Consider the following 56,893-nt stretch of genomic DNA (forward strand, 5'->3'; position numbering starts at 1 on the left):
GGCGAGATCCAGCTCACCGACGCGCTGCGCACGCTCGCGGACATGCCCGCCGACCAGGGCGGCACCGTCTACGGCGTCAAGTTCCGCGGCCGCCGCTACGACACGGGCAACAAGCTGGAGTACCTGCGGACGGTCGTCCAGTTCGCCTCCGAGCGGCCCGACCTGGCGCCGGAGTTCATGCCGTGGCTCCGCGAGTTCGTCCAGAAGCACGATTCCTGACCGCGCCTCGATGGACGGCGCGGTGAAGGACGGCGTGGGGAGCGCCGGGGACGCGCCGGCACGCGTCACACTGGGGATGTGGGCATGAGATCAGTCGACGAGCATCTGACCGACATCCTCGGCAGCGTTCCCGTGCTGCCGCCGCTCGACCTGGCGCTGCTGGAGGCGCAGGGGACGGTGCTCGCCGAGCCCGTCTCCGCGCCCGTGCCGCTGCCGCCCTTCGACAACTCCGCGATGGACGGCTACGCCGTGGTCGCGGCGGACATCGCGGGGGCCTCGGAGGCGGAGCCGGTCGTCCTCCCCGTGGTCGGCGACATCCTGGCGGGCGATCCGGGGGTGTCGGCGATCCGGCCGGGGCTCACGGCCCGCATCATGACGGGCGCGCCGCTGCCCGCCGGGGCCGACGCGGTCATTCCGGTGGAGTGGACGGACGGCGGCGCCGCCACGGTGCGGGTCTCGCGCCCGGCACCCGCCGGCAACTACATCCGCCGCGCCGGGGAGGACGTCCTCGCAGGCCAGGTCGTCGCGGACGAGGGCACGCGGCTCGGCGCGGCGCAGATCGGCATGCTCGCGGCCGTGGGGCGGGCCCGCGTGGTCGTCCGGCCGAGGCCCCGCGTGGTCGTGCTGTCGACCGGCACGGAACTGCGCGAACCCGGCGAACGCCTCGGCGACGGGCAGATCTGGGAGTCCAACTCGTACATGCTGACCGCCGCCGTCGTCGAGGCCGGCGGCGTCGGCTTCCGGCAGGCGACCGTCGAGGACGAGCCGGTGAAGGTGCTGGAGACTCTGCGCGACCAGCTCGTCCGCGCCGACGCCATCGTCACCTCGGGCGGCGTCTCGATGGGCACTCGCGACGTCGTCAAGGAGGTGCTGACCGGGGTCGGGACGGTGGAGTTCCACAAGGTCCGGATGCGGCCCGGCAAGCCCCAGGGTTTCGGGCTGTTCGAGGGGACGCCGGTCTTCACGCTCCCCGGCAACCCCGTCAGCGCCTACATCTCCTTCCAGGTCTTCGTCCGGCCCGCGCTGCGCGCCATGCAGGGCCTGGACCCCGAACCGCTGCCGACCGTCAGCGCCGTCCTCGCCCAGGACGTCAGGTCCCCGGCGGGGATGCGCCACTACATGCGTGGCAAGCTGTCCTACAACCGCGGTTTCCACACCGTCACCCCGGCCGACGTGCAGGGCTCCCACCAGCTCGGCTCGCTCTCCTCCGCGGACGCGTTGATCGCGCTTCCGGAGGAGGCGGAGGCCCTGCCCGCCGGCTCCCACGTCGATGTCATGAGGTTGCCGGTATGAGCGCGATGGGCACCGAGTTCACGCACCTGGACGACAAGGGCGCGGCCCGCATGGTCGACGTCTCGGCCAAGGGCGTCTCCGCCCGCACCGCGACCGCGACGGGGCTGGTCCGGCTGTCCGCCGAGTGCATAGCGCTGTTGCGCGCGGGTGACATGCCGAAGGGCGACGCCGTCTCGGTGGCGCGGATCGCCGGGATCATGGGCGCGAAGCGCGTGCCCGATCTCGTCCCGCTGTGCCACCCGATCGCGCTGCATGGCGTGACCGTCGACCTCACCGTCCAGGACGAGGGCGTCGCGATCACCGCCACCACCCGGACCGCCGACCGCACCGGAGTGGAGATGGAGGCGCTCACCTCCGTCACCGTCGCCGCGCTGGCCCTGATCGACATGGTGAAGGCCGTCGACCCGGCGGCCGTGATCACCGACGTCCGGGTCGAGGAGAAGACCGGCGGCAAGACCGGCGTCTGGCGCCGTCCCGCCGACCGGTCATGAGGCCGCGCGGTCATGAGGAGGGCGCGATGATCCGGGCGATGGCGGTCACGGTGTCGAACCGGGCGTCGGCGGGCGTGTACGCCGACAAGTCCGGGCCGGTGCTGGTCGAGATGCTGGAGGACCTCGGCTGCCAGGTGGACGGGCCGGTGGTCGTCCCCGACGGGGAGCCCGTCGCGGGCGTCCTGCGGGACGCGGTCGAGGGCGGCTACGACGTCGTCGTGACCTCCGGCGGGACGGGCCTCACCCCGACCGACCAGACACCGGAGATGACGCGCCGGGTGATCGAGCGCGAGATCCCGGGCATCGCCGAGGCCATCCGGCTGGAGGGACGCGAGGCGGTGCCCGCGGCGATCCTGTCCCGCGGCCTCGCCGGTGTCGCGGGCCGCACCCTGATCGTCAACCTGCCGGGCTCGACCGGCGGCGTCCGCGACGGCATGACCGTCCTCGGACGCGTCCTGCGACACGCCGTAGACCAGATCGCCGGCGGCGACCACTGACCCCCAGACCGCCTACGCGCGAATGACCAGGCCAGCTAGGCGCGGACGCCCAGGCCGCCTACGCGCGGGTGACCGGGCGGGCGACCAGGCCGATAACGAGCCGATGGCCAAGCCAACTACGCGTGGACGCCCATGCCGCCTGCGCGCCGATGGCCAGGCGGGCTACGCGCTGACGGCTTGGTCGGCTACGCGCCGATGGCCAGGTGGCTACGCGCGGATGACGTGGATGCCGGCTTCCTTGAAGGGGTCCAGGTCCGCCTCGGGGACGGCGGCGTCGGTCACCAGGACGTCGATCCTGGACGTGTCGCAGATCCGGGCGAACGCGCGGCGGCCGATCTTGGAGCTGTCCGCGACGACGATGATCTGCTCGGCGCGCTCGGCCATCAGCCGGCCGACGTCGGCCTCGCCCTCGTTGCGGCAGGTGGCGCCGTACTCGACGGTCACCCCGTTGACGCCGAGGATCGCGACGTCCAGCGTCACGTGGTCGAAGATCCCGGTGGCGAGCGGGCCGGTGAGCTCGTAGGACTGCGGGCGCGGCACCCCGCCGGTCAGGACGATCTTCACATGCGGGCGGACGGCCAGCTCGTTGCCGATGTTGAGCGCGTTCGTGACGATCGTGATCGTGGGTGAGGAGCCCTCGGCGTGCAGGTCGGCGCGGGTGGCGAGGACGCGGGCGACCTCGGAGGTCGTCGTGCCGCCGTTCAGGCCGATGATCGAGTCGGGCCGGGCGAGCTCGGCGGTCGCGGCCGCGATGCGCTGCTTCTCGGGGGCGTGCCGCGCGCTCTTGTAGCGCAGCGGCAGGTCGTAGCTCACGCTCTGCGCGACGGCGCCGCCCCGGGTGCGGGTGAGCATCTGCTGCTGCGCGAGCTGGTCGAAGTCGCGGCGGATCGTCGCGGGGGAGACCTCCATCCGCGCGGCGGCCTCCTCGACCGTGAGCCGCCCCTCCTCGGCGAGCAGACCCAGCAGGGCGTTCCAGCGCTCATGACGGGACACCTCGGCCCCCTTCCGGGCGGACGAGCAGGCGTGACGAGGTCATCCCAGGATACTAGCGATGCGCGCACATGGTCCTTTTTGTTCTGTTTTGCTATAAAGCAAGCACTAACAAGCATGAGCGCGCAAGGAGGATGTCCATGGCGGACATGCCGGACAGATCGGATTCGTTGGACGGGCCGGGCAGGCCGGACAGCAGGGGCGGTGCCCACACCGAGGCCGAGATCCGCTCCCAGCCCGCGCTGTGGCGGCGGGCCGCCGAGTCCGCCCCGGGACTGGCCGCCGTCCTGCCGCGCCCGGGCGAGCGCGTCGCCGTGGTGGGATGCGGGACGTCGTGGTTCGTCGCGCAGGCGTACGCGGCGCTGCGCGAGACCGCCGGGCGCGGCGAGACCGACGCGTTCGCCGCGTCCGAGGTGCCGCAGGGCCGCTCCTACGACCGCCTGCTGGCCCTGACCAGGTCGGGGACGACGACCGAGGTCCTGGACGTGCTCGGACGCGCCCGGGGCGCCGTCCCGACCGTGGCGATCACCGCCGATCCGGCGACGCCCGTCATGACGGCGGCGGACGAGCTCGTCGTGCTCGACTACGCCGACGAGAGGTCGGTGGTGCAGACGCGCTTCGCCACGACCCAGCTCGTCCTGCTGCGTGCCCACCTCGGCGAGGACGTCGCGAACGCCATCGCCGACGCCGAGCGCGCGCTCGCCGAGCCGCTGCCGGAGCCCGCCGTCCGGGCCGAGCAGTTCACCTTCCTCGGACGCGGCTGGACGGTCGGTCTCGCGCACGAGGCGGCGCTCAAGATGCGCGAGTCCGCCCGCGCCTGGACCGAGTCGTACCCCGCCATGGAGTACCGGCACGGCCCCATCAGCATCACCGGCCCCGGACGCGTCGCCTGGATGCTCGGCGAACCGCCCGCCGGGCTGGCCGCCCAGGTCGACGGCGTCGGCGGCACGATGATCACGAGCAGCCTGGACCCGCTCGCCGACCTCGTCCGCGTCCAGCGGCTGGCCGTGGAGCTCGCCCGCGCCCAGGGCGCCGACCCGGACAGGCCCCGCAACCTGACCCGCTCGGTCATCCTGGACGCGTCGTGACCGCCGTGACCGTCCTGCGGAACGCGCGCCTCGTGCTGCCGGACGGCATCCGGCGCGGTGACCTGCACATCCGGGACGCCCGCATCGTCCCGGAACCCGCGTCGCCGAGCGTAGCGGGAGCCTCGGACATTCCAGCGCCCGCCAAGCCCGCCCCTCCCTCCGCCAAGGACGCCCCTCCGCCCGCCGAGCTCGCCCCTCCGCCCGGCGAGCCCGACCGTCCGTCCACCGAGCCCGCCCCGCCGTCCGGCGAGACCGCCGAGGACGCCGCGACGTCCGAGGAGATCGACCTGGCCGGGCGGTACGTCGTGCCCGGTTTCGTCGACATGCACGTCCACGGCGGGGCCGGGGCGTCCTACCAGGGCGGCATCGAGGAGGAGGCGCGCCGGGCGGCCGCGTTCCACCTCGCCGCCGGGACCACCACCACGATCGCGAGCCTGGTCACCGGCGACCGGCGCGAACTCGCGGACGCGGTCGCGGCGCTGGCCGACCTCGCCGCCGACGGCGTGCTCGCGGGCGTCCACCTCGAAGGCCCCTACCTGGCGAGCGAACGGTGCGGCGCGCACGACCCCGCTCTGCTCAGGCCGCCGGACCTCGACGAGTTCCGGAAGCTGGCCGCACTCGGACGCGGCCACCTCCGCATGATCACGCTGGCGCCGGAACTGCCCGGCGCGCTCGACCTCGTCCGGGCGGCGGTGGACGCGGGAGTGATCGCCGCCGTCGGGCACACCGAGGCGCCGGGCGCGGTGGCCCGCGCGGCGTTCGACGCGGGCGCCCGCGTCGCGACGCACCTGTTCAACGCGATGCGCCCGCTGCACCACCGCGAGGGCGGCCCGATCGCCGCCGCGCTGACCGACCCCCGGGTCACGGTCGAGCTGATCAACGACGGCGTGCACGTGGAGCCCGCAGTCGCGCGGCTGGCCTTCGACGCGGCGGGCCCCGGCCGGGTCGCGCTGATCACCGACGCGATGGCGGCGGCCGGGATGGGCGACGGCGACTACCGGCTCGGCGTGATGGACGTCCAGGTCCGCGCCGGGCGCGCGACGCTCGCCGGCGGGACGTCGATCGCGGGCAGCACGATCACGATGGCGGACGGCTTCCGCCGCGCGGTCACCGAGGTCGGCCTGCCGATCGAGCGCGCCGCCGAGGCCGCCGCGCTGGTCCCGGCGCGGGCGCTCGGCATCGACGCGCGCGTCGGGTCCCTGGAGCCCGGCAAGGACGCGGACCTCCTCGTCCTGGACGACGACCTGTCCGTGGCCCGGGTGATGAAGGGCGGCCGCTGGCTGTGATCCTCACGGTCACGCTGAACCTCGCATGGGACGTCACCTACGACGTGCCGTCCGCGACGTGGGGCGGGTCCAACCGCGTGGGCGCCGTGCGGGAAAGGGCGGGCGGCAAGGGCGTCAACGTCGCCCGGGTGGCCGCCGCGCTGGGCCAGGACGTCCTGGCCACCGGACTGGCCGGGGGAGCCACCGGTGAACAGGTCCGCGCCGACCTCGACGCGGTTGGCCTTCCGCACGCATTTTCCCCCGTCCAGGGGACGTCCCGACGCACCCTCACCGTCGTCGCCCCGGCAGAGACAACCGTCTTCAATGAAACCGGCCCCGAAATCTCGCTAGGGGAGTGGGAGGCGTTCCAAGAGCACTACAAGGAGCTTCTCCACCGGGCGGACGTGATCGTCCTCTCGGGCAGCCTCCCGCCGGGCGTCCCCCGGGACGCCTACGCCACGCTGACGGCCCTCGCGGCGGGCCGCCCAGTGATCCTCGACGCGGACGGCGACGCGCTCTCCCTGGGCGTCTCAGCGGGCCCCGCGGTCGTGAAACCCAACGCGGACGAACTCCGCCGCGCCACCGGTCAGGAGCCCGTCCCCGGGGCCCGCGCGCTACAGGAATCGGGCGCGAGCGCCGTACTGGTGTCACTCGGCCAGGACGGTCTCCTGGCCGTCACCCCCGACGGCGCCTGGACGGCGAAACCGCCCGCGCCCATGGCGGGCAACCCCACCGGCGCCGGGGACGCGGCGGTGGCCGCCACTGCGCGCGCCCTGATTTCGTCCACCCCCTGGCCCGTCCTCCTCCGGGACGCGGTCGCCCTTTCCGCCGCGGCCGTGCGCGCGCCCGTCGCGGGCGACTTCGACGCCGCCGCCTACGCCCGCCTCCTCCCCGAGATCGTCATAGAAGGACTCCCATGCCCCTCGTAGGAACCGGCGACATCCTCAAAACCAGCGACGGGCGCGGCGTGGGCGCGTTCAACGTCGTCCTGCTGGAGCACGCCACCGCCATCGTCGCCGGAGCGGAGGCCGCCGGAGCGCCCGTCGTCCTCCAGATCAGCGAGAACTGCGTGCGCTACCACGGCGCCGCCGCCCCGATCATCACCGCCGCGCTCGCGACCGCCCGCGCCGCCACCGTGCCGGTGGCCGTCCATCTCGATCACGCGACGTCTGTCGGGCTCGTCCATGAGGCGGTCGAGCTGGGCGTCGGATCGGTGATGTTCGACGCCTCCCCCCTCCCCTATGCCGACAACGTCGCCGCCACCGCCGAGGTCGCCGCCTGGTGCCATGCCCGCGGCGTGTTCGTGGAGGCCGAACTCGGCGAGGTGGGCGGCAAGGACGGCGTGCACGCCCCGGGCGCCCGCACCGACCCCGCCGAGGCCGCCGCCTACGTGTCCGCCACGGACGTGGACGCCCTCGCCGTGGCCGTCGGCACCTCGCACGCCATGCTCACCCGCGACGCCGTCCTCGACCTGGACCTGATCTCCGAGCTGCGTGCCGCCGTGCCCGTCCCGCTCGTCCTGCACGGCTCCTCGGGCGTTCCGGACGCGACGCTCGCCGCCGCCGTCCGGCACGGCATGACGAAGATCAATATCGCCACCCACCTCAACGCCGTCCTCACCGCCGAGGTCAGGCGGGCACTGGACGCCGATCCGGCGCTCGTCGATCCCCGCAAATACCTGCAACCAGCACGAAACGCCGTGTCCCGGGAGGTGACTCGGCTCCTGGACGTCCTGTACGGCGGAATTCTCGGTGACAATTGATGGCGTCCACCCCGGCTACCAGGGAATCATGGGAACCGTGGAACGCTTGCGGGGATGGCCGGTCACCCTGACCGAGGGCCCTGTCGGGCTGCGCCCGCTGCGGCACCGCGACGCCGCCACCTGGCGCGACCTGCGGGTCCGCAACGCCGACTGGCTCCGCCCCTGGGAGCCCACCAACCCCGAGACGCCGCTGTTCCGCAGCGGCCTCGGCCCCTACGTCAGCATGGTCCACACCATGCGCCGCGAGGCGCGCCAGGGCCTCGCCCTCCCCTGGGTCGTCACCCACGAGGGCCACTTCGCGGGCCAGCTCACGATCGGCGCGATCGTCTGGGGCTCGGCCCGCTCCGCCCAGATCGGCTACTGGGTCGACCGCCAGGTCGCCGGACGCGGCGTCATTCCCACCGCCGTCGCCCTCGCCGTCGACCACTGTTTCTTCACCGTCGGCCTCCATCGGGTCGAGGCGAATATCCGCCCCGAGAACACCGCCAGCCGCCGCGTCGTCGAGAAACTCGGATTCCGGGAAGAGGGAATTCGGCGCCGCCATCTGCACATCGACGGCGCGTGGCGCGACCACATCTGCTACGCCCTCACGGTCGAGGACGTGCCCGGTGGCCTGCGCGCCCGCTGGCTCGCCGGACGCAAGCAGGCCTTTCCCCGCTCGACCTCATGACGCCCGGCTGACTTTCCGGCCGTAAGAATCCTCCGATCGAGAAGGCTCGGCAAACGGAGAGTAACGGCGGCATCGATCTCGCGACACACCGCCCCTTATGCTCGTCAACCTCTGACACCGGCTCGTACCGTGCGGGGCGTGACCCTGCTCCCATTGCACGTTCGCGCGCCGAAAGTCGGCTCGCCGGTCGAGCGTGCCCTGGGAACGGCGGTGGGCCGGTGAGCAGCGCCGTCCTGTACCTCGCGATCGTCGCGGTCTGGGCCGTCGTCCTCGTCCCCATGTGGCTGCGCCGCGACACCGAGGCCGGAATCACCCGCCTCCTCCACAAACGCGCCGACGAGCCCGCCACGGACGACACCCTGGAGGAGACCCCCTCGGAACCCGACCAGCCCGCTCAGCCGGACCAGCCGGACCGCGAGACCCGCCCGGGCCGCCCCGGCCGCGCCGCCGTCATCGCCCGGCGCCGCCGCCGCACCGCGGGCCTGTCCCTGCTGGCCATGACGACCATCGTCCTGACCGCGACGGGCGTCGTGCCGTGGTGGGCCGTCCTGCCCCCGGTCGTCCTGCTGTTCGGCCACCTCGCACTGCTACGCGTCGCCGTCGGCATGGACGCCGCCCGCGCCCAGGCCGCCGCCGACGCCCGCGCCAAGGCCCGCCACGCCGCCCGCCTGGCCGAGCAGCCCACCGAACCCACCGAGACAGCCGAACCCGCCGAGGTCATCGAGCTCGTCCCCGCCGACGAGGTCTTCGACCAGTACGCCGACGACCGCCGCGCGGTCGGCGAATAACCGGTGCGCGAGCATGTCCCAATGTTTGCTAACCTTACGGAGTCCTTGGGGCTGTAGCGCAGTCCGGTAGCGCACCTCGTTCGCATCGAGGGGGTCAGGGGTTCAAATCCCCTCAGCTCCACCCAGGATTCGCAGGTCAGAGGCTGGTTCAGGAGAAATCCTAGACCGGCCTCTGATCATTTGCCACCACGTCGCCACCAAGACCAGGCGACACTAGATGGCACGATCCGGCCGCCCCGGCCACCCCAGCCACACCCGGCGCCATCCCCTCAGCTGACAGCAACGATCCCCACCGCCCGGCACTCCGCGACCTTCGCTCACAGCGCCGACTCAGCGGTGAACGGCACCAACGAACTCCCCGCCGTCACGAACCACCCCTTAGCTCCCTACCGACTCAACGTCGACCAAGGCGATCAACGGATACGTGAGGATCGTGACGCGGTGGACCGGATGAAAAGACGCCTGACCCTGCGACGGAAGGTGCGGCGTCGCCGCCCGCTCACTGGCCGGTCGACAGGGGCGGTGCTGCCCACGAGGTCGGCGGCGTCGTACCTGCCACCGTTTTCGTGATGGCCATCGATTGAGTGCGGATCGTTGGAGGTGAACCAGAGCGTCGTCCAGGGATTGGGCATGGGAGATGCCTTTCGTGGTGGGGGCGACGGTCGGCGCATTCGATGTACGGCGCTGCTCGCGCAGTCCCGGCGCCGACGAGCAGCGCCGTACGGGATGGCGTGGCGGCACCAGACCACGGGGGCAGGTCGCGGTGCCGCCACGCCCGAGGCCCGGTGTGGGCCTCGTCCCCTCGCCCCAGTTCCGACCGCACCGATCGGGGGGCGTCGGAAGGCCGGTGGAGCGAGGGCTGAGAGGGGACGACGCGACGGCGGGGTTCCCTCCCCGGGTAGTTCCGCCGTGACGCCGTCCCCGGCTTAGGTGGCGTCAGCCGATCTCGGTCAGCAGCCGCCACACTGCGACGGTGAGCGCGCCCTCGGTGTCGGCCTCCACCAACCGGAACCCGTACGTGGCCGACGGCCACGGGAGCATGGCGAACCAATGCCCGGTCGCGTGGCCGTACCAAGGGTTGACGTTCGCCGGGAGCCGCAGCGGCGGCTGAGCAGGTGCGGCCAGAACAGGCGTCACAGGCGCGTCCTGAGGGACGGGCGCGGGTGTGGATGACCGTCCGATCGACTGTGCTTGTGGCGCCGCGTGGGGCTCACTGAGCCGGCACACCAGACGCCCCTTCCGGCCCGTCGGACACGTCGGACGTCCAGATGTGGGGCGCGCTGGCCCTCAGCCGTTGTGACACGTCGTCGCGGTGCTGCTCGTCGTTGGAGTCCAAGGCCGCCAGCGTGTCCTGCCAGAGGTCGCGGGGAAGCGCCATGTAGTTACTACCGCTGCGGCGCCTGCTGCCGGTGGCCTCCTCCTCGCCGACTCGGCGCAGCTTGCCGCGCAGTTCCTCGGCCGAGTCGGCGTCCAGCTCGGTAACGACCTGGTCGCATGCGGGGAGCACGTCCGAGCGGGCGCGTTCGATCGGACGCATGGCCCACCAGCGCCTCGTATCGGTGGTGCGGACGATCGACCAGGAGGGAAACTCCTCCCGCAACGAGATCCTCTCCGCCTCCACCATGTCCGCTCTGATCAGTTCCTGTGGTTTGCCCATAATCGTCTCCCATTCCCGGTCAGACCCGGTCGGCGAATCAGATCACCGCGCCCGAGGCCGTCTTGTTTTGTGTGGCACGGCTGGTCCACACCTCTGAGGTTCAGAAGTTGACCGTGTTCGTCCACCCAACTCGCGGGAAGGCGGTTACAGCCAGAGCACGACCAGTGCATGATTGAGGCGTCGGCGAGGCATCCCCTGGCCCGACCAGCAGAGACACCCCCACAGAATGCGGCCTCTAGCAGCCCCGAAGAGAAGGGTGATGTATGGCGTTGAAGCGGCGCCGACTAGCCCAACGTCGGCGATCAATGGGTTACAGCCAAGAGAGCCTGGCCGAGGAACTCAATACAGATCGATCAACCGTCGGCCGGTGGGAACGCGCCGAAACCGATCCAATGCCTTGGATCCGCCCCAAACTCGCCCAAAAGCTTGGGATCACGCTTGACGAGTTGAACGATCTCCTCACCGACGTCCAGCAGGTCCCGGAGCAGCAGGGCGATCGCCTGGACTACGCGCTTCACAATCCCAGCAAAGTCGATCTTGTCGCGGTCGCCTACCTCCGGCAGCGCGTCCACGATCTTGCTGACGGCTACGACGACCACCCATCAGCGCTGATACTGGCCAAGGCGGGGCAGTGCCACGGCCAGGTCTCCTACCTTCGCCAGCACACCCCGAGTGATCGCGTCCGCCACGAACTGTGGACGGTGGAATCCGAATCGGCGATCCTCATGGGTCAGCTCGTCTGGGACGCATCACAGCGCCGCGACCACGCCACCGCGTTGGCCTTCTACGACCAGGCGGTCACAGCCGCACGCGAGCGGTGCGACCCGCTAACCGAGGGACAGGCAGAGCTGCGCAAGTGTTACGTCGCCCTGTACGGTGCACGAAACCCCGGTGAGGGGCTCGCCCGAGCCAGACGCGCCGCTCGGATCAGCCGTAATGTCAGTAATGTCCTAACGGGACTCGCCCTACTTCATGCTGCCGAAGCGTATGCCATGGCAGGAGACCAAAAGAACTGCGAGAAGATGCTCGGCTCCGCCGAAAGTACCTTCGCAAGGATCCAGCCGGATGATCTAGCCAGCGAGCAGTTTTCGCCGACTCAGTTCGGACGGTTGGCCGGATCCTGCTACCTCTTCCTCGGAAACCCGGCGAAAGCGCAAGTCTATCTAGAACAGACAGCCGCCAACCTGCACGCTTGGCAGAAGTCGCGAGCCATCGTGTTGGGCAACCTGAGCTTGGCGCATCTGCGTCAAGAAAATATCGATGGCGCCATCGAGATCCTCAACGAGACCATAGATATCTTGGAAAGTACACGTGGAGGTGGAGGTCTCAACATCGCGTTCACAGCCGGACGCGAGCTACGGCCATGGCGGCAGTTGACCTCCGTGTGCGACGTACATGATCGACTACTGGGACTCATGACCACCGCCTGAGGAGCGCACCGCATGGCCAGCACAGACCAAGCCAAGCGCCTCGTACGAGAACGCATCTGGGATCTCTTGGAGCAGCGGGACGCCGTACCTGAACCAGGTGTCCACGGTCACATCCCAGACTTCCACGGCGCCGTCGCCGCTGCGGAACGACTGGCGGGACTGCCTACCTGGCAGGCCGCCCAAGTGGTCAAGGCGGTACCCGACCAGGCCCAACACCCTGTGCGAACCCATGCCTTGTTCACAGGCAAGCTTCTCTACATGGCTGTGCCCAGGCTCGCCGACCCCTTGCCGTTCTACCTGCTCGATCCGGAGACCCTGCCAGTTCCTCCCGCCGAGGCCGCAACCGCGAGAACTGCCGCCAAGGTCGCCCGCAAGGTGGCAGTCGAAGAGATGCGCCCCGTCGACGTCGTGGTCTGCGGCAGCGTCGCGGTAAACCGCGCAGGCGCCCGCCTAGGAAAGGGCGCCGGGTACTCCGACATCGAAGTCGCCCTTCTGTGCGAGGCCGGCCTCGTCACGCCGCGAACCACCATCGTGACAACCGTGCATCCCCTCCAGGTAGTCGACGAACCGCTCCCCGAGGAAGAGCACGACTTCCGGGTAGACCTGATCGTCACGCCAGACGAGGTCATCCCCTGCGGCCCGTCCCGTAGGCCATCCGGCCTCCTCTGGAACAGCCTGACCGCCGAGAAGATCGCTTCCATCCCGCTACTTGCCGCCCGCGCCCCAAAGTAAGGCGCCTCGACGCAAAGCCGCCCTGACACCGACCAACGCGCCGCCACCAGCAGAACAGCTCACCGCCAGACCGCACCCGACACGGCATCCGATGCGCACACCGAGACAACGCCGCCACCCGCTGCGGCACCTCCTCTCCCGCTACGGCGCCACCTCCCGGATCGCGCCCGATCCTCACCACACGCTGGACCGCGCCCGGTCCAGCCGCCATAAGTGCACGATTTCCATTTCTTGCCCCGCGCCAGCGGAGCCCCCAACGGGCGGCTCATAGCTGGGGCGCCCGATAAGAAGACTGGCTCTTCCTCTCTGGAGGGGCCCAGGGACGACATCCGGGCTGAGTTGAGCCATGATGAGCAGCAGGGAGATCGCCACGACCCCACAACCCGTTCCCACACTCGGCATCGCATGAGGCTGCCGTGAGCGCGGATCCAAACGTTTATGAACAACTCGCCTCCACCACATCAGCGCCCGAGATCGGCCGACCAGTGCCCGTCTGCCTCTCAGCTATAGCAACACCCCTACCGGCGAAGGACCGCCCGAGGTTGACCGGCCACACTGCCGCTTCCACACCTCAACCGCCCGGTCGTCACGTTCGACGGCGCGGCCTCCGGGCACCTGCACTGAGCTTCCCCCGTACGGCGGACACTTGACCTGAGGTCACCGGCGATCATCAGGAGGGATGTTCGCCATGCCGTCACCACACTCGCCGCATCCGGGTTCTGGCGCCACCGGCCACCCGACCACAGCGTGGGTGACCCGAGCGGCGCGGAACCTGGTCATGGCTCTTGGGTACGCGGGCTGCCGGGCACGGTTCTTGATCCGCGACCGGACGCTAAGTTCCCTGCGCTGTTCGTGACCTGCGCGGACGAGGTTTTCGGCAGGGGCGGCACCAGCGGTACCGATCCGTCGCGGCGATCATGGTGGTGGGTCGTCTTTGGAGTCGGCCACCAGGCGCGTGAGTTCGACGCGTGAGCCGATGCCGAGTTTGCGGTACACCTGCCGCAGGTGGAAGGCGACGGTGTGCACGCTGATGAACAGTCGATCGGCGACGCGCTGATTGGTCAGTCCCTGCGCGACGAGCAGGGAGACCCGCTGCTCGGTCCCGGTGAGTCCCGCCCAGCCGCTGGCGGGCCGCCTGCGGTTGTCCCAATGGCGACGCCGCTCGCCCAACTGGCGGAGCCTGCTGCGCACTCGGGCGGTGTCTCGCCCCGCCCCGGCGGCCCGATACTGCGACAGTGCCGCATCGAGGGCCTGCACTGCCTGCTCGCGTTCCCCGCTGTGGTGTCGCAGCAGCAATGCCAGGTCTTCGCTGGCCAAGGCGCGCGCCCACGGATCGGTGTGCGCCCTGGCGGCAGCGTGCAGCACCTCGGGGTCGCCGTACAGAACAGCGCGGGCGTGTTGGGCCGCAGTCGACACGCTGGGCACGGTGGGATTGCGCCGGGCGATATCGTCAGCGGCCGCGACGATCCGTTCGGCCCCTGATGCCTCGCCGGCCGCCAGCGCGGTCCGTGTCAGCCATGCCGGTGCGGCGGGACCGCTGAGAAGCAACCGGTAGTGGTCCTGCGGACTGTCGAACAGGTCGCTCAGCGCCGTCACGGCGGCTTGCGGACCTTCGCGGGCTTCGGTCACCTGCGCCGCGACCAGGTCCGGGAGACCGAGGTCACGCGGGTGGCGCTCGGCCGCCCGGCGATCTTCTGCCGGGGGCGGCGCCGCATCCTCCAGGTCACCGCGGCGCAGCGCGGCCGCCGACAGTGCGCATCTCGCGGCCGCTGCCAGGAGAGGGGCGCCCGCTGCGGTTGCCTCATCGAGTCCGGATCTCGCCTCCGCGATCGCCTCGCCTGGTCGTCCCTCCACCAAGTGCAGCCAGGCGCGCAGGATCGCCAGGCCCGGCGACCACGCCGCCGGGTTACTCCTGCCGAGCCCCCCGGTCGCGGTCTCCATCGCCTGCCGGGCTTCATCGAGCCGCCGCAACTGCACCAGCCTCATGGCGAGGATCATGCTGGGATGTGGCTGACCGGCGTCCAGGGCGGCGCCCAGCGTCCTTTTGGCTGCCTCCTCCAGCAAGTCGAGCGCGGTCGTGAGGCGCGCCGCGTCCCAGGCGTCCTGCGCGAGCAGGACGAGCGCAGCGATTGTCAGAGGCCGACTGGGAGACTCGTCACCGACGACGATCTGTTGCGCCCGGTCCCGCAGATCGGCGTTCCCGCTCCGAAGAGTTTCAGCTTGCAGGAGGGCGAGCTCGGCACGCTGGTGCAACTCCTTGGGCAGCTCTGCGATGTCGAGCGCGGCCTGGGCCGTCTCCGCCGCTCTGCTCGCCTGGCCCATGGGGAGCAGGGCGAGCGCCTGGATGATCATTATCTCGGCGGCGATGGCGCCGGTCGCGTTGCCGCACAGCGCCGCGTCCGCGAGCTTCACGGTCTCGGCCGGTCGGCCGGCGGCCAAGAGCGCATGCAGGACGGCCAGTACCCGCGGAATGTGCAATGGGTCGATGGGATCGGTGAGTTCGAGAGCGCGCGCTGCGATGTCGACGGTGATGTACGAGGCGCCGGCGGACGTTCGGGCTGCGGCCTCGTCCAAGCCCGCCAGAGCGTGGGGGTCGCCCGACCTTGCCCCGCTCATCAGGAGGGTGGCCGCCGCCGTGGTCCGGGCCCCACGCTCCAGCAGCAGCCACCCGATCTGTCCCTGAAGGGATTGGCGGACGGGGGCGGGAATACCGTCCGCGACGGTCCGGCGGACGAGGTCGTGCCGGAAGGCCAGATCGTCCCCGCGAGCCTCCAGGAGGTCGGCCGCGACCGCGGCCTCCAGCGCGGGCAGGAGTTCGGCCGGGGTGATTCTGAGGAGTTCGGCGGCGTCCTGGGGGTGGAAGGTGGCGCCGACGACGGCCGCGACCTCGAGAAGATGCCGGGTGCCGGGGTCCAGGACGTCGAGCCGCTGCTTCACCAGCAACCGGATCCGTTCCGGGAGACGGGTGCTGGTCAGGCACGCGTGTCCGTCACGCACCACGAGGCTGCCTTCCTCGCGCAGTCCTTTCAGCAGCTGAACGATCAATGAGGGATTCCCGCCGGCCTGGCCGGCCAGGACGTGGAGGGCGCGGTCAGGTTTCGCGCCCACAGTGTCGATGAACAGTCCGAGGACCGCCTCATCGTCGAAAGGAGGCAGTGTCAGATGGGTCGCGCCCGTCGCTCTCAGCAGTGTGAACAACCGGTCCAGGGCGTGCCCGCCCGCTGCGCGGCGGCGGGCCAGTATCCAGCACACGGGCGAGGCGACCAATTGCGCCGGCAGTATCCGGAGCGCGCTGATCAAGGCGGAATCGGCCCACTGCATATCGTCCAGCACCACCAGAATCCTGCTGGAGTGGGCCTTGGCCTCCACCGCGGCCCGCAAATGTTCGACCTGCCTGGCCGGACGCCCGGATTCGGCGGTTGTCTCGCTGAGATCCACGATCCCCGTCAGAGCCGACGCAAGCGGCTCCATCAGCGTCGGCGGCCCAAGCTCGACGGGACCGCCGGACGCCACGAGGTATCCGTTGCGTGCAGCCGCCTGACAGACCTCGGCCAGAAAATGGGTACGCCCGATTCCCGCCTCTCCCTCGACGAGCAGCACCCGGGCCGCGCTCGACTCGGGGGCGGCTGGCGGGGCGGGCCCGGTCAACAGGTCGGTGACCTGTCGGTGCTCATGGCCCCGGTCCAAGGCCGTTCGCTCGGTCGGTGGCGGCTGCGGTCGGTTCACAGGGCGCCTCTGCCCCTGACCGCAGGTGGCATGTCCGTGCCGAAGATCAGCAGCTGGCCCTCTTCCTCAAAATCACCGATGTTTTACCGATTGAAGACCGGAGCCCGTCACAGCAGGGCGCTGTCAAAGCCGGAGGTCGAGAACGGGTCGCATGCGTTTCCTTGCGGCGGCTGAGGGTCGCGCCGGTCGGGGAAGACGGTCGGGGACCAGCGCGTGGGCCAGCCACACATGTGCATCCTCAGAACTGACAGGCTACGAGGGGACCAGGCCCGGTGGGGGGCGACGACACGCCTGGCACCGGCTCGAGACGCCCGGCCGAGGGGGCGGACGCCTGCCGACGGCGGGAGCCGGACAGCAGCGGATCGGCAGAGCACGACGATGCTCCGATTCCACCTACCCGGTCGAAGGATGTGGCCGGCGGCACACAGCACGAGCATCGGTAGGGACGGGTTTTCGTGTGCGTTCGGTGGAGCCGTAAAAGCGCGCCACCAGTCCTCCGAGCCCACCAGTTTCGGCCAGAGGCGTGGGAGGCCGGAGTCTCGGCCCTGTCAAGAGGGACCGAGACCGTCCCGCAAAGCTACGGAAGGACATGTGATGGCCAGAGCAGTCGGGATCGACCTGGGCACCACCAACTCGGTCATCGCGGTGACCGAGGGCGGCAAGCCTACCGTCGTCCCCAACTCCGAGGGCGCCCGGACGACCCCGTCGGTGGTGGCGTTCACCGAGCAGGGGGAACGCCTGGTCGGCCAGTTGGCGCGGCGGCAGGCGATCCTCAACCCCAAGGGCACCATCTCCTCGGCCAAGCGTTTCATCGGGCGCCGCTACGAGGAGGTCGCCAGTGAGAAGGACGCGGTCTCCTTCGACGTGACCGAGGGACCGGACGGGACGGTCCGCTTCGATGTCCGGGGCAAGAAGTACGCCCCGGAGGAGATCTCCGCACAAGTCCTGCGCAAGCTCGTGGAGGACGCGGGCAAGTCCCTCGGCGAGAAGGTCACCGAGGCCGTGATCACTGTTCCGGCCTACTTCAACGACGCGCAGCGTCAGGCGACCACCGACGCCGGACGCATCGCCGGCCTGGAAGTGCTGCGCATCATCAACGAGCCGACGGCGGCGGCGCTCGCCTACGGCCTGGACAAGAAGTCCAACGAGACCGTACTGGTGTTCGACCTCGGCGGGGGGACCTTCGACGTCAGCCTGCTGAACATCGGCGACGACGTGGTGGAGGTCCGCGCCACCTCCGGCGACGGCCACCTGGGCGGCGACGACTTCGACCGCCGTGTCGTCGATCACCTCGCCGAGGAGTTCCAGCGCGACAACGGCATCGACCTCCGCACGGACCCGCAAGCGCTGCAACGGCTGTTCGAGGCGGCGGAGAAGGCCAAGATCGAGCTGTCGAGCGTGACGCAGACCCAGATCAACCTGCCGTTCGTCACCGCCGACGCCACCGGCCCCAAGCATCTGAACACCACGCTGATGCGGTCGACGTTCGAGCAGATCACCGGTGACCTGATCGAGCGTTGCACCGGGCCGATGGAGCGGGCCATGCGCGACGCCAAGGTCAGCGCCGACGACATCGACGAAGTGATCATGGTGGGCGGGTCCACCCGGATCCCGGCGGTGCAGAGCCTGGTCCGCCGCAAGACCGGCGACCGCGAGCCCAACATGACCGTCAATCCCGACGAGGTCGTCGCGCTGGGCGCGGCCATCCAGGCCGGCGTGCTCAAGGGTGAGGTCAAGGACGTCCTGCTGCTGGACGTCACGCCCCTGTCCCTGGGCGTGGAGACCCTCGGCGGCGTGATGACCAAGGTCATCGAGCGCAACACCACGATCCCGGCGCGCCGCACCGAGACCTTCAGCACCGCCGAGGACAGCCAGAACGCCGTCGACATCGTGGTTCTCCAGGGCGAGCGGGAGCGGGCGGCCGACAACCGCGTGCTGGGGCGCTTCCGGCTGGAGAACATCCGTCCCGCGCCGCGCGGCGAACCTCAGATCGAGGTGACCTTCGACATCGACGCCAACGGCATCCTCAACGTCTCCGCGCGGGACAAGGACACCGGCGCGGAGCAGCGCATCACCATCAGCCAGAGCTCGAACCTCGACGAGAGCGAGGTCGAGCGGATGGTCACCGACGCCGAGAGGCACCGCCAGGACGACGCCCGGCTGCGTGAGCAGGTCGACGCGCGCAACGACCTGGACGCGGCCGTCTACCAGGTCGAACGGCGGCTCGAAGAGCTGGGCGACAACGTGCCCCCGCACGAGAGGGCACGTGCGGAGTCGCTGATCGAGGACGGTCGTCAGGCCGTCAAGGAGGAGGCGCCACTGGAGCGGCTGCGGTCACTGACCGCCGATCTCCAGCAGGTGCTGCACGGCCTCGGCACCACCTCCGGCCCTGACGCGGGCGGCGGCCCGCAGCAGGGCGGCCCCACGACGGGAGGATCCGACGACGATGTCATCGATGCGGAATTCACGACCGAATGACGATGCCCAGCAGTCCCAGCAGTCTGAGGGAGCCGAGGATCTGGCTGCACGCGTGGACGAACTGCAAGCGCGCGTGGCCGAGCTCGAAGACCTGCGGCGGCGTGCCCTCGCGGATCTGGACAACACGCGTAAACGCATGGGGCGGGACCTGGAGCGCGAACGTCAGGCGCAGCGGGACGAGGTGAGCGCGCGATGGCTGCCGGTCGTCGACGATCTCGAACGCGCGCTCCAGCACGCCGGCGCCGACCCGGCGAGCCTCATGGAGGGCGTGCGGGGCGTGTACGACCGGGCGCTGGCGACGCTGCGCGAACTCGGCTACTCACGCCGGGACGACATGGGAGCCCGTTTCGACCCGGCTCGCCATGAGGCGGTCGCGGTCCGCGGCGAAACCGGCTCGCCTCCGGGCACGGTGGTGGAGGTGCATCTGCCCGGCTACGGCGATGACGAGCACCAGCTGCGGCCGGCGCTGGTGTCGGTGGCGGGCAAGGATCAGTGATGGCCGTCAGCGATCCTTATGAGGTTCTCGGCGTCTCGCGGGACGCCGGGCAGGACGAGATCCAGCGCCAGTACCGGAAGCTGGCCCGTCAGTACCATCCCGACGTCAACAAGGATCCCGGCGCCGAAGAGAGGTTCAAGGACGTATCGGAGTCCTACGCCATCCTTTCCGATCCCGACCAGCGCCGCCGCTACGACGCGTTCGGGCCGGACTTCCGCCAGGTCCCGGAGGACGTCGACCCCGACATGTGGGCGCGCTCGCAGTCCCGGGCCAGGGCCGGCGCCCGCGGGGGAGCGGGTCCCGGGGCCGGCTACACCACCTCGGGCGGTTTCGGCGAGGGCATCGACTTCGAGGACCTGTTCGGCGGGTTGTTCGGCGCCCGTGGGCGCGGCGGCCCGGCCGGGCGCGCCGCTTCGGGCGGATGGGGCCCGGTACGGGGGGCCGACCAGGAGGCCGAGGTCCAGGTGAGCGTCGAGGAGGCGTACCGGGGCGGCAAGCACACGGTCACCCTCGACCGCCCGGGCGGTCCCCGTCGGCTGGAGGTCACGATCCCGGCGGGAGTCACCGACGGCCAGCGCATCCGGCTGGCCGGACAGGGCGGCGGCGGTGACCCGGCCGGCGACCTGTACCTGATCGCGCGGATCGCACCGCATCCCCGCTACCGGGTCGACGGCCGTAACGTGACCGCCGACCTGCCGCTGACTCCCTGGGAGGCGACGCTGGGCGCGACCGTGGCGTTCCAGACACCGGGCGGGGAGGCCAAGGTGAAGGTGCCCGCAGGAACCTCCAGCGGGCGGCGCCTGCGGCTGCGCGGCCGCGGTCTGCCCAACCCGCGTGGCGACCCGGGAGACCTGTACGCCGAAGCCCGCATCGTGGTGCCGTCCGAGCCGTCCGAGCAGGAGCGGCGGCTGTTCGAGCAGCTCGCGGAGGCATCGTCGTTCGATCCGAGGAGGGCCTGATGGGGCAACTGCTGCCGGGCACCGTCTACGCCATCGTGCACACCCCGCCGTCGCGGTTGAGACTGGAGACCTTCGCCTCCACCGTCGGCGCCCATCCCGTGCTGGTGCGGCGTCTGGTGCGTCTGGGATTGCTGGACGCCGGTGCCGATGCCTCGGGTGAGCTGTGGTTCGACCCCGGACAACTCAGCGCGTTCGGCCGCCTCCAGCGACTGCGGGCGGAATTGTCCCTCAACTACGCGGCGCTCGGACTGGTCGTGGAGCTGCTCGACCGCATCGCGGATCTGGAGCGGGCTCCGCGCCGGGGACCGCCGCGCACCACCTCTCCGCACACCGCTGGAGGACAACAGTGGACGCCAACCGCTTGACCCAGAAGTCGCAAGAGGCTCTGCACGACGCCCAGACCAAGGCGCTTCGCTTCGGACACGTCGAGGTGGACGGCGAGCATCTCCTGCTCGCCCTGCTCGACCAGCCCGGAGGTCTCGTGCCGCGGCTGCTTTCGGAGGCCGAAGCCGAACCGCAGCGCATCCGGGAGGCGGTGGAGGCCGAGCTGAGCCGTCGCCCGCAGGTGACCGGGCCGGGTACCGGTCCCGGGGAGGTGCTGGTCACCCAGCGGCTGTCGCGGCTGCTGGACACCGCTCAGCAGGAGGCCGAGCGGCTCAAGGACGACTACGTGTCGGTGGAGCACCTGGTCATCGCACTGCTGGAGGAGGGGTCGCAGACGGCGGCGGGACGGTTGCTGGAACGGCAGGGACTGACCCGCGACTCCTTCCTCGAAGTGCTCACCCGGGTCCGGGGTAACCAGCGCGTGACCTCCGCGATGCCCGAGACCACTTACGAGGCCCTGGAGAAGTACGGACGGGACCTGGTGGCGGACGCGTCGGCGGGCAAGCTCGACCCCGTCATCGGGCGCGACACCGAGATCCGCCGCGTGGTGCAGATCCTGTCCCGCAAGTCCAAGAACAACCCGGTACTGATCGGCGACCCGGGCGTCGGCAAGACCGCGATCGTGGAGGGCCTCGCGCAGCGGATCACCCGAGGTGACGTGCCCGAAGGACTCCGCGACAAGACGATCTTCAGCCTGGACATGGGGTCGCTCGTCGCGGGCGCCAAGTACCGGGGCGAGTTCGAGGAGCGCCTCACCGCCGTGCTCAACGAGGTCAAGGCGGCCGAGGGCCGGATCCTGCTGTTCGTCGACGAACTGCACAACGTCGTGGGCGCCGGCGCCACCGAGGGCGCGATGGACGCCGGGAACATGCTCAAGCCGATGCTGGCGCGCGGCGAACTGCACATGATCGGCGCGACGACCATCGAGGAGTACCGCCGGCACATCGAGAAGGACGCCGCCCTGGAGCGGCGTTTCCAGCCGGTGCTGGTGGACGAGCCCACGGTCGAGGACAGCATCTCGATCCTGCGCGGCCTGCGGGAGCGGTTCGAGGTCTTCCACGGAGTGAAGATCCAGGACGGCGCGCTGGTCTCCGCGGTACAGCTCAGCCACCGCTACATTTCCGACCGGTTCCTTCCGGACAAGGCGATCGACCTGGTCGATGAGGCGTGCGCCATGCTGCGCACCGAGATCGACTCGATGCCCGCCGAACTCGACGAGCTCACCCGCAGGGTGATGCGGCTGGAGATCGAGGAGGCCGCGCTGGCCAAGGAGGACGATGCGGCCAGCAGGGCGCGGCGCGACAGCCTCGGACGGGAGCTGGCCGACCTGCGCGCCGAGGCCGACGCCATGCGGGCCCAGTGGGAGGCCGAGCGTCAGGCGCTGCGCAAGGTACAGGCATTGCGCCAGGAGATGGAACAGGTCCGCCAAGAGGCCGATCAGGCGGAACGAGACTACGACCTCAACCGTGCCGCCGAACTGCGCCACGGCCGGCTCCCCGAGCTGGAACGGCGGTTGCGGGCCGAGGAGGAGCGGCAGACCGGCAAGCAGAACGGCGGCCGGCTGCTCCGCGAGGTCGTGACCGAGGAAGAGATCGCGGCCATCGTGTCGCGCTGGACCGGAATCCCGGTCAGCCGTCTCCAGGAGGGCGAACGCGACAAACTCCTGCGCCTCGACAAGATCCTTCACGAGCGGGTGGTCGGCCAGGACGAGGCCGTCCAGCTGGTGGCCGACGCGATCGTCCGAGCCCGGTCGGGAATCAAGGACCCGCGCCGGCCCATCGGCTCGTTCGTCTTCCTCGGCCCGACCGGCGTCGGCAAGACCGAGCTGGCCCGCACCCTGGCCGCGGCCCTGTTCGACACCGAGGAGAACATGGTCCGCATCGACATGAGCGAGTACCAGGAGCGCCATACCGTCAGCCGGCTGGTCGGCGCCCCGCCCGGCTACGTCGGTTTCGAGGAGGGCGGCCAGCTCACCGAGGCGGTGCGCCGCAAGCCCTACTCGGTGGTGCTGTTCGACGAGATCGAAAAGGCCCACGGCGACGTGTTCAACACCCTGCTTCAGGTCCTCGACGACGGTCGGCTGACCGATGCCCAGGGACGCACCGTCGATTTCCGCAACACCGTCATCATCATGACCTCCAACATCGGATCGCAGTACCTGCTGGAGGGGGTCACAGACCAGGGCGAGATCAAGGAAGCGGCGCGCGACCAGGTGACCGCGGAACTGCGCCGCCACTTCCGTCCGGAGTTCCTGAACCGGCTCGACGACGTCGTGCTGTTCAAGCCGCTGACCCTCCAGCAGATCGAACAGATCGTCGACCTGATGTTCAACGACCTGCGCGCCAGGCTCGCCGACCGCAGGATACGCATGGAAATCGATCAGGACGCCCGCCGGCTGATCGCCGAACAGGGTTTCGACCCGGTGTACGGCGCGCGTCCGCTCCGCCGGTTCATCGCCCACGAGGTCGAGACCCGCGTCGGCCGTGCCCTGCTCGCCGGGGACGTCAGGGACGACGCGGTCGTCCACGTGACCGCGGAGGGCGGGGAACTGAAGGTCCGCTTCGAGAATCCGTGGGACTGACGGCCGTGGCCACCCGGTCCGCCGCCGCCGTCGTCACGTGCGCCGCCTGCGGGGCCCGCAACCGCGTGCCCGCCATGGCCGACGGAACGCCCAGATGCGGGCGCTGCCACCGGCCCCTGGCCTGGATCGCCGAGGCCGACGACACCATCTTCACCGAGGTCGTCGAAGGTGCCCCCCTGCCCGTGGTGGCCGACTTCTGGGCCCCGTGGTGTGCTCCGTGCCTGCGCATCAGCCCTGCCCTCGAACGCATCGCCGCGGATCTGGCGGGCAGAATGAAACTCGTCAAGATCAACGTTGATGACGCGGCGGGACTGTCCGGAAAGCTCGATGTCCGGCACGTTCCCACCCTGATGGTCTTCCACTGCGGCGAAGCGGTGGCCCGGTTGCCCGCCGGGGCACCGGCCGACCAGATCCGCGCCTGGGTGACGGAGAAGGTCACCGAAACCGAACGGCGGGGCAGCCCCCGATCATGAAGTGCGGTGCTTCCTCTGCTGTTCCAGGCGGCTGCGTTGACGGACCCCGTACGCGGTGTCGCGCACGGCCGACTCGTCCTCCAACCCCGACCCGAGCGCACCACCGGCCATGCCCATGGACGTGGTGAGCCAGGCGATCGACAGATAGAAGCCCCATTCGGCCCCGTGGTCGAGGCTGGACGCAAGCGCCTCGCCGGTCAGCAACACCGGCACCAGCACGATCGTCAGCGCGAAGACGGCCCCGTAAAGGCACAGCACGCCGATCAGCAACGTGGCCAGGGTGACGGCGTTGTACAGCCTGGCACGCTGGCGACTGATGACGTCGTCCGGGCGTTCCCACAGTTCGTGGTCGATGATGAGCCACGCCAGCAGGGCCGCGACCGCCAGTACCGCCAGCACCGCCTGCCGGATCGGGCCGAGCGTATCGGTGATCTTCCAGACGGTGACGTTGACGACCGCGAACGCCGCGGTCGCCAGCACCCCGGCCAGCGCCTTCGACAAGCCGGTGAACAGCCGCCAGGGGCGGTTCGCCCGGATCATGCCGGACAGCAGCCGGAGCCGGCCCAGCAGCCCCGGTGTCACGAACCGCTGCTCAGACCGCTCTTCGGGATCGGCCCGGTGGACGGTGTACTCCCGCGCGAACCTCGGCGGCGTCCCGTCATGGACCAGTGCGACCAGATCCACCACACCGCGGCGGGCCCGGCTCGGCCGATGGGACCAGCCGAGAGCGGGCAGCGACAACAGGGCGACCTTCTCGGGCCTGCTCACCTCCGCCAGAATCGGCTGGGTCCTGTAACGACGCGGCAGATCGGTCACGAACACGGCGACGTCGTAGGCTCCACCCGGGAACTGGTCGGCCAGGACGTCCGCCAAGTGCTCCGCCTCCACCTGCTCGTCGGCCGACAAGGTGCCGGGACCGGCGTCAGCCTCCCATTCCACCTGCACCGCCGAACGCTTCCGCATGTCGTCGGGCAGTGTCTCGGCGATCTGACGGACGATTTCCAACGGCAGCCCGGGATCAGCGCGAAGCACCACGCGCACCACATTCTGGTCGGCCAACCCGCTGCTCCTCCCGATGCGACAGTCGAGGGCCCTACCCGGAAGAGGTACCTGAAACCCCGCCGTGGCCACCGTGCTCCGGCCTCCTCCGACCGGGCCCTCGTCACCCCTGGCCGATGCCGGTGACCAGACTGATGGCGACCGCCAGTATCCCGGTGCCGAAGGCATACGCCAGCAGGGCGTGCCCGAAAACGGTTCGGCGGATCCGGGTGTCGGCGGGCTGGCTCTCGGAAACCGCGGACGCCATTCCGACGGTGAAGGCCATATAGGCGAAGTCGCTGTAGGAGGGAGGCGCGGTCTGCATGAAATCGATGCCTCCGTCGGCGTCCTCGTAGTAGAGGCGGGCGTACCGGAACGCGAACACGGTGTTCACGAGCGCCCAGGACAGCACGACGGCAAGGACGACGAGAATGACCGCCGTAACCGAGAGCGCGTCCTGACGCCCCGCGAAACGAATCTGGGCGTGGGCCTCGATGGCCAGACTGGCCACCGAGGCCAGGAGCACCGCCGCGTCGGTCGAGCGGGCGTCGCCCTCCGCCTCGGCCAGCAGTTTGGTGTCGTCCGGCCCCTGCGGCCAACTGAGCCACCACACCCATGTCAGGAGCGTGCCGGTGGCCAGGACCCACCCGACCAGCAGGCTCACCTCAGCGGCCCCGAGCACGGCGGCCGTGGCACCGCCGACGACACCCGCTCCCAGCGACAGAACAAGCCTGCGGACCGACAGGAAGCGCCTCGGAGGTCCGGTCCCGTTGTTCTCGACGGACGGGTCGAGTGCGTCGCCCAACTCGCCTCCCCAATGGTCAAAGGCTCCGAGGTCTCGGGTGTCGGCCTCGTGACCTCAGCCGGTCCGGGTGAGGTGCCTGTGCACCATCTGAACCGCCATGGCGCCTTCCCCGACGGCCGAGGCGACCCTCTTCACCGACCCGCTCCGAACATCACCGGCCGCGAACACCCCCCTCCAACTCGTCTCCAGCGGTGTGCCCGGCCCCGTCCGCACGAATCCGCGCTCGTCCAACTCCAGGTGCCTGGCGAGCCATCCGGTATGCGGCACCGCACCGATGAACACGAACAACGCCCGCGCGGGAACCGTCTCACGTTCTCCGGTGCGGTTGTCCTCGGTGACCACCGCGCGCAGCGTTCCGTCTCCGTGTGCCTCCCGGACAATGGTGTGCCGCCGTACTTCGATCGTCTCGGCGCGTTCTACCTGCTCCACCAGGTACAGCGACATTTTGGCGCTCAACTCGCCACCACGGAGCAGCAACGTGACCCTCGACCCGTGTCGGGCGAGGAACAGCGCGGCCTGTCCGGCCGAATTGCCGCCCCCCACCACCACGACCGGTCCGGGACGGCATGCCTGTGCCTCGATCACGGTGGCGGCGTAGAAGACGCTCGTTCCCTCGAACCGTTGCAGGCACGGTACGTCCAGCCGCCGATAGCGCGCACCGGTGGCGATGATGAGGCAGCGGGCGCGCACCGGCTCCCCTTCCGCCAGCCCCACCGCCAATAGCCCGTCTCGCCGCTCCAGACTTATCGCCTCTGCGGGGACTCTGACACGTGCTCCGAACCGATCGGCCTGAAGGGTCGCGCGGTCGGTCAGATCGGCGCCCGCGATCCCGGCGGGGAAGCCGAGATAGTTCTCGATCCGCGGCGATGTGCCCGCCTGCCCGCCCGTGGCCACCGCGTCCACCACCACGGTCGTCAACCCGTCCGAGGCGCCGTAGACCGCGGCCGCGAGACCGGCCGGCCCCGCCCCCACCACCAGTAGATCGGTGTCCGGCGGCGAGGCCGGCGTGGTCAGCCCGATGACCTGGGCCAGTTCGGCGTTGCTGGGATTACGCAACACCCGCTTCGATCCCCACACCACCACCGGTGCGTCCTGCGGAGCGATCCCAAAATGGCGCAGCAGCGTTTCGGCGGACGGGTCGTCCTCCAGATCGATCCATCGGTGCGGCAACCGGTTGCGAGCCGCGAACTCCAGCAGCCGCCGGCTGTCAGCGGAGAATCGGGATCCCACAATGCGCAACCCGGTGCCGCTGCCGAGCAGCATGGACCGCCGGATCACATACGCGCGCAAGATGAGATCGCCAAGAGGCGGGTCGCAGGCGATCAGCTCGCGCAGCCCGTCGACCGGCACCGCGAGCAACTCTCCCGCCTCATCGACCACGGCGTTCACGAACGACCGCTGCCCGGTCAGCAACCCCAGCTCGCCGAGAAAACGCCGCGGGCCATGAACCGTGACCATGCCCGGCCCCCCGCCGTCCCGATCGCCAGGTTGCTCACCGGCCTCGTCAGCGGGCCGGTCGACGACGGCGATCTTGCCGGTCAAGATCACCAAGAAGCCCGGCCAGGACTCTCCCGTCCGGCACAGCACATCGCCGGCGCGGGTGCGCTGATGGACACCGCCGTACTCCGAAAGCCGGTCGATCTGTGCGTCGTTGAGCCTGGGGAACGCCCCGTTCACATCCGGTGTCTCCTCCACAGCGCCCTCCTCCGCAGGCATCCGACTCAGTCGACCGGACGACCCGGCGACCCCTTGTCCCCTGCCCACCCTCGGGCAACTTGCCCCTCGGCACAGCCGAAGACCTTCAACCGGTACCGGCCCGTCCGAACGGCGACCCACCCCGCCCGGCAGTCGGCGGAAGATCTGATTCGGCCCGGCCCCGGTGACGGCACCGGCGAGCGAGGCCCATCCCCGCCACCCTTCGGGGCCGCCCAAGCCGTCTCGAGCGCGGACATGAACGAGGGGCCGGCCGTACGGTACGGCGCGCCTCCTTCTGCCGTTCCACGCTCCTCGTCCAGGCTCCGGTCACCGTGGCACGCCCACATCCCTCAATCGAGCAGGTCCTGACAACCTCGTGAGGACGGTCCAGTGCGGCAGCGACTCGAACGAGCCGGCGAGACCGGCCTGGACGCGGACGGATCAAGGTGGGGACCGTACTGGAAGAAAGATGACCGCCCTGCCGGAGACCCTGGCGGACCGTAGGAAGCTTTGGTGTTCACAACACCTCTGCCAGGCTCGGCGCGGAGGAACCTGCGGCCGATCCGCGCAGGGAAGCGCTGAGGGCCACCGGCCCAAGCCGCCGGTCGACCATCGGGGCGACGACCAGGCCGAACCAGGCGATCACTTGGAACCCAGACCAAGCTACGGGAACTGCGCAGTGCGGCGCCCCGAGCGCCCCTGTCCCGCACTGCTGGACGCACTCCCCGTCGGAGCGATCGACCTTGGGCGCGTTCCTGAACCGGTGCTGCGGCGGCTGCTGGATGTGTTCCGACTACGCATGCGGTACGACCGGAAGGCCGATCTCGTGGAGTGCGAAGTCACCCTCACATCCGAGATCGCGGGCACCCAGCACGACGCGGCACGTGCGGCAATCGACACCGGCGCGACGAAACGCGCGCCGGTCTACGGCGTACCCCTACTTGGTTCGAACCGGCGCGCAGTCAGACCTGTGACGTAGTGTTGCAATCTGTTTGCATCCAGGCACGACGGTCCTCGATAACATCGGGCCCACATGCGGGTTGCTTCGTATGCGGGCCCGGACTGTCCCGACGGGTGCGGTGCGACCGGCTAATCAGGGCTATTTGTTGATGGCGGGTGTGGTGGTCAGGGTAAGGCCTGTGGGTTGCAGGCAGCCGTTGAGCGCTTCGGGGTGGTGCTGGATTACCTTGAGGCGATGCTTGATCACCTGAGTGAGGTGGTCGAGGTCGGTGGCCAGGAAGTTGGCCATGGAGCGCTTGAGCAGGGACCACACATTCTCGGCGGGGTTGAGTTCGGAAGCATGGGGCGGCAGGTAGAACACCCTCAGCCAGTCGGCATGGGCGTCGATGAAGGCGCGCATGGCCGTGGCGTGGTGGATGCCGAGGTTGTCCCAGGCCAGGACGATCTTTCCGGCGGGCAGTTGCTGGTGCGCGGCCTGCAGCATGCTCTTGTACTCGTTCAGGGTGAAGGCGGCGCGTTCGCCGGTGCGGCGGTGGTAGTGGTGCAGCCGGTAGATCAGCCGGGACCGCTCACCGGGCCGGTAGCACCCCATCCCGGCCACCGACACCCGGCTGCCGTGTCGCCTGCCGTGCACCCTGACCTGCGGCCGTTGTCCCCGGCGGCTAGGTGCGTCCGGGGGCGACCTGAGCCCTTGACCGGTCTCGTCCTCGAAACAGATCCAGGCGCCCAGGTCGCCCGCGGCGCCTCCACCTGCGGCCACACCTCCTGCTTCCAGGCGATGACAGCCTGATCGTCGCGTTGGACGGCGCGGCGGCCGGGGACCTGCACCGACCAGCCGTTGCGGCGCAGCAGCAGCGACACCCCGGGCCGGGTGTAGTCGACACCGAACAACTCCTTGATCAGCGCCGCCACCCGCGCGAGCGTCCACCGCTGATCATCGCTGTAACCATGGGCGGCCGGGCCGCGGTTCAGTTCGGCCTCCAGCCGGGCGGGCTGCTCATCATCCAGCCGCGGCCGTCCGTGCGGGCCCTTGGACCGCAGCGCATCGGCCCCGCCCCGGCGCCAGGCCTGCCGCCACTTCTCCACCTGCCGTAACCCGACCCGCAACTCCGCGGCGATCTGCGCGTTCGGACGGCCCTCGGCGAAGCACTGCGCGGCCTGCATCCGCACCCGTTCACGTTTGTCGCGGCCGGCAGCGGTCGACCCACCACCCTGGGGGTATCTGGCCATGCCACCGGCCTCCGCCCCTGCACCCAACCAGTCCACTCACTCGACCGCCATAACCCATCAACCCTGGTTAGACGGTTGTCGGTGGTGAGGTGGGCGGCCTGGGATGGGTCTTCGGTGGTGAGACCGGCAGTGTACTTGTCCCGGTGGGCCAGCCTCCAGCCGTCGCGGGCTGCCTCGCGCACCTCGATGTACTCGTGCATGGTGTCCAGGTCGCTGTGCACCCAGATCGCGGTGACGTCCACGCCCTTGGCCTGGCACCGGTGGGTGAGGCGCGGGAGCCATGACGGGTTGTCCAGATCGTTGATGAATGGGGCCGCGAGGATGATCGATACCCCGCACTTGGCGATGCCGTAGGCGGTGCTCATCAGGCACCAGTACTCATGCGGGCGGACCTCGGTGCGGTAGAGGTCGGTGTGGCGGTCGTGGGGTCGCCGTTAAGGGAGACGAGTAGGCGTTCGGACAGGCGACAGGTGTGCGTACGTGAGGCGGGTCTCGCGACCGCCCGGCTTGCGGGCCGAGTTCTTCCCAGGAGCCCTGACTGTGAGGGATTGGTCTCGACAGCCGCATCCCGTTCGTCCGCGTTAGGGGCCACAGTGTCGTAGGGGAGTGTCAAACGCAGACCTGTACGGGGCGTGACTCGCCGATGCCTCCGGAGTGATGGAGTCGTGGTCAAGCCACGGTCATAATTACGGAGCGTAAACGATGTCATGGGGCGGCAGGGTTATATGGCTGGCGCCCCTCAACAGGAAGGACGGAAATGTCCGTGATCAACTCTGGCCCTCCCGTAAAGGGGCTGCACTGCAAGGAGTGCACTCATGACTCGCGACCACACCCAGTCCGACCATGAGGCGGAACCGCACACTCACGATTGTGAAGGCGCCGTCCGCTTCCTGAAGCGAGCAATCAGTCAACCGCGGGGCCTTGGCGGACCGACGATCGTACGCGGTGTTGGATGCCAACCAGACAACCGCCCCCTGTCTCGACCAGCCCCTGCTCCAGCTCGAACGCTTCCTCGCTCGCCAGCATGCAGACGGAGGCCTCGTTCATGACCACCGTGCGGGTCTCGATGAGGAGCTTGAGGCTTTCAGCCGCACCGTTTCTTCATACCTGTCACCTGGGCGCGGGCTGCGGTGAAGTCGGTGACCGGGCCGCGAGCGCGGTCAACCACTTTCACGGCAGAGGGGCGCTGCTCGCAGCCAGTGCATCGCCGCCCCGAGGCGTCATGGAACCGGCCTCGTCGGTCACGATCCAAGGAGGCGGAACGCGGGTGATGCCGTCCGCGGGCCGAGAGTTGCGGGCGAGCTGGTTCGGTAGCTCTGGGAAGGGAGCTGAGCTGTGAAGCAGATGACTCAGGAGGAGCTTCTTGCTCTCCCGACCACGGTCGGCATCGAGACCGCCGCCCGTGCCATCGGGCTTGGACGGACGCGCGCCTACGAGCTCGCCCGTCGAGGCCAGTTCCCCTGCAAAGTGATCCGTGTCGGTGTGAGCTATCGCGTCGTGACGGTTGACCTTCGTCGGCTCCTCGGTATCGAGTCGAGCTAACGAGCCGCCATTACCTCTGCACGAAGGTCCGGTTCTCCATCAGAGAACCGGACCTTCGGTGTCGAGGGTGCGGCAGTCACGAAGGGGGCGGCTTCCTCAGGAAGCCTCGTTGTCGCTTTGGACGGCGTGGATTGAGGTGGGTTTCGAGCGGTTGCGGATCTTGTCGAAGGCGTCCAGTGCGGAGTCGTCTTCGTCGGGGAGGGTGTGCAGGTATTTCTCAGTGGTGGTGATGCTGGCGTGGCCGAGACGTTCCTTGACGGCCTGGAGGTCGGCGCCGCCAGCGAGAAGCCAGGATGCGTGGGCGTGGCGGAGGTCGTGGGGGCGGAGGTGGATCCGGAGGTCGGCCGCCTGGATGGCCGGTTTCCAGACGTGGTCGCGGAACCAGGTCCGCGGGATGTGCCCGTCGGTGTTGATCGTGCGACGACGTCTTGGTGAGTCTTTGCCTGCTTCGCGTCGACGGGCGCGGTAGTCGGCGTAGATGTCCTTGCAGTGCTGGCAGCGGCACTTGCCTGCGGAGTATCCGCTGAGCGTGCCGTGTCTGTAGCGTCGCTCGGGCTCGATGTGGCCGAGGGTCTCGGGATCGAGGAGGACGCGGAGCCGTCGTGGTCGCGGGAGTTCGTCCTGGTGGAGGCGGAAGAGGAGGGAGCCGTCGTCGATGGCTTGTTCCTGGATGTATGCCTTGAGCTTGCAGGCGATCTGCTTGCTGATGCGGACGCTGCGATGCTCTTGGTCCTTCGGGTAGTCCTTCACCAGGAAGCGGCCGCCCTCGGGGTGGTGTTTCGGGTTGAGTTCGATGACGACACGCGAGACGGTGATCGTCCGCGTGGCGAAGTCGATGTCCTTCGGTCGAAGCTCCGTGAGTTCACCCCAGCGGAGGCCGGTCTCGATTTTGACTTCGACGAGCATCTTCATGCGGGCGTCGGTGAGTGACCCGTAGAGGATGTCGAACTGCTCCGGTGTGATGATGGTGCGCTTCTTCTTGGGCACCGGAGGTGTCTTGACCCCCTTGCAGGGGTGGAGGATGATGACGCGGTCGTTGAGCGCTGTGGTGAAGACGGCGCTGAGGACGGTCATGCAGTAGCGGATTGTCGGCGGGTTGACGCCTTCGCTCTGAAGATGCGTGACCCACTCGCGGACGTCGATCGGCAGGATGTCAATCATGCGCATGCTGGCGAACCACGGCATGATGTGCCGGTGGATCTCGTAGTCGTAGTTCTCTCTCGTCCGGAGTTCGATGACGTGGTTGGGAAACCAGGTGTCTTCGACGTAGCGTCTGAAGCGCTGGCGACCCTTCCCTGGGTCGGGAAGGCGCTCCAGAGATAGCTTTGCCAGAGCCTTTTGCCATGCTTTATCGGCCTGTGGCTCTGTTGCGTAGGTTCCGGCGTGCCGGATGTTCCCTCGGAGGTCTCGGTACACGGCCGCGTAGCGGACCTTGCCGTCCTTGCCGACTCGCGGGCGGGAGAATCCCATGCTGGCTCCTCAGGTGATCGTCTTTGCCACCGAGATGCCACCGAGGACCACATGGAAGATCTTGGCACACGGTGACACGAGGTGGCATTGCACCGTCTCTCACCTGGGAATTTACCCTGAAGTTGTTGAACCTCAGAGTACATTGTGTTTGGTTTATCCTGTTCGCATCGAGGGGGTCAGGGGTTCAAATCCCCTCAGCTCCACCCAGGATGAGGCCGCCCACCAGCATCAGTGCAGGTGAGCGGCCTTTTGCATGCCTGAGAGTGTCCGGCTTTAAATGGTCGTTCACAGCCGTCCGGGCCCAATACGGGCCCACACCCCAGCCACGTGGAGCTGCGACGATGCGTAACTTCGCGTAGATCCGCAGCAGGACGGCCACGCTGTGGCCTGCCCATTCGGCGACCTGCGTGGTTGGCACACCCCCGTTCAGCCACGTCGAGACGCATGCGTGGCGTAGGTCATACACACGCTTCGCAAGGGGTGAGTTCGGCTTTACCCCACGCCCGGTGATAGGTGCACGTGGGCAACTGGACGCCGCGTACGCCCAGAAGACCCGTCCCTCCGGGCCGATCCCCATCTCTTGGACGTGAGCGCGCAGGATCTTCGTCAGGACGGGCGGAGACGGCGCGATGCGGGTCCGTTCCTTGGGGACGGTGCTTGAGCCCGCGTGACTCGCGCTGACGTCCGTCATCGGTCCACGCGCCCCCGATGTCCGGGACTGCTCGGCCGAGGTGAAACTCGCCCCAATCGTCCTCGCCCGAGGCCCGGCGTGGGCCTCGTACCCTCGCTCCCAGTTCCGACCGCACCGATCGGTGAGAGGGGACGACGCAACGGCAGGGGCTCCCTCCAGGTAGTCCCGCCGTGGCGCCGTCCCTGGCCTAGGTGGCGTCAGCCGATCTCGGTCAGCAGCCACCACACTGCGACGGCAAACGCTCCCTCTATGGTGGCGACCACCAACCGGAACCCGTACGTGGCTGGGCGGCCACGGGATCAAGGCGAACCATGCCGGTCGCGTTGCCGTAGCAAGGCTTGACGTCCGCCGGGAGCCGCAGCGGCGACTGAGCGGGCGCCCTCAGAACAGGCGTCACAGGCGCGTCTGAGGGGACGGGCGCGGACCAGGGGCCAGTCCAGTGCGTCGGCGAGCGCGCCGCTGCTGAGCGGAACGGCTGCGGCGGTCAGTGCGGTAAGAGCCGCCGTGACGTCGCCGGTCAGGGCGTCGAGCCGCTGTTGCCCGGCCGGTTCGACCAGGTCCGCGCGCATCCGCTTCCGTGATGTCGAGAGTACGAGGTCGAGCCCGGACTCGAAGCCTGCGGGGGCCGTACACGGCCGGCGAAATGCGGGGGCATGCTCCCGCCGTGATGGATGAGCGGCTTCACTGCTCCAGGTCCTCCGATCCGGGCGATGAAGGCGGACGGTCATACCCCAGCCGAAACGTCCACCAGGTCCCGTACCGCAGCGTTACCTCCCCGCTCCCCGCAGCCCCGGAAGTCGCCCTGGGCACCGTTGAAACACAGGCGGAGTAATGATTCAGTAAAGGTGTTGTCATCTCTGAGAAAGGGACCTCCGATGCGCCGGATCAGCCCCGTCGTCGCTGCGGCTTTCGCAGCTCTCGTGGTGTTATCGCTTCCCAGAGGTCCGGCGCGGGCCGCAGAAGGCTGGACCGCCTGGCCGGCGACCGGTGCGAACGGTCCGGTGAGCAGCTTCAGCGACACCGACGCCTGGGCCCTCAGCGGCGACCGCGACTTCGCGCACTGGGACGGCCGGGACTGGCACACCTTCCCGGCGCCGGAAGGCGCCAGCAAAATAGAAGCGATGACCGCCGTCGGGCCGTCCGACGTATGGGCGGTCGGCCGGCGAGGCGCTCCCCCTGCCGGGAAGAACTTCGTCACGCGAATCCAGCACTGGGACGGCGTGAGCTGGAGCATCATCCCCAGCCCGGATATTCGGGGCCGGTACGCGGCCCTCTGGGGCGTGGCGGCGTTCGCGCCGGACGACGCGTGGGCGGTCGGCTGCGACGGACACGCCGCCCTGGTCGAGCACTGGGACGGCGAAAGCTGGAGCCGCGTCACCGTGCCCGTCCCCGGCGCCGGGATCCATTCCCTGCTGAACGCGATCAGCGGGCGGTCGTCGCGTGACATCTGGGCGATCGGCACGTACGAGAACCCCACGCCGACCCCGAACTCGCTGTTCGCGTTGCACTACGACGGGGTGGCGTGGCGCGCCGTACCCATGGACCAGGTCGCGGACCACACCGACGGCCTCTACGCGTCGCCCTGGTCAGTGGTCGCCGTCGGCGCGAACGATGCCTGGATGGTCGGCTACACGATCGGCACCGGACAGCGGGGAGGCACGCTGACCGAGCACTGGGACGGGGAGCGGTGGCGGATCGTCCCCAGCCCGTTCGACGACCCCTCGTCCACGCCGACCTCCTCCGGTTCGCTGTTCAAGGTCACGGCGCGCGCGCCGAACGACGTCTGGGCGGGCGGCTCCACCTACACGGTCGACGACGACCATCCCACGGGACGCAACGGCGCGCTGCTGCTGCACTGGGACGGTGTCCGCTGGACCCAGGACACCACCGCGCCGACCACCGGCGACCGCAACGGCATCTCGGGGATCTCCACCACCCTCGGCGGTCACGTCATCTGGGCCACCAACCGCGGCGACCCGGAGCTCCTCCGACATTCCTAGCGCTCACCAGAACGGTGCCGCCACACGGGCGCGACGGGCGGCATCCGTGCGCTGGAGTCGCGTCTCGACCAGCGGGCAGATCCTCGAACGCCAACTCGACGCGCTCACCGCCGCCGGATGCCGCCGGGTCTTCGCCGACACCAAGTCCGGCACGCCCGCCCAGCGGTCTGAACTGAAGGCCCGGGAGCGGCGACACCCCGGTCGTGCCGTCCCTGGACCGCTACGGCCGCTCCGTCCACGACCTCATCACCATGGTCGCCGCGAGATCGGGTTCACCAGCCCGCACGCCCATGCGGGCGGCTGGCCCTCTATGTCTTCGCCGGCCTGGCCGAGTTCGTCCGCGAACTCATCGTCGCCGGCACTCGCGAGGGCCTGGCCGCCGCCCGCGCCACCGTAGTGAAGGAGGGCACCACCGCATGACCCCCCGGCACCGGCCCTGCTCCGGACGCCCCCCGCTCGGACGGGCTGGGCGCCGGCTCCGGACGCCTGGAGGCTCGGGGACGTCTGGGAGTTCACCGAACGCTGGCCGGGCCGCGCCCGCAAGCTGGTTCCGGACGCCCGCCTTCGCCCGAGATCATCGAACCTCGTCGCTAGCGGTGCCGCTAGTGAGGTCACCGTAGCTGAAGACCGGGCAGCCGAGCAGCTCTGATAGAACCGCTCGCTGTCTGGCGGTCAACTCGTTGGCGAAGACCACCGCCCTTGTGTGCGTCTCGACCCGCACGGCAGCTATCTCACGCACCTTGCCTGTGCTCATCAGAGTCCGTGACGAATAGGGCCGGTCCATGTTCGCTCTGCCCCCAGGCGCATGGCCCTTCTTGCCGCCTGAGACCCCTCGTCGCTGTACGAACTGCGCCATGACACGACCACCCAACCGCTCAATCTCGCCCACCAGAACGCTCATGGTCTCGGCATAGTCCTTCTGCTTTGCCGAAAAGAGCCCGGCGACAAGAACGCCGCTTCCGCTGACGACGTCCTGTGGGCATCTTGGCGTCCGGCTGGAAGAGTGAGCAGACCAGGGCCGCGACGACGACCGCTTGCCCGGCAGCGAGTGTCGCCGTACGTACCTCATGAACCGACAGAGTAGACATGCCGACCGTACGCGCCAAACGCTTTGTCAGCAGTCCAGAAGCATGCCGCTGCCCGTTTGCGGACGACCTGCGCGCCCAGGTCTGAGATCGGTAGACCGGCGTCCGTCTGTTTTTCGGAAGTGACAATCACCCTGCCGCCCTATTGACCAAGGTTGGACGGTGCCCGCACGTGCGCCTGTGGTGTCGGTCGTCTACCGCCGGCGTCGTCAGTCTTGGCGGCGCTGATCTGGTACTACTCTGCGTCTTCCTCGGCGTTCAGAGTCATTGGGCGGGTTTTGAGGTGTTGCGTTGCTGGTTGTGGCAGCCTCGATTGGTGGGGCCTTCGCCTGCCTGTAGGGTGCACCCGGCTCACGGGGGCTGGGAAGCGTCCGTTTCGGGGCTCGTTCAGCTCCAGACTCTCCCGTCACGCTCTCTTGACACCAACTCGCCGAGTACGACCTTGTGCCTGATCAGCCGTCGGCGCCTGCGGTAGGGGATGACGACTTCCACGGTTTGACCTTCGGCGTGTTCGACCGTGGCCGTCACGATGGGCTCGACCTGGTCTTTGCCTACGAGCTGGGCTGACGCGGCAACAGCCACACATCTGTACTTGGCCGAATCCTGCCGAAGCTCCTCCCACTTCAACTCGATCGCCGTCGCGACCTCGAACGTGTCCTCATGACCAACCGTCACCTGGCGCTTGCCCTGAGAGTCGATGGTTGCGCTCACCGGTGGTATCGGCTCGCAGCAGGCCAACAGGATTTCTGCGGCTTGGAGAGCGAGACCGAGAGTTGTGTCCAGTTCCATGCGAGCGGTTTGTGAGGTCGAGGGTGGCCACAATGACATAGGCAGACAGTACGGCATTGCGCCAGTTGCAGACGCACTGGCTGCTGAAGTTCTCTTGTCCGGAGTTCGAATACACCCACATGCCACGCTGCGCTGGGTCACCGGGGGGTCTAGCGGATGCGTTCTAGGGCGAGGGGTGGTCTTTGCAGAGGGCTGTTTGGACGGCGTTCTGTACGTCGTGGTCTTGGGCGTCGGACTCGCCTGGGTAGAGGTTCACCATTATCGTCGCCTGCCTGCCGTTGGCCGTGGCGCCGCCGAGGGTCTGGAATCCCGGGATGCCGCCGTCGTGCCACCAGTACAGGCCGCCGCAGGGCAGGGGGGTGCTCTCCAGGCCGAGGCCGTAGGCGCTGCCGTCGGGGTCGCCGGTCGGCCGGGTCCTCATCATCTCCCGTAGTTGGGACGGGCCCAGGAGTCTGCCGCCTATGAGGGCGGCGAAGAAGCGGTTGAGGTCGGCGCCGCTGGAGATCATCGCGCCGGCCGGACCGGCGACCGAGGGGTTGAGGGCGGTGATGTCCAGCAGCGGCGCGTCCCCGCTTGGTCGTGCGTACCCGCGCGGGTGCGGTCCGGGGATCGCCGGGCCGTCGCCCGGCACGGACGTCTGGCGCAGCCCGAGCGGCTTGACGATGCGCCGGTGGATCTCGCGACCGTAGGGGTGGCCAGTCACCTTCTCGATGAGCATTCCGGCCAGCAGGTAGCCCGTGTTGGAGTAGCGGTAGGCGGTGCCCGGCTTCTTGGACGTGGCGGGGTGGGCGAGCGCCAGGTTCACCAGGTCGCGGGTGTCGTGGTGGGTCAGCGGATTCCTCAGGACCTCCTGCCGGTCGAGGAAGCCGAGGTAGTCGGGGATGCCGCTGGTGTGCTGGAGCAGCTGGCGGACGGTGATCACCCGCCCGTCACCCCCGGGGCCGCGGACGGTGCCGGGCAGGTAGCGCTCCACCGGCGCGTCCAGGACGACGCGGCGCTCGCGCACCAGCTGGAGCACGGTCGTGGCCACGAACGGTTTGGTCATGCTGCCGATCCGGAAGGTGCTGTCGCCGCGCACCGGGGTGCGGCTCTTCACGTCCGCGACGCCGCTGGTGAGCACCGTGTCGCCGGGCCGGTCATGGACGCGGAGCAGCGCTCCCGGGCCGCCGTCGACCGTGGTCAGCCGCCGCATGATCGCGCGGAGCCCGTCGGGGGACGCGGACGATCCGGTTGGGAGCATGGTCGTAACGGCCGCCGTCAGGGCCAGTACGCCGCTCAGCGCGCGGTGGTGTTCGATCATGTGTGTGCGCTCCTTGGTCGTTCAGAGGTCAGGCCGCGTCGGTGGGGCGGCGCGCGATCAGGACGAGTTCGGTGGCCTGACCCTGGCCGCGTCCGGGGGCGGCCGTGTCGAAGACCTCCCAGCCGTTCCGGCCGAGCTTGTTGAGCTCGTTCTCGACCTCCTGGTAGTTCGGCTGTTTCTTGCGGAACTCGCTGATCTGGTACGTCAGTATTTTGTACTCCCATTTCATCATGACACGAACGTATCATTGAGATATGAGAGCGACCTGGGAGAGCAGGCAATTTCATCACACTTTGTACAGGCCCTTTCCAAGGCGTGGTGTGACGAAATGAGCGGCGTATGCGCTATGTGCGGCACGGCGTTGCAGGCACGAGGGCGCGGGCGTCCCCGGGTGTACTGCTCGCGCAGCTGCCAGGCGCGGGCCTACCGCCGCCGCGCCGCTCCTCCGGCGCCGGGACCGGCGGCACCGCATCCGCGGCGGCGGCAGATCGCCGAAGCGGTCTGGCGGATCGCCGCCGAGCACGGGCTCCATGCGGCGAGCATCCGGGAGGTGGCGGCCGAGGCCGGTGTCTCCCCGCGTTCTGTGCAGTACCACTTCCGCAGCAAGCACGAACTGCTCGTCGCCGCGCTGCGCCTGCTCCACCAGGACAACGAGCGTCGCGCCCGCCTCCGGATCACCGCCGACCCGGGCGATCCGGGCGCACTGCTCCGCTCGATCATCGACGAGCTCCTGCCGCTGGACGCCCAGCGGCGCGCCACCCTGCGCGTGCTCGCCGCCTACTACGCGCGGAGCCTCACCGACCCCGCGCTGGCGGCGGTGTTCCTCCACGACCAGCACCCGTTGGAGGAGCTCGTCGCCGCCGTCATCGCGCAGGCCCAGCGGACCGGAGCGGCCCCACCAGCGCTGGACCCCGACGCGGAGGCGGACATCCTGGTCTCCGCCGCCGTGTCCCTCGGCGGGGACGTTCTGCACGGCGGACGCACGCTCGCCGCCGTGCGCCGCACCCTCGACTACCACCTCGGCAGACTGCTGCCCCCGTCCGCGAAGGCCGATCCGCCGGGCCCAGCGGGCGGGTAGGCCACTCTGAAATCTCACTGACGAAACGGAATGGAGCGTCCTATGACGGAGATCTCGTCGCAGGGTTACGGCCCTGACCATGGGTCGGAATTCGGCTACGGCCTGCACCACGTGCAGATCGCGATCCCGCCCGGCAGCGAGGACGACTGCCGTGCCTTCTACGTCGGGGCGCTCGGCATGCTGGAGATCCAGAAGCCGCCGGTGCTCGCGGCCCGTGGCGGGTTGTGGGTCCGCGCGGACGGCCTGGAAATCCACCTGGGCGTGGAGGAGGACTTCAGGCCTGCCCGGAAGGCGCATCCGGGTATTCGGGTGGCCGATCTGGACGCCCTGGAAAGGCGGCTGACCGCACACGGTATCGCCGTCACCTGGGACGACAACTTTCCTGGGCATCGCCGCTTCTACGTGGCCGACAACCTGGGCAACCGCCTCGAATTCCTGCAACGCGACGGCACGACGCCGTAGCCGGAGGAGTTCACTCGCCGGTCGTCGATATGTCCAGGGCGGACAGGAAGGCCGTGGCGGCGGGGGACGGCTGGGAGCGGCTCCAGACCACGTGTTCAATGCGGGCGGGCGCGTCGCGCAGGCGGACGACGCGCAGGTCGGGCAGTTCCGGAACGAACGCGGACGGCAGCATGCCGATTCCCAGGCCCTGCCTGATCAGGCGGGCCATGAGGGCGGCGGCCGTCACCTCGAAGGCGACCTCGCGTTGTATTCCGGCCGCCGCGAATGCCGCGTCGGAGTGGGCGCGTCCCGCGGTGCCCGCCGGGAAGTCGACGAAGGTCTCCTCTGTCAGTCGGTGCACGTCGACGTCTTCCTTGTCCGCCAATGGATGGTCGGGGGCGACCACGGCGACCAGGTCGTCGCGGGCGAGTTCCCGCCCGTGGACGCCCTTGGGGCGCACACCCAAGGGGAGGCCCAGAAAGGCGACGTCCAGAGTGCCCTGTTGAATCCGCTCGACCAGTTCTTCGCTGGGGCTTGTCCGGAGGCTGATCCGCACTTCCCGGTGGCGCAGGCGGAACCTTTTCAGCACGGCCGGGAGGTCGATCGCGGCGACCGTGGAAATGGCGCCGATGGCGAGCCGTCCCCGGATCTCCCCGGCGGTGGCCGCGACCTCGGCGCGGGCGCGTTCGGCGGCCTCCAGGGCCTGGCGGGCGGCGGGCAGGAACGCCTCGCCCGCCGGGGTCAGCCGGACGCGGCGGCTCGTCCGGTCGAAGAGTCGGGCGCCGAGCTCGCGCTCCAGCCGGGCGATCTGGTGGCTCAGCGCCGACTGGACGACCAGGCAGCGCTCGGCGGCGCGGGTGAAGTTGCTCGTCTCCGCGACGGCGACAACGTAGCGCATCTGCTGGAGCTCCATGGATCAATCGTGATGCACGATCGATCCGATGAAAAACATGTGTTGGACTCATTGATCGCCCATCGCCGAAGGTGGGCGCATGACGAGACCTCGACCGGACGGCGCCGCACCGCGCGGGCTGATCCTGCTCATGTCGGTGGCGACCGGGCTGGCGGTCGCGGGCAACTACTTCACGCAGCCGCTGCTCGACCTGATCGGGCGCGAACTCGGGCTCAGCCCCGCGCTGGCGGCGCTGACGGTGACGGCGGCCCAGGGCGGCTACGCGCTGGGCCTGATCCTGCTGGTGCCGCTCGGTGATCTGGTGGAGCGGCGGCGGCTCGCCGTCTCGCTCTACGCGGCGACCGCGCTGTTCCTGCTGGTGTCGGCCGCCGCGCCGGGCGGCACGGTGCTGATGGTCGGGACGGCCCTGACCGCGCTGACCTCGGTGGGGGCGCAGGTGCTGGTGCCGTTCGCGGTGACGCTGGCGGCCCCGGCCGAGCGCGGCCGGGTGGTCGGAACGGTGATGACCGGGCTGCTGCTCGGCGCGCTGCTGGCGCGGACGGCGGCGGGCGCGCTGGCGGAGGTCGGCGGCTGGCGGACGGTCTACTGGGTGAACGCGGCCCTGATGGCGGGGACGGCCGTGCTGCTGCGGATCCACCTGCCCCGGCTCGGCGGCGACGGGCGCCGCCTGTCCTACCCGGGCCTGCTCCGTTCGACGGTGCTGATGCTGCGGGACGAGCCGCTCCTGCGCTGGCGGTCGGGCATCGCCGCCCTGAGCATGGCCGCGTTCAGTGTGCTGTGGACGGCGCTGACGTTCCTGCTGGTGCGCTCGCCCTACGGCTGGTCGGAGTCGACGATCGGGCTGTTCGGCCTGGTCGGCGCCGCGGGAGCGCTGACCGCCTCGCTGACGGGACGACTGGCCGACCGCGGCCACGCGCAGCTGCTGACCGCCGCCGGAGCCGTCGCGCTCGCCGCGTCCTGGATCGCGCTCGCCGCCGGGTCGACCTCGCTGGTCTGGCTGCTCGTCGGCGTCATCGTGTTGGACCTGGCGCACAAGATGGTGCTCAACGGCAACCAGCACGTCGTTTACGCGCTCCGGCCCGAGGCCCGCAACAGGATCAACTCCGCGTTCATGACGTCCTTCTTCGCCGGTGGCGCGGCGGGTTCCGCGCTGACCTCGGTGGTCTGGGTCCGGGGCGGCTGGACGGGGGTCTGCGTCCTGGGCGCCGTCCTCTCGGTCGGGACGTTCGTGCTCTGGGGCCTGGAGCGCATTTCGATGAACAAGGAGAACGAGAATGTCACGCACCGTTTTGATAACCGGCGCGACCGGAACCGTGTCCAGCGCTCTAATGGAGTCCCTGAAAGGGAGGAACATCCGAGCCCTCGTCCGTGACAGGTCGAAAGCGGAGCGCATTCGCGAACGGGGTGTGGAGGCGGTCGTCGGTGACCTCGGTGACGCCGGATCGCTGCCCGCCGCTTTCGAGGGCGTCCACGACGTGTGGCTGCTCACCCCGAACGGCCCGCGCGCGCCGGAGCACAACATGAACGCGGTGTGGGCCGCGCGCGAAGCGGGAGTGGAGCGCATTGTGCGGCTTTCCGTCGTCGGCGCGGCGCACGACGCGCCGAACCGGAGCGGCAGGCTGCACGCGCTGTCCGACCGGGAGACCGAACGGTGCGGCATCCGCTGGACGATCCTGCGCCCGCACTGGTTCATGCAGAACCTGCTGAACGAGGCGGGCGACATCGCCGCCACCGGGACGTTCTCGCTGAACATGGCCTCGGCGCGCATCGGCATGATCGACGCGCGCGACATCGCCGACTGCGCCGCCCGCGTCCTGCTCGACGACCCCGACCGCCACCACGGCGCGACCTACACGCTCACCGGCCCGCGCTCGCTGGCGTTCGCGGAAGTCGCGCGGGAACTGAGCGAGGCGCTCGGCCGATCCGTCGCGTATCTGCCGGTCGGCGACGACGCGAAGCGTAAGGCGCTGCTCGGCTATGGCGTCCCGGAATGGATCGTCCACATGCTGGAGGATTACGCACGGGCTTATGCGTCCGGATGGGGCGACCTCACCACCGGCACGGTCGCCGAGCTTCTCGGACGCCCCCCGCGCGACATCGCCGACTTCGTCCGCGACCACGCCTCGGCGTTCGCCCCGGTCGCCGGCTGACACCGGCGGCCGGGGCTCCTCAGAGGGTCAGACCCCGAACGCGGCGGGGTAGCGGATCGTCCCGGACGGGACGGGTCGGTCGGGGTCGAGGGCCAGCGCCATCATGTACTGGTCCTCGACCTCGAACGGCGGGCGGATGGAGTGCCGCGAGGCCGGGGTGAAGCCGAACCTCGGGTAGTACTCGGCGTGGCCGAGGACGAGCGCGAGGTTCTCGCCCCGCTCGCGGGCGGCGTCGAGCGCCGCGCGGATCGCGGCGGAACCGGCGCCGTGCCGCTGGAACTCGGGCCGCACGGCGCACGGGCCGAGCGTGAGCGCCGGGACACCGTCGACGTGGCAGCGCGTGAGCAGCGCGAACCCGGCGATGGTGCCGTCGAGCGTCTCGGTGACCAAGGACAGGCCGGGGATCCAGGCGCCCTCGTCGGCGCGCAGGGCCTCGACCAGGTCGGCCTCGTGCGAGGTGGGGAAGGCCGCGAGGTTGACGGCGCGGATCTCGGTGAGATCGGCGGGCGTCTCGGCGCGGGCGATCCAGGAATTGATCATGACGGTGATGCGGTCCGTTTCTGTGTTCGGCTGGGACGCGACGTCACGGGCCACCGGAAGGAAGAATCCTCAAGGAGGTCACTGCCGTGCCGTGAGCGCCACGCTCACCAGTGGGTCAGGCCGAAGCCCGGGAAGTGGGGACTGTCCGGATGCTGCCGAGGGCAGCACGCATCACCGCGACCACCGAACCCCACCTCCGATCCGCTTGGAACCGACACCGAACGATCGACATGGTAGCAACCAACGGCGCGTGGCCCGACCGGAGGGATCTCCGATCGGGCCACGCGCCCTGATCCGGGGTCAGGCGAACTGGCCGGGGCGACGGCCTTCGCCCGCCGGGCCCCGGTAGGCCTGGGCGATGTCGAGCCAGTGGTCGGCCTCGGCGCCCACCGCGACGATGTCGAGGTCGTCGCGGTGGCGGCGGCGGGTGACCAGCAGGCAGAAGTCCTCGGCGGGGCCGGAGACGCGCTGCTCGGCGTCCGCCGGGCCGTAGGCGTGCACCGCGCCGGACGGGGCGGTGATCTCGAAGCGGAACGGCGTGTCGGGCTGGGTCTCGCCGCGCGCCTGGTAGCCGAACTCCTGCACGAGGATCGCGAACACGACGATGTGCATCAGCCGGTCGGTCGCCTCGCGGCGGATACCGACGGCGTCGGCGATGTCCTGGCCGTGGGCGAACAGCTCCATCATCCCCGCCGCCGCGAGCACGGCCGCCGGGATCGGCCGGACGAGCCAGGGCACCAGCTTGTCGCCCGGGAGCGCCGCCAGGGCCTTCTCCGTCGTCGCGCGCTGGGCGCGGAAGGCGGCGAGCATGTCGCCGGGCTCGCCGGTGTGCTGCTTCACGGCGGCGTTGACGGCGCCCTGGAAGTCCTTCGAGGCGGCCTCGGTGACCGCCTTGAACGCGTCCGGGTCGGACGCGGCCATGCCCGCGAGGCCGTAGACGAAGGTCAGGTGGGCGAGCTGGTCGGAGACCGTCCAGCCGGGGGCCGGGGTGGGGGTCTTCCACTGGCCGGGATCGAGGTCCGTCACCATCTGGTCGAGGGCGTCGCCCTCGGCGATCAGGGCGGTGACCACTGGGTCGGTCATGTCTGTGTTCCTCTCTCAGCTGATGGTCCGGCCGCGTGGACGCGCGCACCGGCGGCGCGGGCGGCGGTGAAGGACGCCCACGCGGCGAGGCCGACGAGCGTCCCGTCATCGGGGCGGACGGCGCGGAACGCCGCCACGTCGCGCGCGCCCACCTGGTGCGAGGCGAACGCCGTGAGCAGGGCGAGCCGCCCGGCGGGACGGTCGACGGGATGCAGCGCGGCGGTCGCCTCCTCGGCCCATCCCTTGGACAGGCCCTTCGGTGAGCCGTCCCAGGCGGCGACCTCCGCGCGCACGAGGTCGCGGACCGGGGGCGGCACCGCCGCGCCCGCCCGCGCGAACGCCGCCGCCGCGCGCGCGAACGCCTCCGCCACGTGCGGGGTGCGCGCGGCCCAGGCGAGATCGTTCGGCAGCGGCGCGGCGGGCAGCAGCGCCGCCGAGGTGCCGGGCGAGCGGACGCGCCGCCGCGTCATCCGGCCGAGCAGCCGCATCATCGGGTCCCGCGCGGCGCCCGGGACGGACGGGGGCAGCGGCGAGTCGTCCAGGAACACGTTGACCATGCGGTTCAGGTACTCGAACGTGACCAGCACACCGATGTACTCGGGGGCGTGGTCGTCCGGGAACGGCGACTCGCCCGCCCCGCCGCGCTGCACCCAGCCGGTGAGCGGCGTCGCCGCCGGGGCCGCCGCGCCGTGCACCGCCACGCAGTACGGGCAGGTGTTGCGGCGGGAGACCTCGGCGGCGACGGCCTCCTTGGCCGCCCGCCCGGCGAGGCCCGGCACGACGAGGCTCTCGCGCAGGATCGTCCAGGACGCGGCGAGCGCGTCCGGCAGCGGCGAGTGCAGCGCGACCGGCGGGGCGAGCATGCCGAAGTCGCGCTCGACCTGCCCGTACACGGCGGCGACCAGCCCGGTCGCCGCGCCGGGCGCGACCGGGCTGACATGCTCGACCCGGGCCAGCGCGCGGCGCAGCGGGCGGCTGATCGGCTGCCGCAGCGCGTCCACCGCTACTCCCGCACGAGGTCGCGGACCAGCGGCAGGACGGCGTCGCGGGCGGCCTTGTCGCCGTCCGGCGCCGGCGCCCCGTAGCCGACGTCGACGCCGCGGTCGCGCAGCGCGCGGACGATGCCGGGGATCGACCGCTCGGCGAGCGCGGCGATCGTGAGCGCCGGGTTCACGGTGAGCGCGCCCGGCACCGCCGACCCGTCGGTCACGAACACGCCCGGGTGGCCGCGCAGCTCGTGCCGGTCGTCCAGCGCGGACGTGCCGGGGTCGTCGCCGATCCGGCAGGACGCGAGCGGGTGCACGGTGTAGGCGCCGACGAGGTCGTTCGTCCACGGCAGGACGGTGGCGAGCCCGTCCTTCTCCATGACCCGCTTGGCCTCGGCGTCGGAGATCTCCCAGCCGTGCAGCGTGTTCGCGGTCGGGACGTAGCCGAGGTTGCCGCGGCCGAGCATCTGCTGGGAGATCCGGGCGGCGTTGCCCGTCGCGGGCGGCGGGCCGAACACGCCCTCGTTGTCGTCCTCGCTCATCGTGAAGATCGTCAGCCAGGACTGCCAGCGGCGGAGCATCTCCTTCTTCTCCGGCCCGAACCACGCCTTCCCGTCGGCGGTGGGCGTCTGCGCGAGGATCGTGCCGAGCCCCGGCGGGAAGTAGAGCTGCTCCAGCGAGAAGCGGTCGTACTCCGGCAGTGACCCGTCGAGGTTGTCCCAGCTCGCGACGCAGGGGCCCTTGCCGATCTGGGACGCGGCGTACGCCGAGCCGTCCGGCCGCGACAGCCCGAGCAGCTCCGCGACCTTGTCCTCGTTCAGCACCGCCGTGTTCAGCCGCTCGCCGTTGCCGGAGAAGTAGCGGCCGACCGCGTGCGGCATCGTGCCGAGGTGCGGCTCGGAGCGCTGGAGGATCACGGGGGTGGCGCCCGCCCCGGCCGCGATCACGACGATCTTGGCCTCCAGCGTGCCGGAGCCCGCGACGACCCGGTAGTCCTCGTCGTCGACGACGTTGTAGTGCACCTGGTAGCCGCCGTCGTCCGTCCGCGAGAGGTACTGCACCTCGTGCAGCGGGCGGATCTGCGCGCCGTGCGCGACGGCGGCGGGAAGGTAGTTCAGCAGCAGCGACCGCTTGGCGTCGAACCGGCAGCCCGACATCATCCAGTTGCAGTTGGTGCACAGGTTGTTGTCGATAGCGGTCGGCGCCGGGTTGGCGGTACGGCCCGCGTGGTTGCACGCGGCGGCGAACACGCCACCGGAGTAGGTGACCACGTCCCAGCCCTGCCGCTGGACGGGCAGCGCCTCGGCGACCCGGTCGTACCAGGGCTCCAGCGTGTCGCGGCTGATCGCGGCGGGCCACATCCGGCGGCCGATCGAGCCCTGGCGGTCGAACACGAACCGGGGCGCGCGCGGCATCGTCGCGAAGTACACGACGCTGCCGCCGCCGACGCAGTTGCCGCCGAGCAGGCTCATCCCGTCGCCGACGACGAAGTCGAACACGCGCGTGTAGGACGAGCCGAGCAGGAAGTCGTGCTCGAACTCGTCGGTCTTCACCCAGGGGCCGCGCTCCAGCACGACGACCTTCGCCCCGCCCGCGGCGAGGTGGTAGGCGGCGATCGCGCCGCCGAATCCGCTGCCGATGACGATGACGTCGGCGCGCTCGGGGCTGCTCATGACGGGCTCCCTGTCGAGGTCGTGTCGGGGTGGATCGGGGCCAGCTCGCGGCCGTAGGAGAACGCGTCGAACCGCCACAGGCCGTCCGCGTCGGGCGGCATGAAGCCCATGGCCGTGAGCCCGGGGTGGCCCGCCGCGAGCGCGTCGGTCGTGTGCATGTGCGCGGCGGTGTCGTAGGCCATGTTGCAGAACAGGGCGAGCAGCACCCAGAAGTCCTTCTCCGGGTGGCCGGGCGTCGTCAGCGTCCGCACCAGCGCGGCCCGGTCGGCGTAGGAGAGCGCGACGAACGGCGGCAGCGCGCCGTCGAGGTCCAGGCCCCGCTCGCGGGCGTACCCGAGGGCGTGCTCGTTGACGCCCTGCGCGTAGCCGTCCAGCGCCTCGGAGATGCCGGGCGCGAACATGCCGAGCAGCTCCATCGCCCCCGCCTGGACGGCGCCGGGCCCGGGGGCCGCGCCCGCGATGGCGACGTCGTCCGGGCCGCGCTTCTCACCCGGGACGATCGTGTCGGCGAACGCCTCCAGGGTCAGGGTCGTGGTGTCGTCGCCGTCCGGTGCGGCGTCATCGGTCATGTTCCGTCCCTTTCACGAGAACGGGGGTGAAAATGAGGTCCCGGCATGCGCCGCCGGGACCCCCTGGGAAACGCGGTGACTCGTGCTTCCAGGCTTGCGCCGCCGGGCGGCGGCGCGCATCTCTCCGATTGCCATGGGGTTTTTCTCCGCGGCGCCCGGAGCGCACTCCGAAAGATGCGCTCCGGCCGCTTCGGGGCGACCGTGGACGCACCGGCGGTGTGCCGGTGGGAGAACGAGGGAGGGGACCTCCATGCCGACCGTCCTCGGCTCGCTGCGCAGGCTCGTGCTGACCCCGGAACTGGCCGACGTGGGCTTCGCGAAAAGGAAGTTCCCGGTCACGCCGTCCCCCGTCACCGAACGGCTGGAGGCGGTGCCGCAGGCGGTCGTCAGCGGTTTCGAATGGGGAATCGACGCGCGCAGCCAATGGGAGGTCGAACGCAAACTCGCCATGGTCGAGCCGGAACTGCGCGGCTTCGCCTACGAGGGCGCGACGATGGCGTTCACCGTCCTGGACGCGATGGGACGGCGCGGCACCCGCACCCGCGACCTGCTCATGGGCCCCGGGCAGCCGCACATCTTCCTCGCCTACATCGGGATCGGGTTCGCGATGGCGCGGCTGCCCCGGCCGCTGTGGAAGAAGGTGCTGCCCGACCTCACCGGCTCCCCGTACTACCCGACGATGAGCTGGCTCGCCGTGGACGGCTACGGCTTCGACAAGGCCTACTTCGACACGCCCCGCCACATCGGACGGCAGGAGCCGCTCAAGCCCTACCCCTGGCAGGGCGCCCCCGACTACTTCCCGCGTGCCGTCGACCAGGGCATCGGCCGCGCGCTGTGGTTCGTGCACGGCGCGCGTCCCGAGGGCGTCGTTTCCGCCGTCGAGGCGTTCGCCGAGCGGCGCCGTCCCGACCTGTGGAGCGGGGTCGGGCTCGCGGCGACGTTCGCGGGCGGCTGCGACCACGAGGGGCTGGCGGCGCTGCGCGCGGCCGCCGGGACGAACGCGCCCCACCTCGCGCAGGGCGCCGTGTTCGCCGCGAAGGCCCGCGACTACTCGGGCTACCTGCCCGAGCACAGCCGGGCGACGCTGGCCGCGCTGACCGACCTGTCCGGCGCCGCGGCCGTCCGGCTCGCCGACGACACCGGCGCCGACGCCGCCGCGCCCGGCCCGCTGCCCGCCTACGAACTGTGGCGCGCCGCCGTCCGCCGCCATTTCGCCGAGACCCGCGACCGCCCGGCCGCATAGGCAGACCAGCCGTCATCCGAAACCCGGGAATTCGCGTTCCAAAATGGAGCCGATCCCGGGTTACGGGCATGCGAAAAAGCGTCGCCAACAAAGCAACCGGGAAGTAAGTCCATGGCATAACACTGCCTAGACTTTCGCTGAGTCGGCAGGCCGCGCCCCGCGCGTGCCGAGCAATTGTGAGCGGAAACTCATGGAGCGAAGTATGCGCGACCGTCCACGCAACCTTTCGAGGGGGAGCGATGTCCAATTCGCATGAGCGCGTCCGAAGATCTGTCCCGGCGGCCCTGGCCGTGGTGCTGGCGCTGTCGCTGTTCTTCGTCGCGCGGATACCGGGGTCGTCGGGATCGGAGCTGTCCACCGTCGCGGCGCCCTACAAGTTCACTGAGATGCCGCTCGCGATGCCGCCCGGGTACCGCCCGACGCAGACGATCCGGCAGGTCAACCCCGCCTACTACCACATCCGCTCCTGGATCTCCTCGGTCGGCGCGGGCGTCGCGACCGCCGACCTCACCGGCCACGGCAGGGACGACGGGATGTGCCTCGTCGACCCGCGCACCGACGCCGTCGTCGTGACCTACGCGCCGACCGCCCCCGCGGCCGACCGGTTCACGCCGTTCGCGCTGAACCCCGCGCCGCTGCCGATGGACAACCGGATGGCGCCGATGGGCTGCACCCCCGGCGACTTCAACACCGACGGGCGCGCCGACCTGCTCGTCCACTTCTGGGGCCGGACGCCCATCCTCTTCCTCGCCAAGTCGGACGCGAAGGCCCTGTCGCCGACCGCCTACCAGCCGGTCGAACTCCTGCCCGGGGTCTCCACGACCGGCCGCTACACCGGGCCGCGCTGGAACACCGACGCGCTCGACGTCGGGACGCTCGACGGCACCGGCCACCCCGACATCTTCATCTCCAACTACTTCCCCGACTCCGACGTCCTCGACCCCAAGGGCCAGCCGAACGTGGTGATGCCCAGCTCGTTCTCGAACGCCACGAACGGCGGCGGCACCCACGTGTTCCGCTGGACGGGCGGCACGTCCGGCCCGCGCCCCTCGGCCGCCTACGAGGAGCAGGCCGACGCCGTCCCCTACAAGCAGGCCACCGGCTGGACCCTCGCGATCTCCAGCGCCGACCTGACCGGCGACGGCAAGCCCGAGGTGTACGTCGCCAACGACTTCGGTAAGGACCGGATCTTCTACAACGTCTCCACGCCGGGGCACATCAAGTTCAAGACCGTCACCGGCGAGCGCTCGGCGATCACGCCGAAGTCGTTCGCGATCGGCCACGACTCCAACAAGGGCATGGGCGTCGACTTCGGCGACCTCCAGGGCAAGGGCCGCTTCGACCTCGCGGTCAGCAACATCACCGCCGCGTGGGGCCTTGAGGAGAGCAACTTCGTGTTCCTCAACAAGGCCAGGAGCGAGGCGGAGATGGCGGCCAAGATGGCCGACGGCCACGCCCCGTTCGAGCAGCGCGCCCAGAACCTCGGCCTCGCCTGGACGGGCTGGTGCTGGGACGTGAAGATGGGCGACTTCAGCAACAGCGGGCGCCTGGACGTCGTCCAGGCCGACGGCTTCGTCAAGGGCGACATCCAGCGCTGGCCGTGGCTCCAGGAAATGGCCATGAACAACGACTCGGTGTTCAGCAATCCGAAGCTGTGGCCGCACGTCCAGCCCGGCGACGACCTGTCCGGCAGCGAGAAGCTCGCGTTCTACGCCGCCAAGCCCGACGGCAAGTACACCAACGTCAGCAAGCAGCTCGGCCTCGCGGTGCCGATCCCGACCCGCGGCCTCGCCACCGCCGACACGCGCGGCAACGGCGCGCTCGACCTCGCGGTCGCGCGGCAGTGGGGCCCGCCGGCCTTCTACGCCAACAACTCGCCCAAGCTCGGCAAGGCGCTCAGCCTGCACCTGTACCGCTCGGTCGCCGGTGCCAAGCCCGGCCAGGGCCTGTCCGGCGCGGGCACGCCCGCCTACGGCGCGACCGTGCAGATCTGGACCGCCGACGGCCGCACGCAGATCTCCCGGCTGGACGGCGGCGGAGGCGGCACCGGCAAGCGCAGCTTCGAGGTCCGCTTCGGCCTCGGCGAGGCGCAGACGCCGGTGAAGGCCCGCGTCCGCTGGCCCGACGGCACCGGCTCGGTGCGGCAGCAGGACCTCTCGCTGGCGCCGGGCGCCCACACCCTGCTCCTCACCAACACGGCCACGGAGGTTCCGACGCGATGAGCACGACCGTCGAGACAGTCAACACGCCCGCGGCGGCGGAACCGCCGCGCGGCGCACCCCCGGCGGGGCCGAACGTCCGATATCTGGCGCTGCGCAACTTCGCGATCTCGCTGACCGTCTTCAACATCCTCGGATACACGATCCTCGGCTTCGAGCAGCCGTACCTGTGGCCGTTCCTCGCGCTCGCGACCGGCTACACCACCGAGATCGTCTTCGAGTACATCAGCGCCTGGGCCGAGCGCAGGCAGGTCCGCTTCCGCGGCGTCGGCTGGCGCGGCGTCCTTGAGTTCATGCTCCCGTCGCACATCACCGCCCTCGCCGTGAACATGCTCCTGTACGCCAACAACCAGTGGTGGCCGGTCATGTTCGGCGTCGTCGTCGCCGTCGCGCAGAAGCACGTGCTGCGGGCGCCGATCAAGGGCCGGATGCGGCACTACATGAACCCGTCCAACCTCGGCATCGCGGTCACGCTGCTGGCGTTCGGCTCGTGGGTCAGCATCGCGCCGCCCTACCAGTTCACCGAGTACGCCAACGGGCTGTTCCGCATCCTGATCCCGCTCGTCATCGCGACCGCGGGCACCGTCATCAACGCGGTGCTCACCAAGCGCGTCATGCTGATCATGGGCTGGATGGGCGGGTTCGCGATCCAGGCGCTGATCCGGCACTGGATCTGGGACGTGGCGCTCGTGTCGGCCCTCGGCGTGATGGCCGGCGTCGCGTTCGTCCTGTTCACCAACTACATGATCACCGACCCGGGCACCACGCCGCACGGCGGCCGCGCCCAGTTCATCTTCGGCAGCTCCGTCGCCGCCGTGTACGGCGTGCTGATGGTGGCGAACGTCGTCTACACGCTGTTCTTCGCGACCGCCATCGTCTGCGGCCTGCGCGGACTCGGCTGGTGGGTCGCCCACTGGATGGGCGAACGCAAGAACCGCCAGTTCGAGAGCGTCCCGGCACCGGGAGCGGCGAACGCGATCGCCTGATGTTCGCGAGGGGGCGGATCCGCTTTCGCGGCTCCGCCCCCTCCGCCATGCCCTACCACCAGGGGTCGACGCCCTCTTCGAGGACGAAGCTGTGGAAGTCCATGTTGCTGATGCTCAGGTTGCACTCCATCGATCCGGCGACGCGGAAGGGAACGACGGCGGGCTGGCCCGGGGTCTCGTACAGGTCGACGGCGGTGAGCGGCCGGTCGGCCTCGGCGAACGTCCGGGCGTCGGCGAGCGCGACCATCGTGGCGTGCGGCTCGCGCGGGACCAGCGCCGGCACCTCTCCGGGGAGGAGCCCCTCGTACCGCCGGTCCTCGACGACCCGCGCCTCCAGCGGATAGTTGTCCGGGTCGATCTCGTCCGGGTCCAGGTCGGCGCCGACCTCACCGTCCCCGTCGGGGCCGCCGAGGTCGTCGAGCAGGGCACGCCAGCCCTCCTCGTCATCGAAGCAGGTGCGGACCAGCAGACCAGCGGACGAGGCGGGCAGCGGCGGGAAGCTCCGCCGACCCGGCGGCTCCGGCGCGGGGAACGCCGGGCGGCCCGCGTCACCCTGGTACAGGCCGCGCTTGTCCATCTCGCGCACCAGGTCCTCGAACCGGACCGCGCCGCCCAGCAGACCCGCCAGGATCTCGCCGACCCGGTGCGCCGGGACCCGTACGCCGCGTCCGGGAACCTCGGCCAGGTCCACCAGCAACGGCTCGGCCCCTCCGTACGCCACCGGAATGTCGGCCAGGACGGCGACCGGCGCCGCGTGGCCACCGTCCGGGACGAGCGCCGGTACGTTTCCGCCGTGCAGGTAGGACCACCCGGCCTTCTCGGCCGCGCGCAACCGCACCTCGCCCTCGCTGAGGAGGATCACGTCCCCTTCCCGGCGCCCGTCGACCTCGTCGAGCAGATCGCCCCAGAGCGGCTTGCCGTCGTCATAGCACGTGCAGATCAACAGCACCTCGCCGGGCTCCGTCGGGGGAAGCACGGGAAAGGACATGGCTCTCCTCCAAAGATCGTCGTTGCCGCGCCATCTTCCCCGCCCCTCGGACAGATCGCCGACGTCCTGCACGACTTCCTGGATGCACTGGGCGTCGAACCCGGCGACGCGATTAGGCGAACTCAGTGGTGACCGAAGTGGAAACGATGGCTTGTGAGTCCGGCGCTGACCGTGCATTCGGCGGGCAGCGCCGCCATGCTCCGGCCTGAGGCCAGCCATCCGTAGACCACCGACGCGACCAGGTCGGGCCTGTCGGTTCGGCACGTGACCCCGTCGCCGCCGCGCGTTCGCACCACGCATTCGCCGGTGCGCTGTTCCGCCGCCGCGACGTGGCAGCCGGGGAAGAATTGGAGAGTCTCGCTCAGCCAATCGTTCGCGGTGGTCGTCAGGCCGTCGTTAAGGCAATAGACGACATCGGCCAGGTTCAGCAGCCGCCCCTCGGCCTCTGAGTCGTCGACCGCGAGATGCCTGCCGTCGGTGCCGTTCTCCCGATACATTGCCGTCGCCGCTGGATAGCGCTTCAGGACGGCTTCTTCGCCATTCCATTCGACGGAGACCAGGGCCGCCGTCACCGCCCCGGACGGGAGGTCTTGCGGGGTGGGAGGCGGGACCCGCAGGACGACGGGTGGCGTGCGGGGTTCGTCCAGGCGCATCAGCCGGTACAACTCCGTCCGCAGCAGGCGGCTCGAATCCCCGAGCACCGATGTCGCGCAACCTGTCACGTCGGCATAGCGCGCGGGATCGTGTTCGGCGAGGGCCTGTGCGATCTGCGGCGCCAGGGGCCGCCGCGTGCTCAGCCTCGGCGCCAGGCGGCCGAGGCGGGCGACCGGTGAGCTCGAATCGAGGTCGCGATCCGGAAACGCCGCCAGCAGGACGGGATGCCCCAGCACCGCGCCATAGAAGGTGACAGATCCGTGGTCACCGATGACGACGTCGGCGGCGACGAGCGCGGCACGCCATCCGTCCCGGGGAGGGAGTACGTTCAGGCCCGCTCGGCCGCATTCCGCGAGCCAACTGGCGACCTGCCACGGGCCGTGGCCATGCCAGATGTTCGGGTGCAGGGCGGCGGTCACCTGGTACTCGTCGATGGGGAGTTCCGAAAGGAGCCGGGGGAGCAGTTCGGGGTTCTCCGCCATGAGCGAGCGAGGGCCCCAGGTGGAACTCACGACGATGTGCTTCTTGTGCGGCGGAACGCCGAACGCGCGGCGGTAGCGCTCGCGGTCGCGGGTGCTGGCGGTGATGCGGTCCAGGCAGGGATCTCCGGCGACGATCGCGGCGGGGACGGCTTCGGGGCAGTCGCGCGCGAGCCGGGCGGCCTGTTCGGGATGCGAGAGGACGATGCTCGCCGGGACGACCCGCCCCTCATGCAGCAGCCATTCCGCCGAGAACCCGAAAGCGGCTTGGGAGTCCTCCGAATTCCGGGAGAGTTTCTTGTTGTAGCCCATGCCATGGGATACGGCGATTATGGGGGCCTTTATCTGGTGCAGGTCTCCGCCGTAGCTCGCGGTGATGGCGAGGTCGAATTCCGTGGAGAGTGCCTGGTCCCAGGGGATCGTCAGCGCGCCGATGTCATTCAGGAATTCCTCGACGTCGTGGACGAAGGGGGAGGAGCGCGTCCAGGTGAAGAGGACCTGGAGGCGGGGGTCGGAGTCCAGGGCGGAGACCACGTCCAGCAGGCGGGTGAGGGAGGTGACGTTGTGGACGACCGCCAGCACGAGCCGGTCGGGGGTGCGGGTGGCCCAGCGGTGCGCCTCCGGGCCGATGGGCACCCGCAGCCATTCCTGCGTCATGCTTCCGAAGCTGCCTCACGCGTGCGACACAAGGGGACAAACGAGGCAACCCTAGCCCACCGGGGATGGGGTGGGGGTGTTCTCGGCCCCGCCCGCCGGCGGGGCCGAGAACGCTGCGAAACGGGGCGTGTCAGGTGGTGCAGATCTTCGGGGCCTTGTCCTTGATGGACAGCAGGCGGAAGTAGTTCTGGCCGAGGGCGATGTCGCGGAAGGCCTCGTCGTCGAGGTCCTTGTTGACGTCGCTGGTGATCTCCAGTTCCTCCTTGTAGACCTGGAAGTTCTTGTCGCGCGAGGCCACGAAGTCGGTGCCGGGGATGACGCGGGTCGGGTGCCGGTTGAAGAACTCGACGTAGAGCTTGCGGTTCGCGGGGTCCTTGAAGTACTGGTCGTAAAGGACGCGCCAGCTGATGTCGAGGGTCAGGTTCGGGTGCGCGTCGAGCAGTTCCTCGACGACCTCGATGTGCTGGTCGGCGGGCATCGTCTTCAGTTCCTTGGACAGCCCCATGTGCGCCCAGACGATCTTGTTGTTCGGGTAGCGGCGCAGGACCTCGCGCATCAGCGGGAGGTACTTCGTCGGCTCGGCGTCGTTGCCGAGGTCGGAGTGCAGGGTGAGCGGGATCGAGCGCTCCCGCAGGATCTTCATGAACGGCGCCCAGCGGCCGATGTCCTTCATGTCGGCCGGGTCGTGCTTGTTCGGCAGCAGCGCCTGCTTGATGAGGTTGACCTCGCCCATCCACGTGAACATGCCGGGGTACTCCTGGTCGAGGAGCTTGATCCGGTCGACGATGCCCTCGGGGTTGGCGAGGTCGGGGAAGGTCATCGACAGCGTGAGGTGCGGCGACTTCGGCTTGAACGCGGCGTAGTTGGCGGCGTTGACGAAGTCGTTGCGCAGGCTCGGCGTGACGGGCGTGCCGGGGCAGTTCAGGTAGTAGGTGCAGGTCGAGGAGGCCGGCAGCGTCTGGCCGATGCCGTACATGTTGGCGTAGCGGACGCCGGTCTTGTCGAGGTAGCCGAGCATTTCGGGGAACGGGACGGCGGGCCCGCCGAAGGGCTGGAAGTGCAGATGGCTGTCGACGACGGAGGTATAGGGGCTTTTGTGCCGGTCGAAGCAGTCCGGTGACGGCGCGGCGTCGGCCGCGGGAGCTAGTAGGGTGACCGCGAGAGCGGCCCCGAACGCGGTGGTCAACGCGGCGTTTCGCAGCATGGGACTCCCCGTGTGGATCGGTACAAGTTGATCATCAGGGTAGTCCAGGGAATGGTCGGGCGCAGCCAGAAATTTCACTCTTGGCGAATGGTGTCCCGGCCTATTGCGGCGGCAGGAGACGGCCCAGCAGATCGGCGACGGTGATCACGCCGAGCATGGGGGCGTGGATGTCGCGCGGGTCGTCGGTCACGGCGACGACGGGGCTGCGGGCGCCCGCCATGACGCTGGCGATCTCCATGACCGTCGCCTGCGCGTCCACGATCGGGGGCGGCGTCCCGTCGGTGGGGAGGAGGTCGGCGACCCGCCTGCCCTCGAGCCGGTCGCACAGCCGGTCGGCGTGCCGCTCGTCGTAGGCGCGGGCGAGGGCCGGGTCGTCCAGGACGTAGCGCGGGATCATCGACCCGAGCAGCCGCGACCCGGGCAGGACGGCCGTCGGGCGGCGGTCG

General features: G+C 70.0%; 51 protein-coding genes, 1 tRNA gene and 1 pseudogene (2 of these 53 running past the window's edge). 29 read left to right on the top strand and 24 right to left on the bottom strand.

All coding sequences use genetic code 11. The features are described 5' to 3' along the window. The 4 genes from galU to K2F47_RS01050 all read left to right on the top strand — a co-directional run. Nucleotides 1-219, top strand: the end of a protein-coding gene (gene galU, locus K2F47_RS01035) for a UTP--glucose-1-phosphate uridylyltransferase GalU (protein WP_242900748.1). The gene continues 687 nt to the left of window position 1, outside the view; only the last 219 of its 906 coding nucleotides appear in the window; its start codon lies off the left edge, out of view; it ends in the stop codon at nucleotides 217-219. An 84-nt stretch (nucleotides 220-303) separates the two neighbouring features. Then, entirely contained in the window at nucleotides 304-1,512 is a 1,209-nt protein-coding gene (glp, locus tag K2F47_RS01040; RefSeq protein WP_242900749.1) for a molybdotransferase-like divisome protein Glp, read from the top strand. A 5-nt stretch (nucleotides 1,513-1,517) separates the two neighbouring features. After that, nucleotides 1,518-2,003: a cyclic pyranopterin monophosphate synthase MoaC gene (gene moaC / locus K2F47_RS01045; RefSeq protein ID WP_242902523.1), complete on the top strand. Its 486-nt coding sequence runs from the start codon at nucleotides 1,518-1,520 to the stop codon at nucleotides 2,001-2,003. A gap of 26 nt (nucleotides 2,004-2,029) precedes the next feature. Next, nucleotides 2,030-2,500 (top strand): MogA/MoaB family molybdenum cofactor biosynthesis protein, encoded by a 471-nt coding sequence (locus tag K2F47_RS01050; RefSeq protein WP_242900750.1) that lies wholly within the window; start codon nucleotides 2,030-2,032, stop codon nucleotides 2,498-2,500. 207 nt (nucleotides 2,501-2,707) lie between these two features. Here K2F47_RS01050 and K2F47_RS01055 read toward each other — a convergent pair whose 3' ends face one another. Beyond that, the gene (locus K2F47_RS01055) at nucleotides 2,708-3,493 is read right to left on the bottom strand and encodes a DeoR/GlpR family DNA-binding transcription regulator (protein WP_242900751.1); all 786 of its coding nucleotides are present in this window, start codon (nucleotides 3,491-3,493) and stop codon (nucleotides 2,708-2,710) included. A 137-nt stretch (nucleotides 3,494-3,630) separates the two neighbouring features. Here K2F47_RS01055 and K2F47_RS01060 point away from each other — a divergent pair, with 137 nt between their 5' ends. The 7 genes from K2F47_RS01060 (at nucleotide 3,631) to K2F47_RS01090 (ending at nucleotide 9,184) form a co-directional block, all read left to right on the top strand. After that, nucleotides 3,631-4,578, top strand: coding sequence for an SIS domain-containing protein (locus K2F47_RS01060; protein ID WP_443611967.1), 948 nt, complete (start codon nucleotides 3,631-3,633; stop codon nucleotides 4,576-4,578). Beyond that, the gene (nagA, locus tag K2F47_RS01065) at nucleotides 4,575-5,864 is read left to right on the top strand and encodes an N-acetylglucosamine-6-phosphate deacetylase (RefSeq protein WP_242900752.1); all 1,290 of its coding nucleotides are present in this window, start codon (nucleotides 4,575-4,577) and stop codon (nucleotides 5,862-5,864) included. Before K2F47_RS01060 ends, nagA begins: the two co-directional genes overlap by 4 nt. Next, a complete protein-coding gene (locus K2F47_RS01070) occupies nucleotides 5,861-6,772 on the top strand; it encodes a 1-phosphofructokinase family hexose kinase (RefSeq protein WP_242900753.1) in 912 nt (303 codons plus the stop codon). The genes nagA and K2F47_RS01070 overlap by 4 nt, the downstream gene beginning before the upstream one ends. Then, nucleotides 6,760-7,605, top strand: coding sequence for a class II fructose-bisphosphate aldolase (locus K2F47_RS01075; protein WP_242900754.1), 846 nt, complete (start codon nucleotides 6,760-6,762; stop codon nucleotides 7,603-7,605). Before K2F47_RS01070 ends, K2F47_RS01075 begins: the two co-directional genes overlap by 13 nt. Nucleotides 7,606-7,633: 28 nt before the next feature. Continuing rightward, nucleotides 7,634-8,275, top strand: a complete 642-nt coding sequence (locus K2F47_RS01080) for a GNAT family N-acetyltransferase (RefSeq protein WP_242900755.1) — start codon at nucleotides 7,634-7,636, stop codon at nucleotides 8,273-8,275. Nucleotides 8,276-8,493: 218 nt separating this feature from the next. After that, nucleotides 8,494-9,063 carry a divisome protein SepX/GlpR gene (gene sepX, locus K2F47_RS01085; RefSeq protein WP_242900756.1) on the top strand — a complete coding sequence of 190 codons (570 nt, stop codon included), beginning with the start codon at nucleotides 8,494-8,496 and terminating at the stop codon, nucleotides 9,061-9,063. Nucleotides 9,064-9,110: 47 nt separating this feature from the next. Next, nucleotides 9,111-9,184, top strand: a tRNA-Ala gene (locus K2F47_RS01090). An 815-nt stretch (nucleotides 9,185-9,999) separates the two neighbouring features. Here the strand turns inward: K2F47_RS01090 and K2F47_RS01095 are convergent. Together K2F47_RS01095 and K2F47_RS01100 are read right to left on the bottom strand one after the other, a co-directional pair. Continuing rightward, nucleotides 10,000-10,200, bottom strand: coding sequence for a hypothetical protein (locus K2F47_RS01095; protein WP_242900757.1), 201 nt, complete (start codon nucleotides 10,198-10,200; stop codon nucleotides 10,000-10,002). Nucleotides 10,201-10,273: 73 nt separating this feature from the next. Beyond that, nucleotides 10,274-10,720: a hypothetical protein gene (locus tag K2F47_RS01100; protein WP_242900758.1), complete on the bottom strand. Its 447-nt coding sequence runs from the start codon at nucleotides 10,718-10,720 to the stop codon at nucleotides 10,274-10,276. 263 nt (nucleotides 10,721-10,983) lie between these two features. Here K2F47_RS01100 and K2F47_RS01105 point away from each other — a divergent pair, with 263 nt between their 5' ends. Next, entirely contained in the window at nucleotides 10,984-12,150 is a 1,167-nt protein-coding gene (locus K2F47_RS01105) for a helix-turn-helix transcriptional regulator (protein WP_272496399.1), read from the top strand. Nucleotides 12,151-12,162: 12 nt separating this feature from the next. Further along, nucleotides 12,163-12,882 carry a 5-formyltetrahydrofolate cyclo-ligase gene (locus K2F47_RS01110; RefSeq protein ID WP_242900760.1) on the top strand — a complete coding sequence of 240 codons (720 nt, stop codon included), beginning with the start codon at nucleotides 12,163-12,165 and terminating at the stop codon, nucleotides 12,880-12,882. Between the two features lie 915 nt (nucleotides 12,883-13,797). Here K2F47_RS01110 and K2F47_RS01115 read toward each other — a convergent pair. After that, nucleotides 13,798-16,608 (bottom strand): ATP-binding protein, encoded by a 2,811-nt coding sequence (locus tag K2F47_RS01115; protein ID WP_242900761.1) that lies wholly within the window; start codon nucleotides 16,606-16,608, stop codon nucleotides 13,798-13,800. Nucleotides 16,609-17,202: 594 nt separating this feature from the next. Between K2F47_RS01115 and dnaK the strand changes: the two genes are divergently transcribed. The 6 genes from dnaK (at nucleotide 17,203) to K2F47_RS01150 (ending at nucleotide 23,979) form a co-directional block, all read left to right on the top strand. After that, nucleotides 17,203-19,086 carry a molecular chaperone DnaK gene (gene dnaK, locus K2F47_RS01120; RefSeq protein ID WP_242900762.1) on the top strand — a complete coding sequence of 628 codons (1,884 nt, stop codon included), beginning with the start codon at nucleotides 17,203-17,205 and terminating at the stop codon, nucleotides 19,084-19,086. Continuing rightward, on the top strand, nucleotides 19,064-19,582 hold the full coding sequence (locus K2F47_RS01125) for a nucleotide exchange factor GrpE (RefSeq protein ID WP_272496400.1): 519 nt from the start codon (nucleotides 19,064-19,066) through the stop codon (nucleotides 19,580-19,582). Before dnaK ends, K2F47_RS01125 begins: the two co-directional genes overlap by 23 nt. After that, the gene (locus tag K2F47_RS40345) at nucleotides 19,582-20,541 is read left to right on the top strand and encodes a DnaJ C-terminal domain-containing protein (protein WP_272496401.1); all 960 of its coding nucleotides are present in this window, start codon (nucleotides 19,582-19,584) and stop codon (nucleotides 20,539-20,541) included. Before K2F47_RS01125 ends, K2F47_RS40345 begins: the two co-directional genes overlap by 1 nt. Continuing rightward, the gene (locus K2F47_RS01140; RefSeq protein WP_242900765.1) at nucleotides 20,541-20,906 is read left to right on the top strand and encodes a chaperone modulator CbpM; all 366 of its coding nucleotides are present in this window, start codon (nucleotides 20,541-20,543) and stop codon (nucleotides 20,904-20,906) included. Before K2F47_RS40345 ends, K2F47_RS01140 begins: the two co-directional genes overlap by 1 nt. Continuing rightward, entirely contained in the window at nucleotides 20,888-23,506 is a 2,619-nt protein-coding gene (gene clpB, locus K2F47_RS01145; protein ID WP_242900766.1) for an ATP-dependent chaperone ClpB, read from the top strand. The genes K2F47_RS01140 and clpB overlap by 19 nt, the downstream gene beginning before the upstream one ends. Before the next feature lie 74 nt (nucleotides 23,507-23,580). Beyond that, entirely contained in the window at nucleotides 23,581-23,979 is a 399-nt protein-coding gene (locus K2F47_RS01150) for a thioredoxin family protein (RefSeq protein WP_242900767.1), read from the top strand. Here the strand turns inward: K2F47_RS01150 and K2F47_RS01155 are convergent. The 5 genes and pseudogenes from K2F47_RS01155 to K2F47_RS01175 form a co-directional block, all read right to left on the bottom strand. Further along, nucleotides 23,974-25,038 carry a hypothetical protein gene (locus tag K2F47_RS01155; protein WP_242900768.1) on the bottom strand — a complete coding sequence of 355 codons (1,065 nt, stop codon included), beginning with the start codon at nucleotides 25,036-25,038 and terminating at the stop codon, nucleotides 23,974-23,976. The genes K2F47_RS01150 and K2F47_RS01155 overlap by 6 nt on opposite strands. Before the next feature lie 103 nt (nucleotides 25,039-25,141). Beyond that, the gene (locus K2F47_RS01160; protein ID WP_242900769.1) at nucleotides 25,142-25,822 is read right to left on the bottom strand and encodes a DUF1345 domain-containing protein; all 681 of its coding nucleotides are present in this window, start codon (nucleotides 25,820-25,822) and stop codon (nucleotides 25,142-25,144) included. A 54-nt stretch (nucleotides 25,823-25,876) separates the two neighbouring features. Further along, nucleotides 25,877-27,517, bottom strand: coding sequence for an FAD-dependent oxidoreductase (locus K2F47_RS01165; RefSeq protein ID WP_242900770.1), 1,641 nt, complete (start codon nucleotides 27,515-27,517; stop codon nucleotides 25,877-25,879). A 1,099-nt stretch (nucleotides 27,518-28,616) separates the two neighbouring features. Continuing rightward, nucleotides 28,617-29,405 (bottom strand): transposase, encoded by a 789-nt coding sequence (locus tag K2F47_RS01170; RefSeq protein ID WP_308198350.1) that lies wholly within the window; start codon nucleotides 29,403-29,405, stop codon nucleotides 28,617-28,619. Then, nucleotides 29,300-29,707, bottom strand: a pseudogene (locus K2F47_RS01175) (winged helix-turn-helix domain-containing protein); the annotation flags it as partial. The pseudogene K2F47_RS01175 and the gene K2F47_RS01170, both read right to left, overlap by 106 nt. A 1,344-nt stretch (nucleotides 29,708-31,051) precedes the next feature. On the opposite strand from K2F47_RS01175, the gene K2F47_RS01180 reads away from it, so the two are divergent. Continuing rightward, nucleotides 31,052-31,249, top strand: a complete 198-nt coding sequence (locus K2F47_RS01180; protein WP_242902525.1) for a DNA-binding protein — start codon at nucleotides 31,052-31,054, stop codon at nucleotides 31,247-31,249. 96 nt (nucleotides 31,250-31,345) lie between these two features. Here K2F47_RS01180 and K2F47_RS40350 read toward each other — a convergent pair whose 3' ends face one another. Then, a complete protein-coding gene (locus K2F47_RS40350) occupies nucleotides 31,346-32,719 on the bottom strand; it encodes a tyrosine-type recombinase/integrase (protein ID WP_272496403.1) in 1,374 nt (457 codons plus the stop codon). 1,692 nt (nucleotides 32,720-34,411) lie between these two features. Between K2F47_RS40350 and K2F47_RS01195 the strand changes: the two genes are divergently transcribed. Then, entirely contained in the window at nucleotides 34,412-35,410 is a 999-nt protein-coding gene (locus tag K2F47_RS01195) for a hypothetical protein (protein ID WP_242900772.1), read from the top strand. 46 nt (nucleotides 35,411-35,456) lie between these two features. Continuing rightward, nucleotides 35,457-35,807: a recombinase family protein gene (locus K2F47_RS01200; RefSeq protein WP_242900773.1), complete on the top strand. Its 351-nt coding sequence runs from the start codon at nucleotides 35,457-35,459 to the stop codon at nucleotides 35,805-35,807. Between the two features lie 177 nt (nucleotides 35,808-35,984). Here the strand turns inward: K2F47_RS01200 and K2F47_RS01205 are convergent, their stop codons facing one another. From K2F47_RS01205 to K2F47_RS01220, 4 genes are all read right to left on the bottom strand, one after another. Beyond that, nucleotides 35,985-36,479 (bottom strand): HflX-like GTP-binding protein, encoded by a 495-nt coding sequence (locus K2F47_RS01205; RefSeq protein ID WP_242900774.1) that lies wholly within the window; start codon nucleotides 36,477-36,479, stop codon nucleotides 35,985-35,987. A 403-nt stretch (nucleotides 36,480-36,882) separates the two neighbouring features. Next, the gene (locus K2F47_RS01210; RefSeq protein ID WP_242900775.1) at nucleotides 36,883-37,284 is read right to left on the bottom strand and encodes a hypothetical protein; all 402 of its coding nucleotides are present in this window, start codon (nucleotides 37,282-37,284) and stop codon (nucleotides 36,883-36,885) included. Nucleotides 37,285-37,447: 163 nt separating this feature from the next. Next, entirely contained in the window at nucleotides 37,448-38,584 is a 1,137-nt protein-coding gene (locus K2F47_RS01215; protein ID WP_242900776.1) for a serine hydrolase domain-containing protein, read from the bottom strand. Nucleotides 38,585-38,612: 28 nt separating this feature from the next. Beyond that, nucleotides 38,613-38,816, bottom strand: a complete 204-nt coding sequence (locus tag K2F47_RS01220) for a DUF4177 domain-containing protein (protein WP_242900777.1) — start codon at nucleotides 38,814-38,816, stop codon at nucleotides 38,613-38,615. Between the two features lie 96 nt (nucleotides 38,817-38,912). On the opposite strand from K2F47_RS01220, the gene K2F47_RS01225 reads away from it, so the two are divergent. Next, on the top strand, nucleotides 38,913-39,662 hold the full coding sequence (locus K2F47_RS01225; RefSeq protein WP_242900778.1) for a TetR/AcrR family transcriptional regulator: 750 nt from the start codon (nucleotides 38,913-38,915) through the stop codon (nucleotides 39,660-39,662). Between the two features lie 42 nt (nucleotides 39,663-39,704). Continuing rightward, complete coding sequence (locus tag K2F47_RS01230) at nucleotides 39,705-40,124, top strand: VOC family protein (protein ID WP_242900779.1); 420 nt, start codon at nucleotides 39,705-39,707, stop codon at nucleotides 40,122-40,124. 10 nt (nucleotides 40,125-40,134) lie between these two features. On the opposite strand, the gene K2F47_RS01235 is transcribed toward K2F47_RS01230, so the two are convergent. Beyond that, on the bottom strand, nucleotides 40,135-41,016 hold the full coding sequence (locus tag K2F47_RS01235; RefSeq protein WP_242900780.1) for a LysR family transcriptional regulator: 882 nt from the start codon (nucleotides 41,014-41,016) through the stop codon (nucleotides 40,135-40,137). A 79-nt stretch (nucleotides 41,017-41,095) separates the two neighbouring features. On the opposite strand from K2F47_RS01235, the gene K2F47_RS01240 reads away from it, so the two are divergent. Then, a complete protein-coding gene (locus tag K2F47_RS01240) occupies nucleotides 41,096-42,388 on the top strand; it encodes an MFS transporter (protein WP_242900781.1) in 1,293 nt (430 codons plus the stop codon). Beyond that, complete coding sequence (locus tag K2F47_RS01245; RefSeq protein WP_242900782.1) at nucleotides 42,345-43,166, top strand: NAD(P)H-binding protein; 822 nt, start codon at nucleotides 42,345-42,347, stop codon at nucleotides 43,164-43,166. Before K2F47_RS01240 ends, K2F47_RS01245 begins: the two co-directional genes overlap by 44 nt. A gap of 27 nt (nucleotides 43,167-43,193) precedes the next feature. Here the strand turns inward: K2F47_RS01245 and K2F47_RS01250 are convergent, their stop codons facing one another. The 5 genes from K2F47_RS01250 to K2F47_RS01270 all read right to left on the bottom strand — a co-directional run bounded on the left by K2F47_RS01250 (nucleotide 43,194) and on the right by K2F47_RS01270 (nucleotide 48,017). Continuing rightward, a complete protein-coding gene (locus K2F47_RS01250) occupies nucleotides 43,194-43,706 on the bottom strand; it encodes a GNAT family N-acetyltransferase (protein WP_242900783.1) in 513 nt (170 codons plus the stop codon). 300 nt (nucleotides 43,707-44,006) lie between these two features. Further along, entirely contained in the window at nucleotides 44,007-44,789 is a 783-nt protein-coding gene (locus tag K2F47_RS01255) for a TIGR03084 family metal-binding protein (RefSeq protein ID WP_242900784.1), read from the bottom strand. After that, nucleotides 44,786-45,790: a carboxymuconolactone decarboxylase family protein gene (locus tag K2F47_RS01260; RefSeq protein WP_242900785.1), complete on the bottom strand. Its 1,005-nt coding sequence runs from the start codon at nucleotides 45,788-45,790 to the stop codon at nucleotides 44,786-44,788. The genes K2F47_RS01255 and K2F47_RS01260 overlap by 4 nt, the downstream gene beginning before the upstream one ends. A 2-nt stretch (nucleotides 45,791-45,792) precedes the next feature. Next, on the bottom strand, nucleotides 45,793-47,448 hold the full coding sequence (locus K2F47_RS01265) for an FAD-dependent oxidoreductase (RefSeq protein WP_242900786.1): 1,656 nt from the start codon (nucleotides 47,446-47,448) through the stop codon (nucleotides 45,793-45,795). Next, nucleotides 47,445-48,017 (bottom strand): DUF5987 family protein, encoded by a 573-nt coding sequence (locus K2F47_RS01270; RefSeq protein ID WP_242900787.1) that lies wholly within the window; start codon nucleotides 48,015-48,017, stop codon nucleotides 47,445-47,447. The genes K2F47_RS01265 and K2F47_RS01270 overlap by 4 nt, the downstream gene beginning before the upstream one ends. A gap of 250 nt (nucleotides 48,018-48,267) precedes the next feature. On the opposite strand from K2F47_RS01270, the gene K2F47_RS01275 reads away from it, so the two are divergent. The 3 genes from K2F47_RS01275 (at nucleotide 48,268) to K2F47_RS01285 (ending at nucleotide 52,465) form a co-directional block, all read left to right on the top strand. Beyond that, nucleotides 48,268-49,260 (top strand): DUF1702 family protein, encoded by a 993-nt coding sequence (locus tag K2F47_RS01275; RefSeq protein ID WP_242900788.1) that lies wholly within the window; start codon nucleotides 48,268-48,270, stop codon nucleotides 49,258-49,260. Between the two features lie 239 nt (nucleotides 49,261-49,499). After that, nucleotides 49,500-51,482, top strand: coding sequence for an FG-GAP-like repeat-containing protein (locus K2F47_RS01280; RefSeq protein WP_242900789.1), 1,983 nt, complete (start codon nucleotides 49,500-49,502; stop codon nucleotides 51,480-51,482). After that, nucleotides 51,479-52,465, top strand: a complete 987-nt coding sequence (locus tag K2F47_RS01285; RefSeq protein ID WP_242900790.1) for an enediyne biosynthesis protein — start codon at nucleotides 51,479-51,481, stop codon at nucleotides 52,463-52,465. The genes K2F47_RS01280 and K2F47_RS01285 overlap by 4 nt, the downstream gene beginning before the upstream one ends. 52 nt (nucleotides 52,466-52,517) lie before the next feature. Here K2F47_RS01285 and K2F47_RS01290 read toward each other — a convergent pair whose 3' ends face one another. The 4 genes from K2F47_RS01290 to K2F47_RS41190 all read right to left on the bottom strand — a co-directional run. Beyond that, on the bottom strand, nucleotides 52,518-53,453 hold the full coding sequence (locus K2F47_RS01290) for a DUF6924 domain-containing protein (protein ID WP_242900791.1): 936 nt from the start codon (nucleotides 53,451-53,453) through the stop codon (nucleotides 52,518-52,520). A 122-nt stretch (nucleotides 53,454-53,575) separates the two neighbouring features. Beyond that, nucleotides 53,576-55,168 carry a glycosyltransferase family 28 protein gene (locus K2F47_RS01295; protein ID WP_242900792.1) on the bottom strand — a complete coding sequence of 531 codons (1,593 nt, stop codon included), beginning with the start codon at nucleotides 55,166-55,168 and terminating at the stop codon, nucleotides 53,576-53,578. A gap of 205 nt (nucleotides 55,169-55,373) precedes the next feature. After that, entirely contained in the window at nucleotides 55,374-56,447 is a 1,074-nt protein-coding gene (locus tag K2F47_RS01300) for an amidohydrolase family protein (protein ID WP_242900793.1), read from the bottom strand. A 100-nt stretch (nucleotides 56,448-56,547) separates the two neighbouring features. After that, nucleotides 56,548-56,893, bottom strand: the 3' portion of a protein-coding gene (locus tag K2F47_RS41190; RefSeq protein ID WP_242900794.1) for a CBS domain-containing protein. Its footprint extends 116 nt past the window's final position; the window shows 346 of its 462 coding nt (coding positions 117-462); its start codon lies beyond the right edge, outside the window; it ends in the stop codon at nucleotides 56,548-56,550.

Origin of the sequence: Actinomadura terrae (assembly GCF_022751215.1) — a bacterium.
GTDB lineage: Bacteria > Actinomycetota > Actinomycetes > Streptosporangiales > Streptosporangiaceae > Spirillospora > Spirillospora terrae.

Coding starts and splice junctions, on each gene's coding strand:
- K2F47_RS01280 (WP_242900789.1), top strand. CDS start 49,500: ATGTCCAATTCGCATGAGCGCGTCCGAAGATCTGTCCCGGCGGCCCTG.
- K2F47_RS01125 (WP_272496400.1), top strand. CDS start 19,064: ATGCGGAATTCACGACCGAATGACGATGCCCAGCAGTCCCAGCAGTCT.
- K2F47_RS01265 (WP_242900786.1), bottom strand. CDS start 47,448: ATGAGCAGCCCCGAGCGCGCCGACGTCATCGTCATCGGCAGCGGATTC.
- K2F47_RS01050 (WP_242900750.1), top strand. CDS start 2,030: ATGATCCGGGCGATGGCGGTCACGGTGTCGAACCGGGCGTCGGCGGGC.
- moaC (WP_242902523.1), top strand. CDS start 1,518: ATGGGCACCGAGTTCACGCACCTGGACGACAAGGGCGCGGCCCGCATG.
- K2F47_RS01225 (WP_242900778.1), top strand. CDS start 38,913: ATGAGCGGCGTATGCGCTATGTGCGGCACGGCGTTGCAGGCACGAGGG.
- K2F47_RS01105 (WP_272496399.1), top strand. CDS start 10,984: ATGGCGTTGAAGCGGCGCCGACTAGCCCAACGTCGGCGATCAATGGGT.
- K2F47_RS01060 (WP_443611967.1), top strand. CDS start 3,631: ATGGCGGACATGCCGGACAGATCGGATTCGTTGGACGGGCCGGGCAGG.
- K2F47_RS01230 (WP_242900779.1), top strand. CDS start 39,705: ATGACGGAGATCTCGTCGCAGGGTTACGGCCCTGACCATGGGTCGGAA.
- K2F47_RS01180 (WP_242902525.1), top strand. CDS start 31,052: ATGACTCAGGAGGAGCTTCTTGCTCTCCCGACCACGGTCGGCATCGAG.
- K2F47_RS01075 (WP_242900754.1), top strand. CDS start 6,760: ATGCCCCTCGTAGGAACCGGCGACATCCTCAAAACCAGCGACGGGCGC.
- K2F47_RS01215 (WP_242900776.1), bottom strand. CDS start 38,584: ATGATCGAACACCACCGCGCGCTGAGCGGCGTACTGGCCCTGACGGCG.
- K2F47_RS01240 (WP_242900781.1), top strand. CDS start 41,096: ATGACGAGACCTCGACCGGACGGCGCCGCACCGCGCGGGCTGATCCTG.
- glp (WP_242900749.1), top strand. CDS start 304: ATGAGATCAGTCGACGAGCATCTGACCGACATCCTCGGCAGCGTTCCC.
- K2F47_RS01275 (WP_242900788.1), top strand. CDS start 48,268: ATGCCGACCGTCCTCGGCTCGCTGCGCAGGCTCGTGCTGACCCCGGAA.
- K2F47_RS01250 (WP_242900783.1), bottom strand. CDS start 43,706: ATGATCAATTCCTGGATCGCCCGCGCCGAGACGCCCGCCGATCTCACC.
- K2F47_RS40345 (WP_272496401.1), top strand. CDS start 19,582: ATGGCCGTCAGCGATCCTTATGAGGTTCTCGGCGTCTCGCGGGACGCC.
- K2F47_RS01140 (WP_242900765.1), top strand. CDS start 20,541: ATGGGGCAACTGCTGCCGGGCACCGTCTACGCCATCGTGCACACCCCG.
- K2F47_RS01150 (WP_242900767.1), top strand. CDS start 23,581: ATGGCCGACGGAACGCCCAGATGCGGGCGCTGCCACCGGCCCCTGGCC.
- dnaK (WP_242900762.1), top strand. CDS start 17,203: ATGGCCAGAGCAGTCGGGATCGACCTGGGCACCACCAACTCGGTCATC.
- K2F47_RS01220 (WP_242900777.1), bottom strand. CDS start 38,816: ATGATGAAATGGGAGTACAAAATACTGACGTACCAGATCAGCGAGTTC.
- K2F47_RS01080 (WP_242900755.1), top strand. CDS start 7,634: ATGGGAACCGTGGAACGCTTGCGGGGATGGCCGGTCACCCTGACCGAG.
- K2F47_RS01235 (WP_242900780.1), bottom strand. CDS start 41,016: ATGGAGCTCCAGCAGATGCGCTACGTTGTCGCCGTCGCGGAGACGAGC.
- K2F47_RS01210 (WP_242900775.1), bottom strand. CDS start 37,284: ATGGAACTGGACACAACTCTCGGTCTCGCTCTCCAAGCCGCAGAAATC.
- K2F47_RS01110 (WP_242900760.1), top strand. CDS start 12,163: ATGGCCAGCACAGACCAAGCCAAGCGCCTCGTACGAGAACGCATCTGG.
- K2F47_RS01290 (WP_242900791.1), bottom strand. CDS start 53,453: ATGTCCTTTCCCGTGCTTCCCCCGACGGAGCCCGGCGAGGTGCTGTTG.
- K2F47_RS01100 (WP_242900758.1), bottom strand. CDS start 10,720: ATGGGCAAACCACAGGAACTGATCAGAGCGGACATGGTGGAGGCGGAG.
- K2F47_RS01255 (WP_242900784.1), bottom strand. CDS start 44,789: ATGACCGACCCAGTGGTCACCGCCCTGATCGCCGAGGGCGACGCCCTC.
- K2F47_RS01285 (WP_242900790.1), top strand. CDS start 51,479: ATGAGCACGACCGTCGAGACAGTCAACACGCCCGCGGCGGCGGAACCG.
- K2F47_RS01270 (WP_242900787.1), bottom strand. CDS start 48,017: ATGACCGATGACGCCGCACCGGACGGCGACGACACCACGACCCTGACC.
- K2F47_RS40350 (WP_272496403.1), bottom strand. CDS start 32,719: ATGGGATTCTCCCGCCCGCGAGTCGGCAAGGACGGCAAGGTCCGCTAC.
- K2F47_RS01300 (WP_242900793.1), bottom strand. CDS start 56,447: ATGCTGCGAAACGCCGCGTTGACCACCGCGTTCGGGGCCGCTCTCGCG.
- K2F47_RS01245 (WP_242900782.1), top strand. CDS start 42,345: ATGGAGTCCCTGAAAGGGAGGAACATCCGAGCCCTCGTCCGTGACAGG.
- K2F47_RS01205 (WP_242900774.1), bottom strand. CDS start 36,479: ATGAGGTACGTACGGCGACACTCGCTGCCGGGCAAGCGGTCGTCGTCG.